This is a genomic window from Limnohabitans sp. (genome assembly GCF_044361985.1).
Taxonomy (GTDB): domain Bacteria; phylum Pseudomonadota; class Gammaproteobacteria; order Burkholderiales; family Burkholderiaceae_C; genus Limnohabitans_A.
Genome location: NZ_JBIKHV010000001.1, coordinates 1 through 56,208, shown reverse-complemented (window position 1 = coordinate 56,208; position 56,208 = coordinate 1). Strand labels below are relative to the sequence as shown.

52 protein-coding genes (1 of these 52 only partly in view) are annotated in these 56,208 nt (G+C 57.6%); 31 read left to right on the top strand and 21 right to left on the bottom strand.

The window, feature by feature from the left end; translation table 11 throughout:
• Window positions 1-1,227 carry the 5' portion of an acyclic terpene utilization AtuA family protein gene (locus ACIQ3A_RS00260; protein ID WP_396429736.1) on the bottom strand. It extends 165 nt beyond the left edge of the window, so 1,227 of the gene's 1,392 nt are visible here — the first part of the coding sequence; it begins with the start codon at window positions 1,225-1,227; its stop codon lies beyond the left edge, outside the window.
• A 176-nt stretch (window positions 1,228-1,403) separates the two neighbouring features.
• Between ACIQ3A_RS00260 and ACIQ3A_RS00255 the strand changes: the two genes are divergently transcribed.
• From ACIQ3A_RS00255 to ACIQ3A_RS00230, 6 genes are read left to right on the top strand one after another with little or no spacing between them, the layout of a single operon-like run.
• Window positions 1,404-2,279, top strand: a complete 876-nt coding sequence (locus tag ACIQ3A_RS00255) for a branched-chain amino acid ABC transporter permease (protein ID WP_396429735.1) — start codon at window positions 1,404-1,406, stop codon at window positions 2,277-2,279.
• A 9-nt stretch (window positions 2,280-2,288) separates the two neighbouring features.
• Window positions 2,289-3,365, top strand: a complete 1,077-nt coding sequence (locus tag ACIQ3A_RS00250) for a branched-chain amino acid ABC transporter permease (protein WP_396429734.1) — start codon at window positions 2,289-2,291, stop codon at window positions 3,363-3,365.
• Complete coding sequence (locus tag ACIQ3A_RS00245; RefSeq protein WP_396429733.1) at window positions 3,362-4,195, top strand: ABC transporter ATP-binding protein; 834 nt, start codon at window positions 3,362-3,364, stop codon at window positions 4,193-4,195. Before ACIQ3A_RS00250 ends, ACIQ3A_RS00245 begins: the two co-directional genes overlap by 4 nt.
• The gene (locus tag ACIQ3A_RS00240; RefSeq protein WP_396429732.1) at window positions 4,192-5,019 is read left to right on the top strand and encodes an ABC transporter ATP-binding protein; all 828 of its coding nucleotides are present in this window, start codon (window positions 4,192-4,194) and stop codon (window positions 5,017-5,019) included. Before ACIQ3A_RS00245 ends, ACIQ3A_RS00240 begins: the two co-directional genes overlap by 4 nt.
• Before the next feature lie 3 nt (window positions 5,020-5,022).
• On the top strand, window positions 5,023-6,879 hold the full coding sequence (locus tag ACIQ3A_RS00235; RefSeq protein WP_396429731.1) for an AMP-dependent synthetase/ligase: 1,857 nt from the start codon (window positions 5,023-5,025) through the stop codon (window positions 6,877-6,879).
• Window positions 6,880-6,914: 35 nt separating this feature from the next.
• Window positions 6,915-8,084 (top strand): ABC transporter substrate-binding protein, encoded by a 1,170-nt coding sequence (locus ACIQ3A_RS00230; protein ID WP_396429730.1) that lies wholly within the window; start codon window positions 6,915-6,917, stop codon window positions 8,082-8,084.
• Window positions 8,085-8,189: 105 nt separating this feature from the next.
• On the opposite strand, the gene ACIQ3A_RS00225 is transcribed toward ACIQ3A_RS00230, so the two are convergent.
• Complete coding sequence (locus ACIQ3A_RS00225; protein WP_396429729.1) at window positions 8,190-8,324, bottom strand: hypothetical protein; 135 nt, start codon at window positions 8,322-8,324, stop codon at window positions 8,190-8,192.
• 223 nt (window positions 8,325-8,547) lie between these two features.
• Between ACIQ3A_RS00225 and ACIQ3A_RS00220 the strand changes: the two genes are divergently transcribed.
• Entirely contained in the window at window positions 8,548-9,495 is a 948-nt protein-coding gene (locus ACIQ3A_RS00220) for a TerC family protein (protein WP_396429728.1), read from the top strand.
• A 53-nt stretch (window positions 9,496-9,548) separates the two neighbouring features.
• On the opposite strand, the gene ACIQ3A_RS00215 is transcribed toward ACIQ3A_RS00220, so the two are convergent.
• Window positions 9,549-10,442 (bottom strand): LysR family transcriptional regulator, encoded by an 894-nt coding sequence (locus ACIQ3A_RS00215; RefSeq protein ID WP_396429727.1) that lies wholly within the window; start codon window positions 10,440-10,442, stop codon window positions 9,549-9,551.
• A gap of 124 nt (window positions 10,443-10,566) precedes the next feature.
• Here ACIQ3A_RS00215 and ACIQ3A_RS00210 point away from each other — a divergent pair, with 124 nt between their 5' ends.
• A complete protein-coding gene (locus tag ACIQ3A_RS00210) occupies window positions 10,567-10,848 on the top strand; it encodes a zf-TFIIB domain-containing protein (protein WP_396429726.1) in 282 nt (93 codons plus the stop codon).
• Between the two features lie 15 nt (window positions 10,849-10,863).
• Window positions 10,864-11,859: a sodium-dependent bicarbonate transport family permease gene (locus ACIQ3A_RS00205; RefSeq protein ID WP_396429725.1), complete on the top strand. Its 996-nt coding sequence runs from the start codon at window positions 10,864-10,866 to the stop codon at window positions 11,857-11,859.
• 4 nt (window positions 11,860-11,863) lie between these two features.
• On the opposite strand, the gene ACIQ3A_RS00200 is transcribed toward ACIQ3A_RS00205, so the two are convergent.
• Genes ACIQ3A_RS00200 through ACIQ3A_RS00165 form a run of 8 tightly spaced genes read right to left on the bottom strand, consistent with a single transcriptional unit; the run spans window position 11,864 to window position 20,403 of the window.
• Window positions 11,864-12,007 (bottom strand): hypothetical protein, encoded by a 144-nt coding sequence (locus ACIQ3A_RS00200; RefSeq protein WP_396429724.1) that lies wholly within the window; start codon window positions 12,005-12,007, stop codon window positions 11,864-11,866.
• Window positions 11,997-14,039: a biotin carboxylase N-terminal domain-containing protein gene (locus tag ACIQ3A_RS00195; RefSeq protein WP_396429826.1), complete on the bottom strand. Its 2,043-nt coding sequence runs from the start codon at window positions 14,037-14,039 to the stop codon at window positions 11,997-11,999. The genes ACIQ3A_RS00200 and ACIQ3A_RS00195 overlap by 11 nt, the downstream gene beginning before the upstream one ends.
• Before the next feature lie 8 nt (window positions 14,040-14,047).
• On the bottom strand, window positions 14,048-14,857 hold the full coding sequence (locus ACIQ3A_RS00190) for an enoyl-CoA hydratase/isomerase family protein (protein WP_396429723.1): 810 nt from the start codon (window positions 14,855-14,857) through the stop codon (window positions 14,048-14,050).
• Window positions 14,854-16,026, bottom strand: a complete 1,173-nt coding sequence (locus ACIQ3A_RS00185) for an acyl-CoA dehydrogenase family protein (protein ID WP_396429722.1) — start codon at window positions 16,024-16,026, stop codon at window positions 14,854-14,856. The genes ACIQ3A_RS00190 and ACIQ3A_RS00185 overlap by 4 nt, the downstream gene beginning before the upstream one ends.
• 23 nt (window positions 16,027-16,049) lie before the next feature.
• Window positions 16,050-17,672, bottom strand: coding sequence for an acyl-CoA carboxylase subunit beta (locus ACIQ3A_RS00180; protein WP_396429721.1), 1,623 nt, complete (start codon window positions 17,670-17,672; stop codon window positions 16,050-16,052).
• Window positions 17,669-18,571: an SDR family oxidoreductase gene (locus ACIQ3A_RS00175; protein ID WP_396429720.1), complete on the bottom strand. Its 903-nt coding sequence runs from the start codon at window positions 18,569-18,571 to the stop codon at window positions 17,669-17,671. Before ACIQ3A_RS00175 ends, ACIQ3A_RS00180 begins: the two co-directional genes overlap by 4 nt.
• Window positions 18,568-19,233 (bottom strand): TetR/AcrR family transcriptional regulator, encoded by a 666-nt coding sequence (locus tag ACIQ3A_RS00170; RefSeq protein ID WP_396429719.1) that lies wholly within the window; start codon window positions 19,231-19,233, stop codon window positions 18,568-18,570. The genes ACIQ3A_RS00175 and ACIQ3A_RS00170 overlap by 4 nt, the downstream gene beginning before the upstream one ends.
• 6 nt (window positions 19,234-19,239) lie before the next feature.
• Window positions 19,240-20,403 carry an acyl-CoA dehydrogenase family protein gene (locus ACIQ3A_RS00165; protein ID WP_396429718.1) on the bottom strand — a complete coding sequence of 388 codons (1,164 nt, stop codon included), beginning with the start codon at window positions 20,401-20,403 and terminating at the stop codon, window positions 19,240-19,242.
• Between the two features lie 121 nt (window positions 20,404-20,524).
• On the opposite strand from ACIQ3A_RS00165, the gene ACIQ3A_RS00160 reads away from it, so the two are divergent.
• The 3 genes from ACIQ3A_RS00160 (at window position 20,525) to ACIQ3A_RS00150 (ending at window position 24,443) form a co-directional block, all read left to right on the top strand.
• Window positions 20,525-21,730: an acetyl-CoA C-acetyltransferase gene (locus tag ACIQ3A_RS00160; RefSeq protein ID WP_396429717.1), complete on the top strand. Its 1,206-nt coding sequence runs from the start codon at window positions 20,525-20,527 to the stop codon at window positions 21,728-21,730.
• Window positions 21,731-21,752: 22 nt separating this feature from the next.
• Window positions 21,753-23,906, top strand: coding sequence for a 3-hydroxyacyl-CoA dehydrogenase NAD-binding domain-containing protein (locus ACIQ3A_RS00155; protein ID WP_396429825.1), 2,154 nt, complete (start codon window positions 21,753-21,755; stop codon window positions 23,904-23,906).
• A 255-nt stretch (window positions 23,907-24,161) separates the two neighbouring features.
• Window positions 24,162-24,443 carry a hypothetical protein gene (locus ACIQ3A_RS00150; protein WP_396429716.1) on the top strand — a complete coding sequence of 94 codons (282 nt, stop codon included), beginning with the start codon at window positions 24,162-24,164 and terminating at the stop codon, window positions 24,441-24,443.
• Between the two features lie 26 nt (window positions 24,444-24,469).
• On the opposite strand, the gene ACIQ3A_RS00145 is transcribed toward ACIQ3A_RS00150, so the two are convergent.
• From ACIQ3A_RS00145 to ACIQ3A_RS00125, 5 genes are all read right to left on the bottom strand, one after another.
• Window positions 24,470-25,411, bottom strand: coding sequence for a DMT family transporter (locus ACIQ3A_RS00145; RefSeq protein ID WP_396429824.1), 942 nt, complete (start codon window positions 25,409-25,411; stop codon window positions 24,470-24,472).
• Between the two features lie 164 nt (window positions 25,412-25,575).
• Entirely contained in the window at window positions 25,576-26,901 is a 1,326-nt protein-coding gene (locus tag ACIQ3A_RS00140) for a DASH family cryptochrome (protein WP_396429715.1), read from the bottom strand.
• Between the two features lie 4 nt (window positions 26,902-26,905).
• Window positions 26,906-28,492 carry a deoxyribodipyrimidine photo-lyase/cryptochrome family protein gene (locus ACIQ3A_RS00135; protein WP_396429823.1) on the bottom strand — a complete coding sequence of 529 codons (1,587 nt, stop codon included), beginning with the start codon at window positions 28,490-28,492 and terminating at the stop codon, window positions 26,906-26,908.
• Window positions 28,489-29,028 (bottom strand): hypothetical protein, encoded by a 540-nt coding sequence (locus ACIQ3A_RS00130; protein ID WP_396429714.1) that lies wholly within the window; start codon window positions 29,026-29,028, stop codon window positions 28,489-28,491. Before ACIQ3A_RS00130 ends, ACIQ3A_RS00135 begins: the two co-directional genes overlap by 4 nt.
• A gap of 24 nt (window positions 29,029-29,052) precedes the next feature.
• Window positions 29,053-30,042, bottom strand: coding sequence for a MerR family transcriptional regulator (locus ACIQ3A_RS00125; RefSeq protein WP_396429713.1), 990 nt, complete (start codon window positions 30,040-30,042; stop codon window positions 29,053-29,055).
• A 124-nt stretch (window positions 30,043-30,166) separates the two neighbouring features.
• Between ACIQ3A_RS00125 and ACIQ3A_RS00120 the strand changes: the two genes are divergently transcribed.
• From ACIQ3A_RS00120 to ACIQ3A_RS00085, 8 genes are all read left to right on the top strand, one after another.
• A complete protein-coding gene (locus tag ACIQ3A_RS00120; protein ID WP_396429712.1) occupies window positions 30,167-30,661 on the top strand; it encodes an RrF2 family transcriptional regulator in 495 nt (164 codons plus the stop codon).
• 140 nt (window positions 30,662-30,801) lie between these two features.
• Complete coding sequence (locus ACIQ3A_RS00115; protein WP_396429711.1) at window positions 30,802-32,502, top strand: PHA/PHB synthase family protein; 1,701 nt, start codon at window positions 30,802-30,804, stop codon at window positions 32,500-32,502.
• A 9-nt stretch (window positions 32,503-32,511) separates the two neighbouring features.
• Complete coding sequence (locus tag ACIQ3A_RS00110) at window positions 32,512-32,748, top strand: DUF2789 family protein (RefSeq protein ID WP_396429710.1); 237 nt, start codon at window positions 32,512-32,514, stop codon at window positions 32,746-32,748.
• Window positions 32,749-33,038: 290 nt separating this feature from the next.
• Window positions 33,039-33,884, top strand: a complete 846-nt coding sequence (locus tag ACIQ3A_RS00105; protein ID WP_396429709.1) for a GNAT family N-acetyltransferase — start codon at window positions 33,039-33,041, stop codon at window positions 33,882-33,884.
• A gap of 56 nt (window positions 33,885-33,940) precedes the next feature.
• Window positions 33,941-34,801 (top strand): UDP-2,3-diacylglucosamine diphosphatase, encoded by an 861-nt coding sequence (locus tag ACIQ3A_RS00100; protein WP_396429708.1) that lies wholly within the window; start codon window positions 33,941-33,943, stop codon window positions 34,799-34,801.
• Window positions 34,798-35,832 carry a glycosyltransferase family 4 protein gene (locus ACIQ3A_RS00095; protein WP_396429707.1) on the top strand — a complete coding sequence of 345 codons (1,035 nt, stop codon included), beginning with the start codon at window positions 34,798-34,800 and terminating at the stop codon, window positions 35,830-35,832. The genes ACIQ3A_RS00100 and ACIQ3A_RS00095 overlap by 4 nt, the downstream gene beginning before the upstream one ends.
• An 83-nt stretch (window positions 35,833-35,915) precedes the next feature.
• On the top strand, window positions 35,916-38,000 hold the full coding sequence (gene ppk1 / locus ACIQ3A_RS00090) for a polyphosphate kinase 1 (protein ID WP_396429706.1): 2,085 nt from the start codon (window positions 35,916-35,918) through the stop codon (window positions 37,998-38,000).
• Window positions 38,001-38,005: 5 nt separating this feature from the next.
• Window positions 38,006-38,467, top strand: coding sequence for a SixA phosphatase family protein (locus tag ACIQ3A_RS00085; protein ID WP_396429705.1), 462 nt, complete (start codon window positions 38,006-38,008; stop codon window positions 38,465-38,467).
• A gap of 6 nt (window positions 38,468-38,473) precedes the next feature.
• Here ACIQ3A_RS00085 and ACIQ3A_RS00080 read toward each other — a convergent pair whose 3' ends face one another.
• Complete coding sequence (locus ACIQ3A_RS00080; protein WP_396429704.1) at window positions 38,474-38,629, bottom strand: hypothetical protein; 156 nt, start codon at window positions 38,627-38,629, stop codon at window positions 38,474-38,476.
• Window positions 38,630-38,780: 151 nt separating this feature from the next.
• Between ACIQ3A_RS00080 and ACIQ3A_RS00075 the strand changes: the two genes are divergently transcribed.
• Complete coding sequence (locus ACIQ3A_RS00075; protein WP_396429703.1) at window positions 38,781-39,101, top strand: hypothetical protein; 321 nt, start codon at window positions 38,781-38,783, stop codon at window positions 39,099-39,101.
• Between the two features lie 29 nt (window positions 39,102-39,130).
• Here the strand turns inward: ACIQ3A_RS00075 and ACIQ3A_RS00070 are convergent, their stop codons facing one another.
• The 4 genes from ACIQ3A_RS00070 to ACIQ3A_RS00055 all read right to left on the bottom strand — a co-directional run bounded on the left by ACIQ3A_RS00070 (window position 39,131) and on the right by ACIQ3A_RS00055 (window position 43,438).
• Entirely contained in the window at window positions 39,131-40,633 is a 1,503-nt protein-coding gene (locus tag ACIQ3A_RS00070) for an exopolyphosphatase (RefSeq protein WP_396429702.1), read from the bottom strand.
• A 153-nt stretch (window positions 40,634-40,786) separates the two neighbouring features.
• Window positions 40,787-41,119: an ArsR/SmtB family transcription factor gene (locus ACIQ3A_RS00065; protein ID WP_396429822.1), complete on the bottom strand. Its 333-nt coding sequence runs from the start codon at window positions 41,117-41,119 to the stop codon at window positions 40,787-40,789.
• Between the two features lie 23 nt (window positions 41,120-41,142).
• Window positions 41,143-42,393, bottom strand: a complete 1,251-nt coding sequence (gene arsJ / locus ACIQ3A_RS00060; RefSeq protein WP_396429701.1) for an organoarsenical effux MFS transporter ArsJ — start codon at window positions 42,391-42,393, stop codon at window positions 41,143-41,145.
• A 1-nt stretch (window position 42,394) separates the two neighbouring features.
• Window positions 42,395-43,438: an ArsJ-associated glyceraldehyde-3-phosphate dehydrogenase gene (locus tag ACIQ3A_RS00055; protein ID WP_396429700.1), complete on the bottom strand. Its 1,044-nt coding sequence runs from the start codon at window positions 43,436-43,438 to the stop codon at window positions 42,395-42,397.
• Between the two features lie 182 nt (window positions 43,439-43,620).
• Between ACIQ3A_RS00055 and ACIQ3A_RS00050 the strand changes: the two genes are divergently transcribed.
• The 10 genes from ACIQ3A_RS00050 to ACIQ3A_RS00005 all read left to right on the top strand — a co-directional run.
• Complete coding sequence (locus tag ACIQ3A_RS00050) at window positions 43,621-45,846, top strand: PhoX family protein (protein WP_396429699.1); 2,226 nt, start codon at window positions 43,621-43,623, stop codon at window positions 45,844-45,846.
• 374 nt (window positions 45,847-46,220) lie between these two features.
• Entirely contained in the window at window positions 46,221-48,221 is a 2,001-nt protein-coding gene (locus ACIQ3A_RS00045; protein WP_396429698.1) for a bifunctional metallophosphatase/5'-nucleotidase, read from the top strand.
• A 17-nt stretch (window positions 48,222-48,238) separates the two neighbouring features.
• The gene (locus ACIQ3A_RS00040; protein ID WP_396429697.1) at window positions 48,239-49,834 is read left to right on the top strand and encodes a choice-of-anchor I family protein; all 1,596 of its coding nucleotides are present in this window, start codon (window positions 48,239-48,241) and stop codon (window positions 49,832-49,834) included.
• Between the two features lie 202 nt (window positions 49,835-50,036).
• On the top strand, window positions 50,037-51,056 hold the full coding sequence (pstS, locus tag ACIQ3A_RS00035) for a phosphate ABC transporter substrate-binding protein PstS (protein WP_396429696.1): 1,020 nt from the start codon (window positions 50,037-50,039) through the stop codon (window positions 51,054-51,056).
• A 91-nt stretch (window positions 51,057-51,147) separates the two neighbouring features.
• The gene (pstC, locus tag ACIQ3A_RS00030; RefSeq protein ID WP_396429695.1) at window positions 51,148-52,125 is read left to right on the top strand and encodes a phosphate ABC transporter permease subunit PstC; all 978 of its coding nucleotides are present in this window, start codon (window positions 51,148-51,150) and stop codon (window positions 52,123-52,125) included.
• A gap of 7 nt (window positions 52,126-52,132) precedes the next feature.
• Window positions 52,133-52,987 carry a phosphate ABC transporter permease PstA gene (pstA, locus tag ACIQ3A_RS00025; protein WP_396429821.1) on the top strand — a complete coding sequence of 285 codons (855 nt, stop codon included), beginning with the start codon at window positions 52,133-52,135 and terminating at the stop codon, window positions 52,985-52,987.
• A gap of 54 nt (window positions 52,988-53,041) precedes the next feature.
• The gene (gene pstB, locus ACIQ3A_RS00020; protein WP_396429694.1) at window positions 53,042-53,815 is read left to right on the top strand and encodes a phosphate ABC transporter ATP-binding protein PstB; all 774 of its coding nucleotides are present in this window, start codon (window positions 53,042-53,044) and stop codon (window positions 53,813-53,815) included.
• A gap of 14 nt (window positions 53,816-53,829) precedes the next feature.
• Entirely contained in the window at window positions 53,830-54,528 is a 699-nt protein-coding gene (gene phoU / locus ACIQ3A_RS00015) for a phosphate signaling complex protein PhoU (RefSeq protein WP_396429693.1), read from the top strand.
• A complete protein-coding gene (gene phoB / locus ACIQ3A_RS00010; protein ID WP_396429692.1) occupies window positions 54,525-55,220 on the top strand; it encodes a phosphate regulon transcriptional regulator PhoB in 696 nt (231 codons plus the stop codon). The genes phoU and phoB overlap by 4 nt, the downstream gene beginning before the upstream one ends.
• A 12-nt stretch (window positions 55,221-55,232) precedes the next feature.
• Window positions 55,233-56,208, top strand: a 976-nt coding sequence (locus tag ACIQ3A_RS00005) for a phosphate regulon sensor protein PhoR (protein WP_396429691.1), incomplete at its 3' end; no start/stop codon positions are given.

Below are 56,208 nucleotides of genomic sequence, written 5' to 3'. Positions count from 1 at the left end.
GGCCGCCGCTTTGATCGGTGTGCGCAAGGCCATGCGCACCCAGATCTCGGCGCGTTCATTCAGCTCGGCTGCAGGTGGCAAGGGGGCCAATGGCCCGTGTGCCGAATTGAGTCCCGGGTACTCCACAAACAGTTCGTCAAAAGGCAGCTTGTGCGCCTTGAGCTGGCTGCGGATCGTGGCCTCCGCAGCCTGCACCTTGTCCCAGGCATCGGGCCATGAAAATCCCCAACTGACCTCGGCCTTGAAGCCATCCCTGAAGCCCGCCACCACCTTCAACTGGTCACCAGGGCGCGCGCCCTGCGCGCCTGTCAAGCGCACCCGGTGATGGCCTTCGTCGGTCAACGTGATCTGGCCCATGTCCAGTACCACGTCGGGTGACAGGTAGGCGTGCGGGTTGTGCACCTCGTACAGCAGTTGTTGACGGACCGTGTCAAAGTTGACCAGGCCACCCGTGTCCGGCGCTTTGGTCAGCATGGCCGTGCCGTCGGCCTGCACCTCTGCGATCGGGTAGCCAATGTGGGCCAGGTCGGGGATGTCTTGCCAACTGCCCTGGCTGCCAAAATTGCCACCGCTGCCCTGGCCCGAGCATTCCAGCAAGTGGCCAACCGCCAGGCCTTGGGCCAAGCGGTTGAAGTCTTCAGGGGTGCTGGCATCTGCCAGCTTCCAGCCCAAGCCGTGCACCAGCGGCCCCAAAAACAGCGCCGCATCGGCCACTCGTCCGGTGATCACGATGTCAGCACCTTGGTCCAGGGCTTCCACGATCGGCTGCGCCCCCAGGTAGGCATTGCCAAACACCAGACGCTCACGCACGCCGCTCACGTCGGTGCCGTCCATCATGTGGTCAAACCGCTTGCCCGTGTCTTGCAGCAAGGACAGCACGTCGTCGCCCGACACCACCGCGATGCGCGGGTGCCAGCCAGCGCCTGCCAGCGCGTTGCGCACGGCCAGGGCTGCGCCCATCGGGTTCAGGCCGCCTGCGTTGCACACAAAGCGAACGCCGCGCGGTTGCATCAGCGGCCACAGGCGCAAGAGCATGGGCACCACGTCGCGGGCGTAGCCCAGCGCTGGGTCGCGTTGGCGGTCTTTTTGAAGAATGGCCAGGGTGAGTTCTGCCAAGTGGTCGCTGGCGATGAACTGGACTTGGCCGCGCTCGATGCTGGCGACCACCGGCTCCCAGTTGTCGCCGTAAAAACCAAGACCAGATCCGATGCGAATGGCATTTTTCATGCAAGGATATTGAAGCCTTGCGTATGCGTGTGAATGGGGGACAACCCCTAGGGAAAGTCTCATGTAAGACATCCATAATCGCACGGTCGTTCGCAAATGCTTTTTGCTGGGGCCCGATGCCCGTGGCAAAGCCAATGTGGACTTTGGCAGGACACAACAAAACAGAGGAGACAGGCGTGCAATTGCTGCAACTGCTAATCAGCGGTGTGGCCCAGGGCTGTATTTACGGACTCATTGCCCTGGGTTTCGTGCTGATTTACAAGGCCACCGAAACGGTGAGCTTTGCCCAGGGTGACCTGATGATGGTGGGGGCTTTTTCGGGTCTGGCCGCCATGACGCTGCTGGGTTTTCCTTTCTGGTTGTCAGTGCCTGCTGCCATCGTAGCCATGGGCGTTTTCGGTGTCTTGCTGGAGCGCCTGGTGATTCGCCCCATCCTTGGGCAGCCTGCGTTTTCCATTGTCATGCTGACCATTGGCGTGGGGTATGTGTTGCGCGGCCTGATTACCATGATCCCCGATGTTGGCACCGACACCCACACCATGCCTGTGCCCTATGCGGGACAGGTTTTGCGCTTGGGCAGCCTGGTGATTGCAGCCGAGCAAATGGTGGTGATCGGTGCCACGGGCATTTTGTGCCTGGGGCTGTTTGCCATGTTCAAGTACAGCAAGCTGGGCATTGCCATGCAGGCTGCATCACAAAACCAGTTGGCCGCCTATTACATGGGCATCCCGGTCAAACAAATCAACGGCCTGGTCTGGGGTCTGGCGGCGGGGGTGGCTGCGGTGGCAGGTTTGCTGCTGGCACCCATCACCTTTGTGCACGCCAACATGGGCTTCATTGGCCTGAAGGCTTTTCCAGCCGCTGTGGTCGGTGGCTTCGGCAGCTTACCGGGTGCCATCGTGGGCGGTTTGGTGATTGGCATCGTCGAGTCGTTTTCGGGCTTTTACTTGCCCGAAGGCTTTAAAGACATTGCGCCCTATATCGTGGTGTTGCTCATGCTGGTGCTCAAGCCCAATGGCTTGTTCGGTGAGCAACTGCGCAAGAAAGTCTGAGGCCCCAGCATGCGTTTCATTTTTAAAACCGAATACAACCAAGACATCACCCTGGCCAAGCACGGTGGCCATGTCTTCTGGTACAGCTTGCTGGGGCTGTTCCTGGTGGCCGCACCCTGGGTGGTGGCGGAATACTGGCTGGCCCAACTGACCTTCGTGCTGATTTATGCGGTAGTGGGCCTGGGCCTGATGCTGTTGGCCGGTTTTACCGGCTTGTTCTCGTTAGGCCATGCCGCCTTTTTGGGGGTGGGGGCTTATACCCAAGGCGTGATGGTGAACGCCGGTGTGCCTTTCCCGCTGGCCTTGTTGTGTGCTGGCTTGTTCTCGGCCATTGTGGGGGTCATCGTCGGTTTGCCTGCACTGCGTGTCAAAGGGATTTACTTGGGCATGGCCACGCTGGCCTTTGGCTTCATTGTCGAAGAAGGCATGGCCCGCTGGGAGCATGTCACGGGTGGCAATGCGGGGCTCATGGTGGGCTATCCCAAGCTGGGCGGCTGGACCCTGGACACCACCGAAGAGTTCTATTTTCTTTGCCTCATCGTGGCCGTGGGTGCCACATTGGCCATCGCAAATTTGCTGCGATCGTCCACCGGGCGGGCATTTGTGGCGATACGTGATTCCGAAATCTCGGCCCAGAGCATGGGCATTCACCTGGCACGCTACAAGACGTTGTCCTTTGCACTGTCGGCCGCTTTGGCAGGCATTGGCGGGGCGCTTTACGCCCACAAGATCCAGTTCCTTTCGCCCGAGCAGTTCAGCATCATCCAGTCGATCGACTTGTTGCTGATGGTGGTGATTGGTGGTCTGGGATCTATCCACGGGGCTTTCCTGGGGGCCATTTTCCTGATCGTCATGCCCCAACTGATTTCCATGGGCAAAGACTTTTTACCCGCCGCCATTGGCGGTGCCGCTGGTTTGCAGGGCACGGTTTACGGCATGGTGCTGATCGCTTTTGTGTTGTTTGAACCGATGGGTTTGTACGGGCGCTGGCTCAAGGTGCGCACCTGGTTCCAACTCTTTCCGTTCTACCGTCGTGGCCTGTTCAAACGCCAGAAATCATTCCAGAAATCGGACCGCCTGAAATGAACGCAGACATCCTTTTATCCGCTCGAGACCTGAGCGTCCGTTTTGGCGGTGTGCTGGCCGTCAACAAGGTCAGCTTTGACGTCAAGCGCGGTGAAGTCTTCACCCTCATCGGCCCCAACGGTGCCGGCAAGACCACCGTGTTCAACCTGATCAGCCGCATTTACACCCCCACCACCGGCGTGATTGATTACGCTGGACCCCAGGGCACACTGCGTTTGACCGATGAACTGCCGCATCAGATTGCCGGCTTGGGCATTGCGCGCACCTTCCAGAACATCGAGTTGTTTGAGCACGCCACGGTGCTGCAAAACCTGTTGATCGGTCGCCACACCCACCGCAAGACTGGTTTATGGAGCGAGATTTTTTTCACGGCCAAAACCCGTGTAGCCGAAATCGAGGCGCGTGAAAAAGTGGAGCAGATCATTGAGTTTCTGGACCTGCAACACCATCGTGACTCGATGGTGGCGGGTTTGCCCTATGGCGTGCGCAAAGTCGTAGAACTGGCCCGAGCCTTGTGCACCGATCCCCAGTTGCTCTTGCTCGATGAACCCTCATCGGGTCTGAACGTCGAGGAAACCGAAGACATGGCTTTCTGGATTTCGGACATCAAAAACGAACTCGGCATCACCGTCCTCATGGTGGAACACGACATGAGCCTGGTCTCCAAAGTGTCGGACCGCGTGCTGGCCATGAGCCAGGGCGAAGAACTCGCCACCGGTACGCCCAGTGAGGTGCAAAGCCACCCGGGTGTGATCGAGGCCTATTTGGGCTCGGTGGATGACGTGTCCAGCCTGCGCCGCGAAAACTACGTGGCTGGGGGTGCAGCATGAGCACCGCCCCACAAACTGCGAACGTCAGCCTGGCAGAGGCATCTGTGGCAGCAGACAACGTGATGCTCAAATTGCTCAACGTGGAAAGCGCTTATGGCCCGATCAAAGCGATTCGCGGCGTCAGCCTGCAGGTGCGCAAGGGCGAAATTGCCACCGTGCTGGGTTCCAACGGGGCGGGCAAAACCACCATCCTCAAAACCATCAGTGGCATCATCGACCCACGCAAGGGCTCGATCGAGTTCAAGGGCAAAAGCATCACCGCACAAGACCCGGCCATCATCGTGCAGAGCGGCCTGATGCATGTGCCCGAAGGCCGCGAGGTGTTTCCTTTGCTGTCAATTCGTGACAACCTGCTCATGGGTGCCTTCACCCGCAACGACCGCGATGGTGTGGCGCGTGACATGGAGGCCGTGTTCAATTACTTCCCGATCCTGCGTGAGCGCACGGCCCAAGACGCCGGTTTGCTCTCGGGCGGCCAGCAACAAATGTTGTCCATCAGCCGGGCTTTGATGGCCAACCCAGACCTGATATTGCTGGACGAGCCCAGCCTGGGCCTCAGCCCCAAGCTCACCAAGGAAATCTTTGAAATCGTGGTGCGCATCAACCGTGAGCGTGGCACCACCATCTTGTTGGTCGAGCAAAACGCCAACATGGCACTGAATGCTTCGGACTATGGCTACGTGCTCGAAAACGGCCGCATCGTGATGGAAGACACCTGTGCCCGTTTGCGTGAAAAAGAGGACATCAAGGAGTTCTACCTGGGGCTCAAGGAAGAGGGCGTGCGCGCCGATCGCCGCTGGAAAAAGAAGAAAACCTGGAGATAAGACATGAGCCAACTCTGGGACACCTCCGGCATTGCGCCGCAAAAAAACATCGTCATGGCGGGCGAGACCATCCCCGCCATTTTCTGGAATGCCGTGGCTGTCCGCGGCCCGAATGTGTGGATGCGCCAAAAAGACTTTGGCATCTGGCGCAGTTGGACCTGGGACCAAACCGCCCAAGCCGTACGCGAAATCGGACATGGTTTGATGGCGCTAGGTTTTGAGGCCCGGCACACCGCCTCGATTTTGGCCAACACCAACATCGAGTGGGTGCTGTGCGACCTGGCTGTGCTGAGCGCTGGCGGTGTTTCCAACGGCATTTACCCGACCGATGCTGCGGAGCAAGTGCATTACCTTTGCGAAGACTCGGCCACCCGTGTTCTTTTTGTCGAAGACGACGAGCAACTCGACAAGGCTCTGGCGGTACGTGGCAGCTTGCCCTTGCTGAGCAAGATCGTTGTGTTTGACATGGACGGCTTGCGCGACTTCCACGACCCGCAGGTCATCAGCCTGAAAGAACTGCGCGCCTTGGGCCGCGAACACGCCAAGACCCATCCCGACTTGCTGGTGCAGCGCGCAGCCCAATGCAAACCCGAAGAGCTGGCCATCCTGGTTTACACCTCAGGCACAACCGGCAGACCCAAGGGCGGCATGCACAGCCACCATGGCCTGGTCTACACCGTGCGCGGGTACAACACCCTGATCGCCCGAGACGAGCGCGACGAGTGCATGTGCTTTTTGCCCTTGTGCCACATCGCAGAGCGCATGGGGGGGGAGTATTTTTCGCTGTACACCGGGGCCAAACTCAACTTTGTCGAAAATCCTGAAACCGTGCCTGAGAACGTTCGCGAGATCGCGCCCACCGTGTTCACGGCGGTGCCCCGCGTCTGGGAAAAATTTTACTCGGGCGTCATGATCGCCCTGAAAGAAGCGGGTGGCCTGCAGCAAGCCATTTATGGCTGGTCGATCGGTGTGGGCCATCAGGTGGCTGAGTTGGTGCTCAAGAGCCAGCCTGTGCCTGCCAGCCTCAAGCTGCGCTTTCATCTGGCACGGTTGCTGGCGCTGAACAATGTGCGAAAGATGATCGGCATCCACCGTGCCAGGTTTCTGGTGACGGGTGCTGCGCCCATCTCGCCCGAGTTGGTGCGCTGGTATTTGGCACTGGGCCTGCCCATGCTGGAAGTGTGGGGCATGACCGAGACCTGTGGTGCAGCCACAGGTGTTCCTGCCGACCGCATCAAGCCTGGCTCGATTGGCCCGGCTGCCGAATTCAACGAAGTGCGCCTAGACCCAGTGACCAGCGAAATCTTGGTGCGTGGCCCCAACGTGTTCATGGGCTATCTGAACTTGCCGGAAAAGACCGCCGAAACCATCGATGCCGATGGCTGGCTGCACACGGGCGATGTGGGCGTGGTTGACGAGGAAGGGTTTTTCCGCATCACCGATCGCATGAAAGACATCATCATCACGGCTGGTGGCAAGAACATCACCCCGAGTGAACTCGAAAACGAACTGAAATTTTCGCCTTACATCACCGATGCCGTGGTCATTGGCGACAAAAGGGCTTATCTGACCGTGATCATCATGATCGACCAGGAAAACGTTGAGAAATACGCACAGGACAACGATGTGCCGTTTTCCAACTACGCCAGCCTGACCCACAGCGTCGAGGTGCAAAACCTGATACAGGCCGAGATCGACCGCGTCAACAAGAAGTTTGCACGGGTTGAGCAGATCAAGAAATTCTGGTTGCTTGACACACAATTGACAGCCGAAGACGAAGAGCTGACACCGACCATGAAGCTCAAACGCAAATTGGTCGAAAACAAATACGCGCCTCAGATCGAGGCCATGTACCGCTGAACCATTACCCTTTACTACAACAGGAGACCTGCAACATGAAAATCAAACTCAGCCTCGTCGCTGCTGCGTTGGCCCTGACCGCTGGCGCGGTCTTGGCCCAGACGCAAGGCGTGTCCAAAACCGAAATCACGCTCGGCTCCATCCAGGACTTGTCCGGCCCGCTCGCCGGCTTTGGCAAGCAAGTGCGCCTGGGCATGATGCTGCGTGTGGACGAAGCCAACGAGCAAGGCGGCATCAATGGCCGCAAGTTCAAGCTGCTGGTCGAAGACTCGGCCTATGACCCACGCCGCGCCGTACTGGCTGCGCAAAAGCTGGTCAACCAAGACAAGATTTTTGCCATGATCGGCCACATTGGCACTGCCCAGAACATGGCCGCCATGCCCGTGCAATTCCAGAAGAACGTGATCAACTTCTTCCCGGTCACGGCCGCGCGCGAAATGTACGAGCCCTTCCACAAGCTCAAGTACTCTTTTGCCGCCACCTACTATGACCAGATGCGCTTGGGTGTGCCGATTCTGGTGAAGGAAAAGAACGCCAAACAAATCTGCGCCATGCACCAGGACGATGAATTTGGTCTGGAAGTGTTCCGTGGTGCTGAGGCAGGTTTGAAGACCATGGGCATGCAGTTCGCCGAAGTCACCACCTACAAACGCGGTGCCACCGACTTTGCTTCGCAGATGCAAAAGCTGGCCTCGTCCAAGTGCGACTTCGTGGTCATGGGCACCATCATCCGCGAAACCATTGGCGGCATCGCCACAGCGCGTCGCTTGGGCTTCAACCCGACCTTCCTCGGTTCTAGCGCTTCTTACACCGACCTGATTCACAAGTTGGGCGGCCCCGCCATGAATGGCTTTTATTCCACCATGTCGACGCAGCACCCCTATCTGGATGAGGCCGCACAACCCATCCGTTTTTGGGCCAACAAGTACAAGACCAAGTTCAACGAAGATCCAACCGTTTTCTCGGTCTACGGCTACAACGCCATTGACTCGTTCTTGCGCGCAGTTGAGAAATCCGGCAACAACGTGACCACTGAGAGCATCATCAAGGCCATGGACACCATGGTGATCCCACCCGATATTTTCGGTACGGGCGAGATGACTTTCACCGCCACCAAGCGTTTGGGCAGCAACGCTTCGCGCATGTCGCAAATCACCGATGGCCGCTGGAAAGTGACCTCGGGCTACTTCAGCGACAAGAAGTAAAGCCAGCAGCAGCCGCTGCATGAAACAAACCGCCAGTGCCTGCAAAGGTCTGGCGGTTTTTTTATGGTTAGCTGAACCTCTTTACAAGGGCGTTTCTGCATGGAATCATCGGGCACTCGAGGCGGCTCGGCCGTCGTTGCGCCACTGGCCATGGCCATGCCAGATCAGACGAGGATGCAAGTCTGGGCCATGTCCACCATAAAAAATACCCATCAGCGCCCGAGTAGCGACACGCTGCATTCAGCTCATCTGTAAATAGTGCAAGCGCCTGGCCCGGGGCGTACCCAATATTCTGTAAATGCAGTTTTAAGCTCTTGTTTTTTAGGAATGAAATAAGATTTTATTCAGTAAAAATAGATGTCATCAAGTCAGGTTGTTTTTGAAAGCTCAAAACGCTTGTGTGCGGGTTTCTGGAAAGCCTGGCTTGTCCCCTGTTGTTGATCGAATTAAAAAGAGGTATTTCATGGAAACCATTGCGCCCCTGTGGCTCTGGCTTACTTTTGTGGCGATTGTTCTGGTGTCGCTGTTCGTCGATTTCGTGGTGCTCAAAAAGCAGGGCGCCCACGACATCGGGGTCAAGGAGGCCTTGAACTGGTCCCTGATCTGGATTGCCTTGAGCTTTTTGTTCAATGGACTTTTCTGGTGGGCCATCAAGGACACCACGGGCTCAGTCGACATGGCGAACACCAAGGCGCTGGAGTTCCTGACGGGCTATCTGATCGAGAAATCTCTGGCGGTGGACAACATCTTTGTTTTCCTGATGATCTTCACGTATTTCGCCGTCCCGCCGAATTTCCAGAAGCGGGTTCTGATGATCGGCATCATTGGTGCGATCGTGTTGCGCACCCTGATGATCCTGGTCGGTGGGTGGCTGTTGGCCGAATTCCACTGGGTGTTGTATGTGTTTGGCGCCTTCCTGATCCTCACCGGTGTGAAGATGTGGTGGGCGGCCGGCAAGGAGCCTGATCTGGATGACAACCCGGCGCTCAAACTGCTGCGCAAGCTTTTGCCAGTGAGCAAGAATTACGACGGGGAAAAGTTCTGGACGATCGAAAATGGCCAAAAAATTGCCACGCCCCTGTTCATGGTGATTTGTCTGATCGCACTGACCGACGTGATTTTTGCAGTCGACTCGATTCCAGCGATTTTCGCCATCACCAGCGATCCGTTCATTGTTCTGACCAGCAATGTGTTCGCCATCCTGGGCTTGCGGGCCATGTACTTTTTGTTGGCGGCAGTGGCCAACAAGTTTCACCTGTTGAACTACGGCCTGGCCGTGATCCTGGTGTTCATTGGCACCAAGATGTGTCTGATCGATGTCTTCAAGATTCCTGTAGGCATCTCTTTGGGTGTGGTGGTCGGTATCCTGGCTGCGACCATGTTGCTGAGTGTGCGGTCTGCAAAGGCCTGATGCGCAGGCCTAAGGACACCTCTCTGGCGTGCCGCCAAGGAGACTGTCCTGCTTCAGCCCCCTGTGTCGGAGGCCTGCAACAGCCGCTGCACCAGCGGGTGTTGCACTTTCTTTTCGGTGCCGATGGCAAAGAAGCTTTCCTTTACACCCTCACAAGGGCCCAGTCGCTGAACGTCGTAGTGCGCCAGCAGCTCGTCGTGCACCCATTCGGCAGCCGGGAACACGCCCATGCCGCTTTCGCCAAAAGTCTTGAGCAAGGCGCTGTCTTCGAACTCGCCCACGATGCGCGGGCGGATGGCGTGCTGTTCAAACCAGTGGTCAATGCGAATGCGTACCGCGGTGTGGGCTGTGGGCAAAAGCACCGGCACATCGGCCAGACTGGCGGGGAATTTCTTTTTGGCCAATTTCACCAGCGCTGCAGTGCCATACCAAGACACGGCAGATGAACCCAGTGCATGGTTGTAGAGCTTGATGTTGGCATGGCTTGGCGCAGGACGATCGGACAACACCACATCGAGGCGGTGCAAGGCCAGGTCGCCCAGCAGGTCGTCGAACTCACCCTCATGGCACAGCAAGCGCAAGTTGGGTTCGGCCATCACAGGTTGCATCAGGCGGCGCACCACCAGTTTGGGCAGACCATCGGAAATGCCGGTCGCCAGTCGGACCGTGGGCGAACTCACGGCATCGCGCACTTTGGAAGGCAAGTCCTCACCGAGCTGAAAAATCTGATCGGCCTGCTGCATGGCCGCCAGACCTGCATCGGTCAGCACCAGCCCCCGGCCGGCGGGCTTGAGCAAGGCGTATCCCAGCGAGCGCTCCAGTTCACGCACCTGCGCACTCACCGTCTGCACCGCCATGTCCAGTTTGTCGGCCGCCCGCGTGATGCCACCTTCCTTGGCCACAACCCAAAAATAGTAAAGGTGCTTGTAATTAAAGGTGGTTCTCATGATCGAATTTTAGGGAGGGTTAATTCGAAATTATCTGCTTTTTTAGAAGTTCAGGTGGATGTATCTTTGGACCTCATTTCAATTGAAAGCCATGTTGCGTCTGTCCAAAATCAAAGGAAACACCATGAAGTGCCCCACCTGCAACGATACCCCCTTGGTCATGGCCGAGCGCCAAGGGGTTGAAATCGATTACTGCCCCGCTTGCCGAGGCATCTGGCTCGATCGTGGTGAGCTGGATAAACTGCTCGACCGCGCTGCAGCAGCTACAACCGCTCAGCCTGTCCAGGCCGTGCGGCCAGCACAAGGCATCACGCGCTCACCGGGCCATGGTGAGGGGCACTACGGCTACAGTGATCGTGACGCTTACAAACGCAAAAAATCCTGGTTGCATGAAATTTTTGACTGATGTTTTGACACCTACATGACGAGTTTCACCGATCCCGCCATATTGTTCTTTGTTTTTGGCATGCTGGCCGGATCGTTGAAGTCCAATCTGGAAATTCCCCAGCCCATCTCGCGCTTTTTATCACTGTATTTGCTGATGGCGCTGGGCCTCAAGGGCGGCTTTGCGCTCGCGCAATCTGGCTTGAGCAGTGATGTGGCGATCAGTCTGGGGGCCGCAATGGGCATGGCGTGCATCGTGCCCTTGATCGGCTATGGGGTGTTGCGCCGGTTTTTGTCCGGGTTTGACGCCGCTGCCATTGCCGCAACCTATGGCTCGGTGAGTGCCGTGACCTTCATCACGGCTTCCCAGCACCTGGACAACCAGGGCGTGGTGTTTGGCGGGCATATGGCTGCCGCCATGGCCCTCATGGAATCGCCCGCCATCGTTTTCGCCGTGGTCATGGCCAACCATGTGCGCCGCCGCAGCAACTTGAACAGCAACCTGACGGATGCCAGTGTCGGCGCCCATGTCACGGGCAACCCGCCCCTGAGTCGCATCCTGCACGAGGCACTGACCGATGGCGCGCAGTTACTTTTGCTGGGCGCCATGCTGATCGGTCTTTTGACGGGCGAAGCGGGCCAGGCTGCGATGAAGCCGTTTTCTGTCGACCTGTTCAAAGGCATGCTGGCTTTCTTTCTGCTCGATATGGGCCTGCTGGCGGCACGCAACATGGGGCAACTCAAGGGCCAATCGCCTTGGCTGGTGGTCTATGCCGTGCTGGGCCCCTTGGTGCATGCGGGCATTGCCTTGTTGTTGTCATGGCTCTTGGGCATGGCGGCAGGTGATGCGGCATTGCTGATGGTGTTGTCGGCCAGTGCGTCTTACATCGCGGTGCCCGCCGTCATTCGACATGCCATTCCTGAAGCCAGCCCGTCGCTTTACTTTGGCATGTCGCTGGGGCTGACGTTCCCCTTCAACATCTTGTTGGGAATACCGCTGTATTTGCATTTTGCGCAAAAGTTTTTGGGCTGATTGTTCAGATCCCCAGTTGTTTGGCGGCCAACTCGTGCACGATTTCTTCTACCCCACCGCCGATTTCAACCATCCAGGTGCCGTCGGATGGGTCTGCAGGTCTTCGGCTGTGAATGCCTTGGGGATATGAGAGGCGTTCATGCAGCATCCTGCCATTGCACCAGCACCTGACCGGGACCCACTTGCTGGCCTGCAGACACCAGAAGGCTTTGCACCACGGCATCGCGGGGCGCGGTCAGGGTGTGCTCGAGTTTCATGGATTCGATCACCAGCAAGGCATCGCCTTGCTTCACACTGTCGCCTTCGCGCACATGCAGCGCGATCAGTTTGCCGTTGAACGGGGCACGCAGCAGGGTCGTCGTTTGTGCGTTGGGGCCGTTGGCTGGAGCGCTGTGGCTTTGTTCGGTCAGCCACAGTTCGCAGCTTTGAACACCTTGTAGCTGCACATGCCAGCGGTCTGGCGATCTGGCTGTGCGGGCCGCACGGGTTTGCCAACGCACGCCATTCAGTGTGATGTTCAGCGTGTGGTGATCCATGCTGGTTTGAACTTCAGCCAGCTGATTTTTGGTCGGACCGATTTGGGCCGTTTGTGGGGTGGGCACTTGTTCAATCTGTGCCCGATGCGTGGCACCCGTCTGGCCCATCCGCACCTGAACCTGAGCTTGTCCCAGTTCCTGCAGCACCGCTTGCCAGGGCTGCGTCTGCCCTGCAAAGTCTATGCGAATCGGTCGTTCAAATGGGCTGGCCAGGTGCTGTGCGGGGGGGCGTTGTGCGAAGAGTACCGCCATTGCAGCCACAGTCTGAGCATCAGGACTGGCTTGCAATTGCGCTCGAATGGTGTCGGCTTGATCGGCCAAAAAAGGAATCAAGGCCTCACCCGCCACAAACACCGGATGCTGCAAACACGCAGTCAAAAAAGCCCGGTTAGTGGGCAGGCCCAGCACGGCGGTCTGCTGCAGACCTGCACTCAAGCGGTCAATGGCTTGGCCACGTGTGGGCGCGTGCGCGATCAACTTGCCCAGCATGGCGTCGTAATGTGGTGTAACTTCGGCGCCGGTGTGCAGGGCATGGTCAAAGCGCAGGCCTTCATCTAGCGCGGGCGGCGCAAAGTGCTTGACCGTACCGGTATGTGGGCTGAAGTGTTCGTCTTCGGCGCACAGGCGCACCTCAATGGCGTGGCCTTGCAGGCGCACATCGGCTTGCACCAGTGGCAGTGGCTCGTCGCGGGCAATGCGCAGTTGCCACTCGACCAGATCAAGCCCCGTGCACATTTCAGTCACCGGATGCTCCACCTGCAACCGCGTGTTCACCTCCATCAGGTAAAACGCTGGGCTGGCTTGTGTGTTGTCCAGCAAAAACTCTACGGTGCCTGCGCCCACATAGCCGGCTGACCGGGTCAGCGCGATCGCAGCTTGCCCCAGTTGCTCACGCAGCGCGGGCGACACAGCCGGGCTGGGTGACTCTTCGATGATTTTCTGGTGGCGACGCTGCACCGAGCAATCGCGCTCACCCAGGTGAATGCAATGGCCATGGGCATCGGCCATGATCTGCACCTCGATGTGTCGGGGGCGCAGCAAGGCGCGTTCCAGCAGCAAGTCGCCATGGCCAAAGCCAGCCAGTGCTTCTGACCTGGCACTGTGCAATGCAGGAAACAACTGCAGCATCTCGGTGACCAGTCGCATCCCACGCCCACCGCCACCTGCCACCGCTTTCACCATGAGCGGCAGACCCAGTTGTTGCGCTTGCGCACTGAAGGTGGCATCGCTCTGGTCTGCGCCGAAATAGCCCGGCAGACATGGCACACCTTGGGCCAGTGCCAGCGCCTTCGCAGCCGATTTGTTGCCCAGCGTCCGAATGGCCTGGGGCGGCGGGCCCACCCAGGTCAGGCCCGCATCCAGCACCGCTTGAGCAAAGTCGGCGTTCTCGCTCAAGAAACCATAGCCCGGGTGTACTGCATCGGCCCCTGTGGCGTGTGCGGCCTGCAGCAATTTGTCGATGCGCAAATACGAGTCGGCTGACAAGGCCCCGCCCAGGGCGTAGGCGGTATCGGCTTCTTGCACATGCAGGGCGTGGCGGTCGATGTCTGAATACACCGCCACCGTTTGAATGCCCATGCCTCGGGCGGTGCGCACCACGCGGCGGGCAATCTCGCCACGGTTGGCGATCAGCAGGCGGGTCAGTGAACGGGTCATCTTTTTCCCTCGTGGCGTTGGGCCCATGGCGCAGGCTGTTTGCTGGCAAACGCGGACAGTCCTTGCGCCGCTTCAGTGCTGCGCAGACCTTGGGCAAAAGCTTGAGCCGCCGCATCGCGCAAATCAGGCATGGGACTGCGCAGCATGCGCAGAAGTTGTTTGGTGCTGGCCACCGCGCCGGGGGCTGCACGCAGCAGACGCTGCAAAGTGGCTTGCCAGGCGGTGTCGTTGCTCAGCTCGATGACTTCGTGCACCAGGCCCATGGCATGTGCTTGCTCAGCGCTGTAGCTCAAGCCTTGTAACAGGCATTGGCGTGCAGCGTTCTCGCCCAGGCGTTGCCACACAAAGGGGGCAATTTGGGCAGGGGGCAGGCCCAGTGTGACTTCTGGCGTGCCCAGCACCGAGCGCGCTGTGGCCACCACATGGTCAGCGCAGCACACCAGGCCAAAGCCGCCGCCCATGGCCGCGCCATCGACCCGGCAGACCAGCAGTTGGGGCAGAGCGCAAAGGGCGTGCAGCAAGTCACCAAAGCTTCTGTTCATGGCCAGCAGCGGATCGGTCTGCCCGGTTTGCAGGGGCTGGCCGATCAGCTTGGCAAAGCCACCCAGACTGCCCCCCGCGCAAAAGGCACCCCCTGCACCGGTCAACACCACGATGCGCAAAGAGGCGTCTTGCCCAGCCCGCACACAGGCCTGCAGCAGACGGTCCACCATGGCATCGTTCAGGGCATTGCGCGAGGCTGGCTCGTTCAAGGTCCAGGTCTCGACGGCCCCTTGGCGGTCGATCAGCAAATGCGTCGGGCTCATTTCAAAGGCCGTTTGGCAATGCCCATGGTCTTGGCCAGGATGCCCAGCATCACTTCGTCGGCACCACCGCCAATCGAGGCCAGGCGCCCATCGCGGTACATGCGCGAGACCTTGTTCTCCCAGGTGAAGCCCATGCCGCCCCAGAACTGCAGGCAGGTATCGGGCACCACGCGGTTCAGCCGACCGGCCTTGAGTTTGGCCATGGTGGCCCACTCGGTCACGTCTTCGCCTGCAATGTAGTGTTCGCAAGCCATGTAGGTCAGGGCGCGCAGGCTCTCCACATCCGCCTTGAGTTCGGCCAGCTTGAACTGTACCCATTGCTGGTCGGCCAGGGTTGACCCAAACAGCTTGCGCTCTTGTGCCCATTCCACCGTCCACTGGATACAGTTGCTCAGGCTTTGCAGGCAACTGGCGGCGCACCACAGGCGTTCTTCTTGAAACTGCTGCATTTGGTAGATGAAGCCCTGGCCCTCTGCCCCGATGCGGTAACGCTGGGGCACCCGCACCTCGTCAAAATAAATCAGCCCGGTGTCGCTGCTGTGCATACCGATTTTCCGGATCTTTTTGCCCACCTCGATACCCGGCAGCAGCTTGCCGTTTTCTCGCATAGGGACCATGACCAGGCTTTTGTTTTTATGGATGGGGCCCTCACCCGTGTTCACCAGCATGCACATCCAGTCGGCTTGCAAGCTGTTGGTGATCCACATCTTCTGGCCATTGATGACATAGTCATCACCGTCTTTTCGGGCCACCGTCTTGATGCCTGCGACATCGCTGCCCGCACCCGGCTCGCTCACGCCGATGCAGCCCACCATGTCGCCCGCAATGGCCGGGGCCAGAAACTGTGCGCGCAATTCATCGCTGCCAAAACGGGCCAGTGCGGGTGTGGCCATGTCGGTCTGCACGCCAATGGCCATGGGGATGCCGCCGCAGTCGATGTGGCCCAGTGCCTCGGCCATGGCCATGCTGTAAGAGTAGTCCAAGCCAGCACCACCATAGGCCTCGGGCTTGGTCAGGCCCAACAGACCCAAGTTGCCCATTTTCTTGAAGACTTCGTGCGCTGGGAAAATCTCGGCCGCTTCCCACTCGTCCACATGGGGGTTGATTTCAGACTCGATGAAACGTTTGAGCGTGTTCTGGATTTCGCGGTGCTCGTGGGTGAACTGCATGGCTTGTCTCCTTGGGTTTGGCGTTACATGCGCGCCACGCCAAACGGCATGGTGCGGGGCTGTCTGGCAGCCGCTTCAAGGCAGGTGTCTAGGCAAAAGCTCAGCACGCTGCGGGTGTCGCGGGGGTCGATCACACCATCGTCAAGCACCAGGCCACTGGTGTAAAACGCGTCGGCTTGCGCTTCAAACAAGGCCACAATTTTGTCGAATTGGGCCTGCATTTTTTCGGGGTCAGGCGTGATGCCTTTGCGCGCCATGCCCGCCTCGGCCACGATCTGCATGGTGCGGGCGGCTTGCTCGCCGCCCATGACGGCTGTCTTGGCACCCGGCCAGCTGAACAAAAAGCGTGGTGCATAACCCCGGCCGCACATGCCGTAGTTGCCAGCGCCAAACGAGGCCCCGCACTGGAGGGTGATCTGCGGCACGTTGGCGTGGGTCACCGCCTGGATCATCTTGGCGCCGTGCTTGATCATGCCGCCTTGTTCGCTGTCTTTGCCCACCATGTAGCCTGTGGTGTTTTGCAAATACACGATCGGGTGGCCCAGCTGGCACATCCACTGGATGAAGTGCGTGGCCTTGTTGGCTCCGGCCACATCAATGGGTCCGTTGTTGCTGATGATGCCCACTGCATGCCCGCCGATGCGCGCTTGCGCGCACAACGTGGCGGCGCCATACAGAGATTTGAATTCCAGCAAGTCCGAGTCGTCGACCAGCCGCAACATGATCTCGCGCATGTCGATGGGTTCGCGGTGGTGGGAAGGCATCAGGCCCAGCAGTTCTTCGGGGTCATGGCGTGGCGGTTTGGCTTCGCCTTTAGCGCCAGATGCCGAGGTGTTCTCCGCCCAGTTCCAGCGTGACACCACATCGCGCGCGGTGCCCAGTGCGTGGCGATCGTCTTCGCACAGGTATTCGCCCAGGCCCGACAGGCTGGTGTGCATCTCGGCGCCGCCCAGTTCTTCTTCGCTGGCGAATTCGCCCGTGGCAGCCTTCAACAAGGGCGGCCCGGCCAGAAACGCGCGGGATCTGCCGCGCACCATGATGACGGTGTCGCTCAGGCCCGGCATGTAGGCCCCGCCTGCGGTGCCCGAGCCGTGTTGCACCGTGAGCACGGGTAAGCCCGCTGCCGACAAACGTGCCAGGTTGCGAAAAATGGCACCCCCCAGCACAAAGCCTTCGACCTTGTACTGCATCAGGTTGGCCCCAGCGCTTTCGACCAGGTGCACGAAGGGCAATTTGTTTTCCAGGGCCATTTCCTGCACGCGCAGGATTTTTTCTAGGCCCCGGGCCTGTATGGCGCCAGCCTCGATGCCTGAATCACTGGCGACCACCATGCAGCGCACGCCTTCGATAAAGCCGATGCCCGCGATCATGCCGCCACCTGGAATCGACTGGGTCGGGTCTGGCGTGTCTTGCAAAAACCCCGCCAGCGCGCACAGCGGCAAAAACGGTGTACCGGGGTCGAGCAACAAGGCCACGCGTTCACGTGGCAGCAATTGCCCGCGCTTATCAAACACCGGTTTGGAGCGGGCCGAGGCCTCGGCCGCACGCGCTTGCAGCGCTTGCCACTGCGCCAGGCGGGCCAGCCCCGCCTCGCGCCTTTGCACGGCCAAAGGGCTGTGGGTGTTCCAGGTGGATTCAAATTTCATTGGAAAACCTTGGGTGTCACGGCACGGTGAAAGCCGTCAAAGGGTTTCACCGCATCGCGTTGCTGTACCGCAGTTGGCGCCGTGGCTTGCTGCCAGCCCATGCGCATCTGGGGGCGGGCACCGTCCACACGCAGTACGCTGCCACTGATGAAACTGGCCGCAGGCGAGAGTAAAAAAACGATGGCTGCCGAGGTTTCGGCTTCGTTGCCGAAGCGGCCTTGTGGCACGGTCTGGCGCATCTCGCGCAGCATGGGACCCGCCTCGGGGGGGTAATGGTCCATGCCGCTGCTGGCGATGTAGCCCGGAGCCACGGCGTTCACGCGCACCCCGTGGGCGGCCCACTCCAGTGCGGCCGTTTCGGTGAAGCTGACCATGCCTGCACGTGCTGCACCGCTGTGGCCCATGCCAGGCATCGAACCCCACATGTCGGCCACGATGTTGACCACCACGCCGCCGTGTGCATTCATGCTTTGGTTGAAGCACTCACGCGCCACCAGAAAACCGCCGGTGAGGTTGGTGTCGATGACCGCCTGCCAACCTTTGGCGCTGGTGCTGGCCAGTGGCGATATGTATTGCCCACCTGCGTTGTTGACCAAGCCGTGGATGCGGCCGTGTTGCTGCACCACCTGCGCGACCATGGCTTTCACATCGTCCTCGCGCCGGATGTCGGTGCTGTGCCAGCTGGCCAGACCCCCGTCGCTGGTGATCTCCTGCGCGGTGATGTTCAGCTTGTCAGGGTTGCGGCCCACCAGCACCACGTGCGCTCCCAGGCTCGCCAGCTCGTGCGCGGTGCAGCGGCCAATGCCCGAGCCGCCACCTGTGACCATGAGCACCTGTCCGCTCAGCAGTGCAGGGGCGAATGCTGAGCGGTAATGCGCTTTCGGGGTGGTGGTGCTCATGGGGTGCCTCTCAAAAACAAGCTCAGTGCAGCTTCAGTCAATTCGTCAAGCGATGCACGTCGGGATTTTTGGCCTGCCCTGATCGGGGAAGGTGGTGCGTACCACTGCACCGCCCAATTCAAAGCTCCAAAAATCATCAGTCGTGCCAGACCCACTGGAGCCTGCAGCTGGCCGCTGTCGTGCAGGGCTTGCAGCACGGGCGTCCAGGCGGCTTCGTAATCGTCCTTGATTTGTGTGATGGTCTGGCGTTGCGCATCGTTCAGCGAGCGCCATTCGTACAGCATCACCGGGATGAAATCGCTGTCTGGTCCCAGCAGTACATCAAACTGGTTGCGGATCAATACGCGCAGACGGTCTCGCTCAGTTCGTTGCGTGCTCAGTGTGGCGCAGGCTGCGCTTTGACGCTCAAAGGCCTGTTTCATGCCCTCCACCATCACGGCCAGCAGCAGGTCTTGCTTGTTACCAAAGTGGTAGAAGGGCGAGCCTGGCTGCATGTTCACCCGTGCTGCAATTTCGCGGGTGCTGGTGGCGTCGTAGCCCTTGCGGTGAAACAGCTGCGCTGCAGCCGAGATCAGCGCCTGTCGTCGATTGCCGTCGTCACGCTCGTTTTCGGTTTTTTTAGGGCGTCCGCGGGCACGCTTGGGTTCTGCCAGTTCAGTCATGTGCGCTCATCGTCCCGTCAAACCCATGTCGCGCGAAATCACTTCCTTCATGATCTCGTTGGTGCCGCCATAGATACGTTGCACACGGGCATCGGCATAGGCGCGGGTGATGGGGTATTCCCACATGTAGCCATAGCCACCGTGCAATTGCACGCACTCGTCCATCACTTTGCATTGCAAGTCCGAGCACCAGTACTTGGCCATGCTGGCTGTTGCCGTGTCGAGTTTGTTGTCCAGGATCAGCTCACTGCATTTGTCGACAAACACGCGGGCCACTTGCACCTCGGTTTGCAACTCGGCCAGGGTGTAGCGGGTGTTTTGGTAATTGGCGACCGACTGGCCAAAGACCTTGCGGTCTTTAACGTACTGCACCGTCCAGTCGATGGCCGCTTGCGCAGCAGCAATGCCGCCAATGGCGATTTGCAGGCGCTCCCAGGGCAGTTGCTCCATCAGGCAGATGAAGCCCTTGCCCTGCATGGCCGTGCCGCCCAGCAGTTGGTCAGCACTGACCTTGACGTTGTCAAAGAACAGCTCGGAGGTGTCTTGCGCCTTCAGCCCCAACTTCTTCAATCGTTTGCCCTTTTCAAAGCCGGGCATGCCGCGCTCGATCAAAAACAGGCTGGTGCCTTTGGCCCCTGCAGCTGGGTCGGTCTTGGCCACCAGGATCACCAGGTCGGCATGCCAGCCGTTGGTGATGAAGGTCTTGCTGCCGTTGATGAGGTAAGTGCCATCAGGCTGCAGCAATGCGCTGGTCTTCACGCCTTGCAGGTCTGAGCCTGCTGCCGGTTCACTCATGGCAATCGCGCCCACCATCTCACCGCTGACCAGCTTGGGCAGGTACTTTTTCTTTTGTGCGTCGGTGCCGTAATGCAGGATGTAAGGGGCCACGATCTCGCTGTGCAAGCCATACCCAATGCCAGTGAATCCGGCGCGTGAAAGCTCTTCCATCTGCACCACCGAGTACAGCTTGTCAGCGCCCGATCCACCATAGGCCTCAGGCAGTGTCATGCACAAAAAGCCGTTGTTACCGGCTTTGTTCCAGACGGTGCGATCGACATAGCCTTGATCTTCCCAAGCCGCGTGGTGGGGCGCTATTTCCTTGTCCATGAAGCGGCGAAAGCTGTCGCGAAAAGCTTCATGCTCAGTGGAGAAAAGTGTGCGTTCAATCATGGCTGTCACCTTCAAGACTTCGGGGTTTATTTATACAAAGCGATTGCTTGGTAAAAGTCTATACTGAATGCCGAACCCCGCAACACAGGGCAAACCCCCTGATGACCTCCAGGAGACATTCATGAGCGAAGCATTTGTATACGACGCCATACGGACACCGCGTGGCAAAGGCAAAAAAGATGGCAGCCTGCACGAGGTCAAGCCCATCAGTTTGCTGGCGGGTGTATTGCGTGAATTACAAAGTCGCAACCAGCTGGACACCACCGCGGTGGACGATGTGGTCATGGGCGTGGTGTCGCCGATTGGTGAGCAAGGCTCAGTGATTCCCAAAGTGGCCGCACTGGCTGCGGGCTGGGACTGGCGCTGTTCGGGCGTTCAGATCAACCGCTTTTGCGCCTCTGGCCTGGAGGCGGTCAACATGGCCGCCATGAAAGTGCGCAGCGGCTGGGAAGACCTGGTGGTGGCTGGCGGCTTGGAGAGCATGAGCCGCGTGCCCATTGGTTCGGACGGTGGTGCCTGGGCGCAAGACCCCGAGACCAACAGCGCCACGCTGTTCGTGCCGCAAGGCATTGGGGCCGACCTGATCGCCACCATGAGCGGTTTCAGCCGCCGCGATGTGGACGCCTTTGCGGTGGAATCACAAAAACGCGCCACGGCAGCGCGTGCGGCGGGCTACTTTGATGGCTCGGTGGTGGCGGTCAGGGACAAACTGGGGCAGATCATTCTGGCGCAAGACGAATTCATCAAACCCGCCACCACAGTGGAAACTTTGGGCGGCCTCAAGCCTTCGTTTGAGCAACTGGGTGCCATGGGCTTTGACGCGGTGGCCTTGCAGCGCTACCCGCAGGTCGAGCGCATCCACCATGTGCACCACGCAGGCAATTCGTCAGGCATTGTGGACGGCGCTGCAGCGGTGCTGATCGGCAGCGAAGCCGCTGGAAAAATCTACGGCCTGAAACCCCGTGCACGCATCGTGGCGGCCGCCTTGTCGGGGGCAGATCCGACCATCATGCTCACCGGCCCCATGCCGGCAGCGCGCAAGGCTTTGGCCAAGGCAGGGCTGACGATTGACCAGATTGACCTGTTCGAGATCAACGAAGCTTTTGCAGCGGTGCCCATGAAATTTATGCAGGAGATGCATGTGCCACATGACAAAGTGAACGTGAATGGTGGTGCGATCGCCATGGGCCACCCGCTGGGCGCCACAGGGGCGATGATTTTGGGCATCCTGATTGACGAGTTGCACCGTCGAAAGCTGCGCTACGGCCTGGCCACTTTGTGTGTGGGCGGCGGCATGGGCATCGCCACCATCGTTGAACGCGTTTGATTGGGGAGACACCGAGATGATTTTGAAAACACTGCGCTACGAACTGGTCGAAGGCATCGCCACCATCACCTTTGACGAGCAGGGCTCGCCGGTCAACACCATGTGCCTGCAATGGCAGGCCGACCTGACTCAGGCGGCCGAGCAAGTCCTCAAAGACAAAGCTCAGATCAAGGGCGTCATCCTGGCCTCGGCCAAGTCCACGTTTTTTGCGGGGGCCGACCTCAAGGGCGTGATGCGCTCGCAAGCCTCGGACGGCCCGCGTGTCTTTGTGGAGATTGAAGGCATCAAGAAAGCTTTTCGCACCCTCGAAACACTGGGCGTGCCGGTGGTCAGCTGCCTGAATGGCTCGGCCTTGGGCGGCGGCTGGGAAGTGGCTTTGATCGGCCACCACCGCATCGCCACGGCCAACCCCAAAACACAATTCGGTCTGCCCGAAGTCACGCTGGGATTGATTCCCGGTGGCGGCGGCATCACCAAAATGACGCGCCAACTGGGCCTGCTGGCCGCGCAGCCCTATGTGCTGGAGAGCAAACTCTTTGGCCCCGCTGAAGCCGTCAAGTTGGGCCTGGTGCATGAGTTGGTGGACAGCGATGACCAGCTGCGACCGCGTGCCTTGGCCTTTATCGCTGCAGCGCAAGGCCAGCCTGAAGCAGCCCAGCATGTCTGGGACCGCAAGGACTACAAGATGCCTGGCGGCACGCCCAGCAACCCCAAAATCGCGGGCATGCTGAACGTGGCCCCAGCGGTGCTGAAACAAAAAACACGCGGCTTGTACCCCGCCCCCGAAGCGGCACTGGCTGCCATGGTCGAAGGGGCGATGGTGGACTTCGACACCGCCATGCGCATCGAAAGCCGTTACCTGGCGGGTCTGATGACCAGCCAGGTGGCACGCAACATGATCAACACCTTTTTCTTCAACATGAACAGCATCAAGGGCGGCCAAAGCCGCCCGAAAGATGTGCCGCGTTACAGGCCACAAAAGGTGGGCATTCTGGGTGCGGGCATGATGGGCTCGGGCATCGCGTATTCGCAAGCCAGCCGGGGCATCCCCTCAGTGCTCAAAGACGTGAGCATTGAAGCTGCTGAAAAAGGCAAGGCCTACAGCCACAAACTCACGCAAAAGCGCGTGGACAAAGGCCGCATGGCGGCGGACAAACAAGCGGCTTTGTTGTCACTGATCCAGCCCACGGCCAGCGCGCAAGACCTGAAGGGCTGCGACCTGATCATCGAAGCCGTGTTTGAAAACCGCGAGCTCAAGGCCCGTGTCACGCAAGAGGCCGAGCCCATGTTGGCCGAAGGCGGTTTCTTTGCCAGCAACACCTCCACCTTGCCCATCAGCGGTTTGGCCCAAGCCAGCGCCAGGCCCGACAAATTTGTGGGCATCCATTTCTTCAGCCCGGTCGACAAGATGCAGCTGGTCGAGATCATTCGCGGGGCACAGACCGATGACGAGACCATCGCCCGAGCCTACGACTATGTGCAGGCGCTGGGCAAGCTGCCGATCGTGGTGAACGACTCGCGTGGTTTCTACACCAGCCGGACCTTTGGCACCTTTGTCATGGAGGGTGCGGCCATGCTGGGTGAAGGCATCCCTGCGCCCGTGATCGAGAACTTGGCCATGCAAGTGGGCATGCCCGTAGGGCCGTTTGCCGTGCTGGACGAAACCGCCTTGTCGTTGTCGGTGCACGTGCTGGACCAGACCCGGGACGACTTGGCCAAGGAAGGCAAAACATACCAGGCCACGCCTGGTGAGTTGCTGGTGGAGCGCATGGTCAAAGAACTCAAACGCGCTGGCCGCGCCGCAGGCGGAGGTTTTTATGACTATCCCGCTGGCCAGAAAAAACAGTTGTGGCCCGAGCTGAAAACCCGTTTCGAGAAAGCAGATGCGCGCTACAGCCTGCAAGACATCAAGGACCGACTGCTTTATCGCCAAGCCGTCGAGACTGCACGTTGCTTGCAAGAAGGCGTGCTGACTTCGGTGCACGACGGCAACATTGGCTCGATCTTTGGCATCGGTTTTCCGGCCTGGACAGGCGGCGCCTTGCAATTCATCTACGCCCAGGGAGTGGATGCGTTCGCCAAACGCTGCGCTGAACTGGCGGCGCAGTATGGTGCGGGGTTTGTGTTGACGGCTGAAGTCATGGCGAGCTTGAAGCAGCATCAGCCCGTGTACTGAAGCCGGGTCTCAGAACGCTCATTCACAACACACGCAGAGTCATCAGCCTGTGGGTGCGTGTGTTGTCGCACAGCACCACGGTATCGAATGGCTTGAAAATAAACACGTGTTTTAGAGCAGCGGTGTGACCGTTCTGAATGAGTGGGCATGCCGCCGAGTGTCACAAATGGTGGGATGGCGATGAAATTATTTTGTGCGTGGCTGCTTTGCGGATTCATGGGGACATGCCACGCCAGTGACAGTTGGAGCAGTGAGTTGAGCCATGCCACCGGCGGCGCTTTGTTGGCGGGCGCAGTCACGCGCTATTACAGTGATTCTGAAAACCGCGCATGGATCGGTTTTGCCGTCAGCAGCGCAGGCATTGTGCTTTCAGAAAGTTACCAGATCTCACAGGGTGCCAAGCGTTCCAGTTCTTACTTGGACATAGCCTCTCATGTGGCAGGGGCCGCCTTGGGCGCATGGTGGATGGAGAAATACGGGCTCACGCCCGTCATCAGTCGCCATTCTGTGGGCTTGGTGATGCGCCGGCAGTTTTGAAAATCGGTGATGGCCTTAAAACACCCTCAAATCGCCTTGACCCGCACCCCACCGATGACCCCTGCCACCAGCAGTGCAATGCCTGCCAGAGTGAGCGGTTCAGGCCATTGGCCGCGCAGCCAAAAAGCGTAGCCGAGCGCAGCCAGGGTTTCAAACACGATGAGTTGCCCAGCCAGGGCGGTGGGCAGGCGCTGACTGGCGGCGTTCCAGCACAGCGTGCCCAGCCAAGATGAGAACAGGCCGATGGCGACCATGAGGCCCAAAAATTCGAGTGGCCGTGGCCCCAGTGGCATGGGCAGTGGGTCGTTCGTTGCGCTTGTCCATAACCAGAAGGCAGCATAGCCCAACAAGGCCAGGGGCAGGGTGGCCAGGCCTTGGGCGGTGGCCCACACGCGGGGGTTGCGGTCGGGGTGGCCGCGCAGCCAGTCGGCATTTTTCAGGGGGTACCAGGTCCAGCAAACCACTGCGCCTATGGCCAGCACTGCACCTGTGATGTATCGCGTGGTGTCAGCATGTGGGTTTTGCACCAGTGCCGTCCACTCTACATGGTTGACGCAGGCAATGCCCAGCAAAATGAGTGCAAGCGGTGGTGCGAGTTGCAACCAAGGAAAACGCCCGTCGCGCTGGTGGTTGAGCAGATTGGCCGCAATGGCGATCACCACCGGCAGCGTGCCGATGATCATGGTGGGCAGGGCGCCTCCGGCACGCTGGATGGCGCTGGCCAAAAACAGGTAATAAAGCACGTTGCCAATCGCTGCCAGCTTGAGCGCAGCCAGCCAGTCGGCACGGCTCAGCCGCTGGATGTCGGCGCGGTCTACAAAGGCCAGTGGCAAAGCGATGAGGCCAAAGGCCAGGTAGCGGCCAAAGGTGTGCAACGCAGCGGGGTATTCGGGCAGCATCAGCGGGCCGACAAAGACCAGGCCCCACATCATTCCAGCGGCCAGAGAAAAGAAGACACCGCCCCACATGGCGGTTGCGTTTTGGGGCATGGGGTTTTCAGGCGTGGGTATCAGGTCTGACAGGCGGGCAACTGCCAGTTGTGCCAAATCGCCAAGGGGTGCAGGGGCAAGTTATCGCCGCAGGATTGAATTCGGTACATGCCAGAGATTATCCGTGCTGTCTCGGCCGTCGTTCAGCTCGACAGCCAGACCTTCTGATAACGCCCCTGAGGGTCGTGGTCCTGGGTTTGTTTGGCAGGGTTAAAGCGCCGGCCCTGACGCGGGTCTGTGCCACGGCCAGAGACATACAGCCAGTTGCCCTGGTTGCTGTACACATCAAAGTCCACCAGTTGCGATTCGAACCAGGCGGCGCCTGAACGCCAGTCGCAAGCCAGGTCATGCACCAGATAACTGGCCACGATCTGGCGTATGCGGTTAGAGGTGTAGCCCGTGCTGGCCAGCTCTCGCATGCCCGCATCCACAATGGGCTCGCCGGTGTTGCCATCGCACCAGCGTTGAAAGTCTTTGGGAAAGTGCGAGGGTCGGGCAAGCTCTGACAAGCCGCGGGCCGCGTAAAGCTGGCGGCCATGTTGCAGGTGCAAAAATCTGAAGTTGTCACGCCAAAGCAACTCAAACCAAAGCCAATATGTGCCGTCGTTGGCGCCGTGTTGCTGCTCGTAGGCCTGCAATGCGGCCCAGATGGTGCGCACTGACAGCGCGCCCGTGGCCAGCCACGGCGACCAGTGGCTGCTGGTGTGCTGGCCTTGTAAGGCATTGCGGGTTTGCTTGTAGCGATCGGGCCAGGGGGGCGTCAGGTAGCTTTGCAAATGGGCCAGGGCGCTGGTTTCGCCGCCTTGGCAGCGGGGGAGGTGGTGGGGGGAATTTGACGGGTCATCCAAGCCCAAGGGCTGGTCCAACGACATCAGGGTCCAGGGGGTATCGGTCCATCCAGGCAGTGTGCTCAACACGGCCAGTTCAGGGGGCGGCGGCAAAAGGCGGGGTGCTGCCAGCGGTGCCAAAGGCAGCACACCTGCCGCTTCAATGCGCTGGCGGAACGCCGTGAAGACTTGCGGCATGTCGACCACGCTGAAGGGCAGTTTTTCGGGCTCCAGCAAGCTGGACTGCCACACGGTGTTCACCGTGAAGCCTGCGGCCCGCAAGGCTTGCACCTGGGCTTGCTCTTCGGGGGCGGCGATGTCTTCACAAAAGATGGCTTGCGCCTGTACGCGCCTGGCGCACTCGGCCAAAGCCTCATGGGCAGGGCCATGCAGCAACAGCAATTGTTGGCCTAGTGCTTGCAGCGATGCGATCAGGTCTTGCAGGCTGTCGGCCACAAAGCGCCTGCGGTGTGCACCCATGCGCCGAAAGCCCCAGGCCGTGGCTTCGTCTTGCGCGGGGTCGTGGGCATACACCAGCAGCAAACGTTGGCCGTGTTGTGTGGCATGTGCAACCGCTTGCAGCAAGGTGCGTGAGTCATGCAGGCGCAAGTCGTTTCGGAACCAGAAAATCGTGCTGCGCATGGTATTAAAAATCAAAGCCCAGTTGCTGGCTGGGTGAGGTGTTGGATGCAGAGGACTTGACCGCTTTTTTGCGGCTGGTTTTGGGGGCGTCGTTGTCGCGTGTGAACACGTCGCGTTGGTGGCCGCTGCCGTGTTTGCGCGAGGCGTGTTTGTCGACAACAGCTTTTTTACCGGCTTTCACATCAGGGTCTGCCCGTCGTGCGTGCAACGCAGCTTTGGCGGTGCGGGTGGCTTCAGCCAGGTCCACCACCGGTTCGGGAACGTCCACACCCACGGTCAGTCCGCACTGGCGCTGCACTTCGGTGGGCATGCGCCAGGGTTCAAACAGCCAGGCATCGGGCACGCGCCGCATGTGCGGCAACCAGCGGCGCACAAAGATGCCCTTGGGGTCATGGTCCTGGGCTTGCTTGACTGGGTTGTAGACCCGGGTGGTGTTGATGCCGGTGGTGCCCGATTGCATTTGAAGCTGGCTCCAGTGGATGCCGGGTTCGTAGTCCAGAAACTGGGTGGCCAGCCACTGGCCCACAGGTCGCCAGTCGAGCCACAGCGGGTAAGCAGCCACCGACACCAGCATGGCCCGCATGCGAAAGTTGAGCCAGCCCGTTTCGCGCAGCATGACGACGCAGGCGTCCACCATGGGCCAGCCGGTGCGTGCCGAGGTCAGGGCTTCAAAGTGCGCATCGCTCCAGCTGTCTTCTCGCAGGCCATCGTAGCCCCGATGCATGTTGCGCCATTCGATTTCAGGCTCGCTTTCAAGCTTTTGAATGAAGTGGCAGTGCCAATACAAACGGCTAATGAAGCCGGTCAGGCCCGCCCGGTGCCTGAATGCTTGTGTTGGCAACGCATCCAGAGTGGCCCGAGTGCTTTGCACCACTTCACGCAGGCTGATGCAGCCCCAAGCCAGATAAGTCGACAGGCGTGAACACGCATCGGGCGAAGACAGGGGCGACGAAATTCCGCCCCTGTAGCCCAGCGCCCGCGCATTCAGAAAACTGTGCAAGGTGTCAACCGCCAGACTGCGCCCGCCATGCTGGCGCTGCGCAGGGTTGTGCCGCAGTGCAGTGGGTGCGACCATCACCTCAGGGCCTTGCGACTCAGTCGCATTGAAAAAATTCAGCGCGGGTAAAACCGCTTGCGGTTTGGCCATGTGCGCTTCCCATTGGCCTTGCCAGGTGTTGCGGTTTTTAAGGCGGCGCACCACCCCAAATGACGCAAACTCAGTCCATGTCAGCCCCAGGCTTCGGCACCACGCACCCACTTGCAGATCACGCTCATAAGTGAAAGCGTTACCAGTTTCCATGTGCGATACCAGCTCGGCAAAAGGGGCTTGCTGATACAGCGATGCCAGCACCTGGACGGCTGACCCTGCCCGCACCTGCAAGCTGCCACCCAAGGCGAGTAATTCGGTGTGCAGTTCGGCCAGCGATTCGCGCACAAATTCAAAGTGCTGCAAAGCTGCATCGGGCTGGGTCCACAGATTAGGCTCCAAGATGTAGAGGCACAGCACTGGGCCCTGGTTGGCGGCATGCACCAGCGCCGCGTGGTCGTGCAGGCGCAAGTCGCGTTTGAACCAGACCACTCGGTAAGTCACAGCCATGGCCCTGTTGCTGTGGCTGCGTAACGGCTGCCTTCAATGGGGACGCAACTCAACAAAGCCCGGGGCAATTCTGGAACCTGTTGTTGCAAATACCTTCGCACAAAGTCAGCGGCCAACCAGGGCGCGGTTGAGCCACTCCAGACAGCATTTTCTTGAATTCTCCAATCACCCTGGGCCTGGTGCAGTACCACGATGCTGGGGTTCAAGGTTTTGAAGACCACTTCGGCAATGGCCCAGTCGGTTTGTCTGTGCAGTTGCAGCAGCTTGGCTTCGAGCGAATCCGGCAGGCTGTGTTGTTGAATGACATGAAGGACAGCCGTGGCCGTGGTGGGGTTGGCGAGGTCGTTGTGCACCGGGCTGCAGTCTCGCTGGAGTTGCCGCCAGTGCTCAGCCATCCAGCCTTTGGGGTCAAACCGCTGCCCGCTGACCTCCAGCAGGGTCCTGTTGTCTTGCTGAACCCAGTCAACGTGGCCATCGATGATCAGGAAACCAAGCACCCCCAGCAGGGTCGCGGCGACGTGGCGTTTCATGAGCAGTCTTTGGCGTTGAAAGGATCAAGCACTTTCTGCCAATGAAATGCCTTCGTGTGTGGCCACCATTTGCAGCGCCTTTTCAAACAAAGCCCTGGCTGAAGCGGCCATGGTGTTCAGTTGCTGGTGCAGTTCGGCGTCCTTGGGACTTTCGTTAAGGCAATTGCGGCTGTAGTCTTCGAATCGACCCAGCTGGCCAATGAGTTCGGCAACGTGCCGGGGGCATTCGCACATCACCTGGCTTGGGATATTGACCACGCGTTGCAAAACCGCATCTGAAAATTGGCGAGAGGGAATCGGTGTGGCCAAACTCTCCACCACCCACGAGGGGGCATAAAGCGGAGGGCGTGCGCTTTGAATGATGGTGGCCAGGGCCAGATCGTTCAGTGGCTCATGGTGCACCAAAAAAGATGCGCGGCCCAGCTTGGCGATGGCGTTCAACTGTCCGAAGCTGTAAAGCACCACGGTTTGCCTTGCAGCCAGCTTTTGAGACAAAGTCAAAATCTGCTCAGCGGTGCTGTCGTTCAAGCCATTCACTGACACCACGAGCACGTCAGGGGCTGGGTCCAGTTGAGCGCCACTCGCTTCGGCCAGATCTGCCCACACCTTGTGAATGTGCATGGGTTGCCCGAGTCGTGTGGCACTGAATGTTTCAGACTGCATGCGGCTGGCCAAATTGGCCCCGACTACCACCCATGCGACATTGGCCAGGGCCGGCCGCTGAGTTGGTGCGTTTGCAATGTCTGCGCCTGTTTGCAGCAGTTGCTTCAACTGCTCTGTGGACAAACCCGCAATCAGGCTGATGCCGTGGCCTTGGCCCGTGAGCGATTTCAGCAACGCGGCTTTTCGCAAATCCTCTTCGTTGTATAGCCTGTGTTGCCCTTGGGTGGTGGTGGGCGAAAACGCGTTGTAGCGTGTTTGCCAGATGCGTAAGGTTGGCACAGGCACGCCGCTGAGTTTGGAAACCACACCGATGCGGTAAAGCACCTGACTTGTCAAAGGAGGATGGGTCATTGTCTTGTTTATGTATTGAGTAGTTATTTTACGGTATAAACAGAATAATTGTGAAAATAAATAGCTTGTGAGTGGTTTTTTATGGTTTAAAACATACAATAACCACTCCAATGAGGAGCTATTCATGATCCTGAAGAAAACAGCCAAGGCCGTCGACATTGCGGTTTTTATTACTTCACGCTCGGCGATAGAGCCTGTGACGACCGAAGAGATTGCTGCGGGTTTGGGGCTGTCGTCCTCTTACACAGAGTCGATACTCAAAGAACTGCGTGAGGCGGGTTTGATCCGCGCCCACCGCGGTCCCGGGGGCGGTTACCAAATTCGCGGCAACCCTGAAGACATCAGTCTGTGGGATGTGGTGAAACACTTTGAAGTGGTGCACAGCTTCGACGAGGTGTACCCCGACAACGCGCACCCAATGAAGGCGCTGGAGTCTGAAATTCAAAGGCACTTGCAAGAGGCCTTGGCATCTCAAACCCTGGACGATGTGGCTGTACCTTTCATGCCACGTGATGCCAGCGTCTCATCCATGTTGGGCCAATTTCGCCTGAAGCCAATGCCCGCACCTTTCATACCGAAGGCGCCAAACTCGGTGTTTCAACTGAGCATGATGCTTTGAACCCTGCCGACGGGTATCTGCCCATCGGTGAATGCAAACACACCCAAAGGCCAATGTTCAAGGGCGATGGCCTGCCCTAGCATGACTGGGTGACTGTTTTTCGCCACACCCTTCCTGTCGATACCCCACGTCCTGGGCCCATGCTGGACCGTTGGGCCCATTCCCAAGTATCACCGCTCACGCGGGGCGTGTCGACAGCGTCCTTGCGCATGGCATTTGACGACTGGGCCACGCATCTGTCCCTGAACCCTGCTGAGCAACTCAAGTTGCTTCAGTTGGCTTTGCAAAGCACGCAGCAGCTGGTCAACTACGCGGCCCAAGCCCAAAAAAAAGATTGCAAACCTTGCATCGAACCGATGGTGCACGACACCCGGTTTTCACACCCGAGCTGGCAGGGTTGGCCTTTCAATGCCATCAGCCAATCGTTTTTGCTGACACAGCAATGGTGGCATGAGGCCACCACCGGGGTGCGAGGCGTTTCGCCACACCACGAGTCGGTGGTCAATTTCACAGCCCGACAATGCCTTGACATGTTGTCGCCAGCCAATTTTGTGATAACGAATCCCGAGGTGCTGGAACGGACGGAAAAAACCATAGGGGCCAACTTGCGTCAGGGCTTTGTGAATTGGCTCGAAGACACTCAGCGCTGGCAGTCGGGCCAGCCTCCCAAAGGCACTGAGGCTTATCAGGTCGGGCGCAACGTGGCCATCACGCCTGGGCAAGTCATTTACCGCAACCACTTGATCGAGTTGATTCAGTACACGCCCGTCACCCCTCAGGCGAGACCTGAGCCTGTGCTGATCGTGCCATCGTGGATCATGAAATATTACATTCTCGATTTGTCACCTCACAATTCGCTGATCAAGTACCTGGTGGATAACGGGCACACCGTGTTTGCCATGTCCTGGGCCAACCCGGATGCCGATGACCGTGATCTGGACATGGAAGACTATTTGCGCATGGGCGTGCTGGACGCCTTAGAGGTGGTGTGCGCCGTGGTGCCCAAACACAAAGTACACGCGGTCGGGTATTGTTTGGGCGGTACGCTGTTGTCCATCGCGGCTGCGGCCATGGCCAGGGACGCCGACGACCGCTTGGCCAGCATGACGCTGCTGGCAGCACAAACTGATTTTTCTGAGCCTGGTGAGCTGGAGCTGTTCATTGACGACAGCCAGGTGGCGCACCTGGAGGACATCATGTGGGACCGGGGTTACCTGGACAGCACCCAGATGGCGGGTGCGTTCCAGTGGATGAATTCAAACGACCTGATCTGGTCGCGCTTGCTGAAGGATTATTTGCTGGGCGAGCGAACACCGATGACGGACCTGATGGCCTGGAACGCCGATGGCACGCGCTTGCCCTACCGCATGCATGCCGAATATTTGAGGCGGATGTTTTTAAAAAATGATTTGGCCAGTGGACGCTACCGTGTGAATGGCAAACCCGTGGCATTGACTGCGATCCAATGCCCCACTTATTGCATCGGTACAGTGCGCGACCATGTGTCGCCCTGGCGGTCGGTGCACAAGTTGCACCTGCTGACAAATGTGGACACCACCTTTTTATTGACATCAGGGGGCCACAATGTGGGCATCGTTAACCCGCCGGGTGTGCCGGGGCGCAGCTACCAAGTGCTAACCCGTTTGCACGACGGCCCGTACCTGGACCCTGACGCCTGGTTGCAGGCGGCTGTCCAGCACGAAGGCTCTTGGTGGACGCACTGGCTGAATTGGTTGCAAATTCATTCAGGTGAAGCCGATTCGCTGCCCGCTATGGGAGCGCCTGATATGGGCTTGGCGCCGTTGATCGCTGCACCAGGGCAATATGTTCTTAAAAAATGAGCGATAAAAATGGACACAAGCAGGCACCCATTTCATGAACTTTTTGCGCAGATGGGCTTGCCCTGTGATGCGCCAAGCATTGCGAAATTCATCCAAGATCACAGTCCTTTACCAGGACACATTGCGCTACCAGACGCTGAATTCTGGACGCCTGCCCAAGCAGAATTTTTGCGCGAAACATGGCTGGCCGATGCCGAATGGGCCAATCAGGTGGACCAGTTGAGTGAGGCCTTGAGGGCCAACTGAGGCATCCACAAATTTCCACCCCTTTGAAGGCATGTGATGGCCCTGCGTCCGATCAGACCAATTTTCTGAAGACTGCCCCCCATATAACGATGCCCTGAAAGTGCGTTTTGTGGAGGGTCTTGGAAAAATCAATCGTGCTTGGATGTGTCAAGGAAGGCGGTATTGAAGCAATTGAAATTCCTGATGTTGGACATTAAAACTACGCGTGTCATGCAAATTTAATCAAAGATACTTTTTCTCGTCATCACGACCCTGAATGATCCAAGCATTGTTTTGAAGGAGTTGTCGTGATGAATGAGTTGTCAAACCCTGCGATTTCATTGGCGCCTGTCAACTTACCCCGGGGACCCCTTCATGCAGCGCGAGCCCACGCCAGTGTAGAGTTTTTGCCTCGTCATACTCGAGGGGCCATTGAGGTCACATGGGCAAAACACCAGGATGAAGTGCGCGAAGCCCAAAAACTGAGGTTTGACGTTTTCGGCACGGAAATGGGCGCTCGTCTTTCGACCAAGGTGCCTGGCCATGACATTGATCTGTTTGACGATTACTGTGAGCATTTGCTGGTGCGCCACAGTGATTCGGGTTTGGTGATTGGCACTTATCGCGTGCTGACACCCGAGCAGGCCCAGCGTGTGGGCAGCACTTACAGTGACACAGAGTTTGATTTGACGCGTCTGCGCAGTCTGCGCAAACGCATGGTGGAACTGGGTCGAAGCTGCGTGCATGCCGAGCACCGACAGGGCGGGGTCATCATGGCCTTATGGGGGGCCTTGTTCGAATTCATGGACCGCAACCGCTTGGACACCATGATCGGTTGTGCCAGTATTCCCATGCTGCACAACGGGGTGATCAACGGGAATGCAGCGGCCAGCGTTTGGAACCAACTGCGGCAGACCCACTTGGCCGGCATTCAGTTTCATGTGCGCCCGCGTCTGCCCTTGCCTGTTGATGCGCTGGATCATGACTTGACGATCGAGCCACCTGCGCTGATCAAGGGCTATTTGAGGCTGGGTGCCAAGGTTTTGGGGGCGCCGGCTTGGGACCCAGATTTCAACACGGCTGACTTGCCGATGATGATGCGTACCGCCGACTTGCCTGCCCGTTACCGCAAACATTTTTCAGCCGGTGCCCAATGATGGCTGGGCACAACTCAGCGCCAAGCAATGCGCTTTTCAAGACCTCTTACGCCGGCATGGATGAGACCTTGGTGACTGAGGTCAATCCATTCGAAGGACGAGATCTCGCTGACGATGAAGATGACTCTGCTGCGGATGGACATCGTCTGCGGGCTATTTTTATATCAGACTTGCACATTGGAACGCCTGGATTCCAGGCTGAGGCCTTGCTTGATTTTTTGAAACACCACCCCAGCGATATGTTGTACCTGGTGGGAGACATCGTGGATGGTTGGCAGCTGCGCAGACGCTGGTTTTGGCCACAAAGCCACAACGATGTGGTGCAGAAATTGCTGCGCAGGGCACGCAAAGGTTGCCGCGTCATTTATGTGCCGGGTAACCACGACGAATTTGCCCGGCATTTTGTGGGGCATGCCTTCGGTGGCGTGGAGGTGGTGCATGAAACGGCGCACACCACAGCCAAAGGGCTCAAATTGTGGGTGGTGCATGGTGACTATTTTGACGGTGTGATCCAGTGTGCCAAGTGGCTTGCCTATGTGGGCGACTGGCTCTACGAATTCACTTTGAAGGTAAACAGGCACCTGAACGGTTTCAGGGCTCGCATCGGACTGGATTACTGGTCCTTGTCAGCCTACCTCAAGCACAAGGTCAAAAAAGCCGTGAATTTCATCAGTGATTTTGAAGTGGCCGTGGCGCATGAGGCAAAACGGCGTGGTTTCGATGGTGTGGTTTGTGGACACATTCACCATGCCGAAATCCGCGATGTCAACGGCATTCTTTATTGCAACGATGGCGACTGGGTGGAAAGTCGAACAGCCCTTGTGGAGCATGCTGATGGGCGCCTGGAGATTATCCGATGGGGTGCCAAATCTTTGCCATCCAACCGAGCCGCTGACCTGGTGGCGGTGGCTGCATGAAGCTGGCGCTCATCACCGATGCCTGGCATCCCCAGGTGAATGGGGTGGTCACCACTTTGCATGAGTTGGTGCAGGCTCTTGGGCCTTTGGGGGTCGATGTGTCTGTGATGCATCCTGGGCTTTTCAAAAATCGGAGCTGCCCAGGTTATGCAGGGATCGACTTGGCGGTAAGACCCTACAAACCCCTGGCGGCAATGCTCGATGCATTGCAAGCAGATGCTGTGCACATTGCGACAGAGGGTCCTTTGGGGTGGGCCGCACGCAAACATTGCTTGAAAATGGGTTGGCCATTCACCACGGCGTTTCACACCAAGTTTCCTGAAATTCTCAAGGCCGCATTGCGTGTGCCTTTGTTTCTGGGCTATGGCTTGTTTCGTCACTTTCATGCCCCCTCTTCGGGTGTGATGGTGCCGACGCAAGGTGTGCTCGATATGCTGAAAAGTCGCGGGTTCAAGTCGCTCAAACCCTGGACACACGGCGTTGACTTGTCATTGTTTGCACACCACGTAAAACCGCTCGAAATACCTGAGTTGCAAGATCTGCCAAGGCCCTTTTCTTTGTTTGTGGGGCGTGTCTCTTACGAAAAGAACATTGACGCTTTTTTGGACTTGAAACTTTCAGGCACAAAAATTGTGTGTGGCGTCGGCCCCCTGGAGGCGCAACTCAAGGCGCGTTATCCAGATGTGGTGTGGATGGGTGTATTGCCACGCCAACATCTTGCCAAGGTCTATGCCGCTGCGGATGTGTTTGTGTTTCCCTCCCGCAACGAAACATTCGGCTTGGTCATGCTGGAGGCGATGGCTTGCGGCACACCTGTGGCGGCCTACCCGGTAGACGGTCCTTTGCAAGTGCTTGGCGATGGCAATGGGCTTGCGGTGGGGGGTGTGTTGTCGGAGGATTTGCACACTGCAGTGATGCAGTCCCAGTTGGTTGACCGGAACGAGGCACGTCACCGCGCTGAAACTTTTGGTTGGCCCAAGACGGTGGAGATTTTTGTGTCGAATCTTGTGCCGGTTCACAAAGCGGCATAGGATGAATCCTCTCTTCACAATCTTGTCATCAAAGTGACACGGTAGCTTCTTAGAATGATTTTTCAATTCATTCACAACGTGCCATGGCTCATACAAAAGTCGAGACTTCACTTCCAAGCGATCGGTACGCCTTGCTGGACAGGGATCTGAGCATCCTGGCCTTTAACGAACGGGTGCTCGATTGGGCCCACCGCCCTGAAGTGCCTGTGCTGGAGCGTTTGCGCTATCTGTGCATCGTGTCCTCCAACATCGACGAGTTCTTTGAGGTGCGCGCCGAGCCGCATGTGATGGGCAGTTTGCAAGGCTTGAAAGCAGGGTCATTCACACAAGAAAGCTTGGCGGCCATTGCCGAAAAAACCAGCGCCATGGTGGCGCGCCAATACGCGCTGTACAACGACGATTTGCTGCCAACTTTGCAGCGCAAGGGTTTTCGCATCCTGTCGCACGGCGATCGCAATGCTGCGCAGCGTCAATGGGTGAGAAGCTATTTCCAGCGTGAAGTGCAGCCGTTGCTGCTGCCTGTCAGCTTGGACCCGGCGCATCCTTTTCCGCAGGTGGCCAACAAGTCCCTCAACTTTATTGTTCAGTTGTCGGGCAAAGACGCTTTCGGGCGGTCGAACGAGATTGCCATTGTGAAGGTCCCCCGTGTCTTGCCCCGGCTGATTCCCCTGCCTGCCAGGGTCTGTGACGGCACCACCGCATTTGTCATGCTGTCCAGTGTGATCCGGGCGCACTTGGCCGAATTGTTTCCCGGTCGTGAAGTGGGCCAGTTCTCTCAATTTCGGGTCACGCGCCATTCTGAACTGGCTGTGGATGAAGACGAAATTGCCAATTTGCGCATGGCCTTGCGACAAGGCCTGCAACATCGGCATTACGGTCAAGCCGTGCGCCTGGAAGTGTCTGCTAGCTGCTCACCCCGATTGACGGAGTTTTTGCGCAAGGAGTTTCAACTGCCTGAGCATGCGGTATTTCGGGTCAATGGGCCAGTCAACTTGGTTCGCCTGATGCAGCTCATCGATTTGATCGATGCACCTGATTTGCTGTTTCCACCTTATGAGGCCAGTTTTCCTGCACAGGTTCCGCAACACGGGTCGGTGTTTGCGCGGCTCAAAGAGGGGGACGTGATGATTCACCAGCCTTTTGAGAGTTTCGATGGCGTACTCGCGTTTTTACGTGAAGCGGTCATGGACCCGAATGTGCTGGCCATCAAGCAGACGATATACCGCGCGGGCAGCGATCCGACCATGATGGATTTGCTGCGTGAGGCAGTGCGCCGTGGCAAAGAAGTCACGGCGGTGGTGGAACTGAAAGCACGCTTTGACGAAGAGGCCAACATCAACTGGGCCGAACAGCTTGAGGCAATTGGTGTGCAGGTGGTTTATGGCATCGTCGGCCTCAAGACCCACGCCAAGATGCTGCTGATCACTCGCCGCGAAGGGCGTTCTCTGCGACGTTATGGCCATTTGTCGACAGGCAATTACAACCGCCGAACCGCATCGCTGTACACCGACATCAGTTACCTCACAGCGGATGCAGACATAACCTCTGACATGGACCAGTTGTTCAGCCATCTGGCCAGCCAGAGTCGGTTGCCCAAAATGAAGCGCTTGTTGGTGGCGCCTTTTCAGTTGCATGACGATATGCAAAGGCGCATTGCAGCGGTGGGAGATGCTGCGGCGCGTGGTGCTGTTGGCCGCATAGTCATCAAGATGAACGCCTTGACCGATTTGCCCTTGATCGAGGCCTTGCTGGAGGCTGGGCAAAAAGGGGCCAAAATCGATTTGATCGTTCGGGGCGCTTGCATGTTGCCTGCCCGTGTCGCGGGATTGAGCGAGAACATTCGGGTCCGCTCGGTCATCGGCCGTTTTCTGGAACATTCCCGGGTGTTTTATTTTTGCGCCGACCAGGATGAATCGCTCTATTTGTCGAGTGCCGACTGGATGAGCCGAAATATGACGCGCAGGATCGAGTTGGCCTGGCCTGTGCTTGATCCGGTTTTGCGCCAGCGCATCATCGATGAATGTCTGACAGCCTATTTGCACGATGGCCGCGACGCATGGGACTTGGCCGCGGACGGCCAATACCACCGGGTGGGCTTGACGGCCCCTGGTCACGGTGCTCAAAGTGCCCTGATGCAACGCTACGGCGCTGCCACAAGCCAGGATTGACTGCGATGGATTTGATGTTGTGGCGCCATGCCGAAGCCCATGATGAAGATCTTGCTGAAGACGACCTGCAAAGGGCCTTGACGCCCCGTGGGCGCCGTCAGGCTGAACGCATGGCAGTTTGGCTAGAGAGCCAATTGCCCCAAGGCACCCGCATCCTGAGCAGCCCTGCCGTGAGAGCTGAGCAAACGGTCCGTGCCCTGGGCCGGAAATACAAAGTGCGCGATGCCTTGTCACCTGGTGCCTCGGTCCAGGATGTATTGGAAACTTCGGGCTGGCCCAACGCCAAGTACCCCGTTTTGCTGGTAGGGCATCAGCCAGCGCTGGGGGGTGTCATTGCCCAATTACTGGGGATGCCTACAGACTCATGCGCCATTCGCAAAGGCGCTGTTTGGTGGTTGCGCAACCGCACTCGGGAAGGCTCAAACCACACCGTTTTGCTGGCTGTCACCTCGCCAGAGCGTTTGTGAACAGGCTCAGTCCTTGGCAGGTCGTCCGGTCTTGATGGTCGGGATGCTGGCCAAAGCTTTCTTGAAGGAGGCGTCTGTCATGCTGGCGAGTGCCTGCAAGCCTGCGCGGATGAGCTCGCTTTTCTTGATTTCGACACTCAGGCCCAAAGCGCGTTTTTTCATCTCACCGATTTGCAAAAGTTCACTTTTTGGAAGGGTGAAACTGTCACGAACCACTTTGATTTTTTTATCCTTCAAGGGTTTGGCGGGTGCAGCGGCTGGTTTTTTGACGACGGGCGGTTGAGGCGCGGTGCGTGCTTTTTTGGCAGGGGCTTTGACCGCCGTTGACTTGGCTGTTTTAGAAACGGGTGCTTTGACTGGCGATGTGACCGTCAGTGGCTTTTTGCGTTCTGGCGTCTTGGCCACTTTGCCGGGTGTTGGGGCTGCTGTTGACTTTTTCAGGGCACCTGAACGGGGCCTTTTTTTAGTGAGGGTGTTGGTTGGGGTATCCACAGGGGAGGATACTTTTGAAGCACTTTGTGTCAAGTTCATGGTGGTTAAAACTCAAAAAATAACGGTGCATACAGTTTATACGGTTGTGTTGCGCATGACAAGACCTTGGCGTGATGCCATCGTTGCCCGCCCAACACACTGAAATACAAGCTGCACTGTGTATTTGAGGGTTCAGATCACTGAAACATGCAAGGTCCAGTCTGTTTTTTGCCAGGCGGCTTTTTCTTCCCGTAACAAGTGCGCAGATTGTGGCCAAAGTTCAGCCCACGCGCTGTTGATTTTCAGGTGTGCAGTGCGTCGCAATGGATCACATCCGATGTTAAGGCCCGACAGGTCGGGGTCGCGTCGGGCATGACACAATATGACCGCGAGCCGCAGCGCCATCAACTGTTGCACAAAGCTGGCATCTTCCATTTCGGATTCGAGTTTGCGCAATTTTCCCCGGTGGCCAAGCACCAATTGGCTCAGGCGGTGCAACTCGTTCAGGGTGAAGCCAGGCAGGTCGGTGTTGTCCAGAATATAAGCACCATGCTTGTGGTAATCGCTGTGTGAGATGCGCATGCCGGTTTCGTGCAGCTGACAAGCCCAATGCAGTTTTTGTAAATACCGCTGGCGTTCTTCTGTGGGGGCATCCCGCGTGATGGGAATCAATGCTTCCAGCAGGTTTTGGGCTGTTCGTGAAACCCGCTCGGCCTGTAGCTTGTCGGTGCCAAAACGTTGTGCCAGCCAATCCACCATGGACGACCGAACGTCCTGAATACCTTCGCGGTCGATCAAGTCATACAGTGCGCCATGCCTGAGTGCGCCTTGGGCGGGGTGCATGACATCGATTTGCAGCAAGTCAAAGACTGCCTGTAACACCGCCAAGCCCCCGCCAATGACGGGTTTGCGGTCTTCTTTGACCCCTTCAAGTCGCAGGTTGTCAAATTTCTGGGCTTTGATTAAACGGTCTTTCAGCCAGGCCAGCCCTTCACGCGAGATGTGATCTGCAGGCCAACCTGAGGCGATCAATATGTCTGATACGGCCCCCACGGTGCCAGAGGAGCCATAGCACTTGTCCCAATGGCTGTGATTGAACAAGCCTTGGGCTTCGTCCAGGACCGCCTTGGCCCCGATTTCAGCCGCATTGAAGGCCTGCGCCGTCCACAAACCGTCAGGAAAATACTTCATCGACCAGCCTACGCTGCCCACCCGGTAAGACGCCAAGGTGCTGGCCCGTTCTCGCTGGCCCAAAATCATTTCGGTGGAACGCCCCCCAATATCGATCACCAGACGGCGCTCATCGGACTGAGGCAAAAGGTGCGAAACCCCCAGATAGATCAGTCGGGCTTCTTCCCTGCCCGCGATGACCTCAATCGGAAAGCCCAGGATGCGTTTGGCGGTGCTCAGGAAAACATCGCGGTTACGCGCTTCGCGCAAAGTTTGTGTTGCCACGGCACGCACCTGGCTGGGCTTGAAGCCGGCGATGCGCTCACCAAAGCGTGCCAGGCAATCCCAGCCTCTTTCCATCGCTTCTTGGGTCAGGTTGCGTTCGGCGTCTAGGCCGTTGCCTTGACGTACGGTCTCCTTGATGTATTCAACCCGCCGCAATTGACCCGAATCCATTTGGCCAATTTCGAGGCGAAAACTGTTGGAGCCCAGGTCAATGGCGGCGTAAAGGGACTTGGTTTGCATGCGGAAAACGTCTTGGGCGAGAAAGATTCAGATTATGTGACGGCGGTGTGAAGTTTTGATGACGCCGATGCATATTGTCATGCTGGTGGCTCTCAAGAAAATTCATACCGGACGCGGGACAGTTTCTGACCCTATGCAGCCGACACACCACTTTCAGCAATGGGCAGTGTCGCGGATCACAGCAGGCATTTCATTGCAAGTAACGCCCTGGCAGCAGTGCGCGGTCAAAAAGTCCATCAGACTTTGCATGGCACCGAGGTCAGCGCGGTAGCGCAAAAACCGGCCTTCACGCTGCACGCTGACCAAGGCCGCATGGTGCAATTCTTTGAGGTGAAACGAGAGCGTGTTGGCTGGCACATCCAGCGCCAGAGAAAGTTGGCCGGGCTGAATGCCCTCAGGGCCAGCACCCACGATGGCCCTGAACACTTTGAGGCGTGAACTTTGTGCCAAAGCAGCCAGGGCCTTCACGGCAACGTCTTCGTCCATGATGCTGAATAGAGAAGTGGGGTTCATAGTGTGGTCTCTTGCTTTGGGGTGTGTGTCAGCAAACCCATGGGTAATCGCAAGGTCATCAGCCAGCACACCAACAACATCAGCGCCGAGCCCAGCAAGGCATACACCAGCCCACCCCACTGGTACAAAAGGCCTGACAGCAAGGTGCCCATGAAACGCCCCAGCGCGTTGGCCGCGTAATAAAAACCCACGTCTTCGGCCGCTTTTTCAGAGCCCGCGTAGGCCAGCACCAAGTAACTGTGCACCGACGAGTTGATGGCAAAGGCAAAGCCGAACAGGCTCAGCCCCCCCACCACCCACCATTGCAGTTGTGGCGCTTGCAGCCAGATGGCGGCGGCAATGCCCAGTGGAATGAGCGTGAGTATCGCCGACCACCATTGGGCCGCAGGTACTTCATGGCTCAGGCCATCGGCACTGCGCCGCACCAGTTGCGGGGCCAGGGCCTGCACCAAGCCGTAGCCAATCGTCCAAGCCGCCAAAAAGCCACCCACCATGGTGAAGGTCCAGCCCACTGAGTACAAAAACACCGGTACGCCCACCACAAACCACACATCACGCGCGCCAAACAAAGCCACGCGAGCGGCGGCCAGTGCGTTGATGCCTGGGTTTTTGGCAAACAGCTCTTTGGTCGAGCCTGAAGGTTTGCTCTTGCCCATCATGGGAGGCAAGCTGGTGACCACACCCACCAACACCAAAGCCAAGAGGCCCGACATCACCCAGAGTGAGCCCTGAAAACCCAGCGTCTCCAACAGCAAACCGCCCAAGAAAAAGCCAAAGCCCTTCATGGCGTTTTTGCTGCCGGTGAACCAGGCCACCCACTTGAAGAGTTGCCCCTTGCCTTGGTCTTTGGCTTGCGCCTGTGTGATCTTGATGGCCGATTTACTGGCGGTTTTGGTCAGGTCTTTGGCCACCCCGCACACGCCTTGCGCCAACACCACCCAAGCCACCGACATGGCGGCTGTCCACTCTGGTTGCAGGGCCGATAGCAAACCAAAGCCGATGATTTGCGTGACCAGGCCCACGGTGAGCATGCGGGCAATGCCAAAGCGTGTGGCCAGCCAGCCGCCGATCAGGTTGGCCAGCACGCCTGCGCCTTCGTAGAGCAAGAACAAAAAGGCCAGCGTAAAGGGCGAATAGCCGAGCTTGTAAAAGTGCAGCAGCACCAACATGCGCAAAGCGCCGTCGGTCAGGGTGAAGCCCCAATAGGCAGCAGTGACAATGCCGTAATGGCGTTCTGCGGCATTCATCTCAGATGCCCACCTCGTGCATGTGGCAAGCCAGATCTACCATGCGGCAGGCATAGCCCATTTCGTTGTCGTACCAGGCGTAAATCTTGAGCAGTGTGCCGTCGGTCACCAGGGTCGACAGCGCATCCACAATGGCGCTGCGGGTGTCGCGGGCGTAGTCCACGCTGACCAGAGGGCGCGTTTCGTAGCCCAAAATGCCGGCCAGCGGGCCTTGGGCTGCGGCAGCAAACAAGGCGTTGACTTCTTCAGCGCTGGTTTCGCGCTTCATCTCGAACACGCAGTCGGTCAGCGAGGCATTCAGCACCGGGGCACGCACCGCGTGGCCATTGAGCTTGCCTTTGAGGTCGGGGTAAATCAAAGCAATGGCCGTGGCGCTGCCGGTGGTGGTGGGGGCCAAGCTGACCATGGCGCTGCGGGCGCGGCGCAGGTCTTTGTGCGGCGCATCAACCACCAAGTTGGTGTTGGTCGGGTCGTGGATGGTGGTGATCTGGCCGTGTCGGATGCCAATGGCTTCGTGCACGACTTTGACCACCGGGGCCAGGCAGTTGGTGGTGCACGATGCGGCCGTGACGATGCGGTCTTTGGCAGGGTTGTATTGCGTGTGGTTGATGCCGACCACGATGTTCAGCACATCGCCCACCTTAATGGGCGCCGCCACGATCACGCGCTTGGCGCCCCGGTCCAGGTGGCCTTGAATCGTTTCAGGGGTCAAAAACTTGCCGGTGCACTCCAGTACCAGGTCTACGCCCAAGTCACCCCAAGGAATATCGGCTGGGTTGGCGTGTGAAGAAAAGCCCAAGCTGTGCTCCCCGATTTGGATTCGGCGGTCACCTTCGGCCTCAATGCGTTCGCGCCACCTGCCTTGCACGCTGTCAAACGCCAACAAATGCGCGGTGGCCGCTGCGCCACCTTTGAGTTCGTTCAGGTGCACCACCTCTAGGCGGTTGCCTGCGCGCGGGTCATCTTGCTGGCGCTCGGCAGCGCCCATGGCCGCACGCAAGGCCAAACGGCCAATGCGGCCCATGCCGTTGATACCGACTTTCATGGCTTGTCTTTCAATGGTTCTAGAAATGTGATGGTCTGGACTTTGCCACGAATTTGTGACGGTTGAATGACAAACCCGCGCTCAATGTTTCGTTGCTGGCATGTCTTTAAATTTTCAAAATTTCGCCATCAAAATGTCACGCGCAAGGCCTGAAATGGTACTTTTCCACCTGGAGTTTTTTCATGTCCCACCACGACCACGACCCTGTCTTCAACACCTCCGAAAACCCCCATTTCCAGGACGTCTTGGCCCAATCCTTGCAAAACCCGGCACGACGTGGTCTGTTGCGCGGTGGTTTGGGTTTGGCGGGCTTGGCCATGCTGCCCGGCTGCGCCACTTTGACTGCGGGCCAGGCTGCTTCGCCATCTGCTTTGGGTTTTGCCGCCGTTGAGAAAAGCCTGCTGGACAACGTGATGCTGCCACCCGGCTATCAGTACAGCGTGTTGCACGCCACGGGCGATGCGCTCGATTCGGCCTTGGCCGCTTACTCCAACAAAGGCCTGGAGTCTGACGACTGGTCGCGCAGGGTGGGTGATCACCACGATGGCATGGATATTTATTACATCGATGCCAATGGCCGGTACTCCGAAAAGGAAACAGCGCGTGCTGTGCTGTGCGTGAACCACGAAAGCTCGGCCGACTCGCATTTCTTGCACCCGAATGGCCAGACTTCCAACAAGGTCAGTGGCAAAAAATTCACCCAGTTTGGGGATTGGGATTTGGGCGCTCGCCCTGAGCTGGAAGTGCTCAAAGAGATCAACTTGCATGGAGTGAGTGTGGTCGAAATTGTCAAGAGCCCGCAAGGCTGGCGTATAAAGCAAGACTCGGCGCTGAATCGCCGCATCACGCCGCAAACGCCGGTACGCATCAGCGGTCCACGTGCGCACATTGAGCAAATTCGCGGCTTCATGACCACCCGTTGGGATACGGCTGGGGCCATGTCCCGTGGCACGCTGAACAACTGCGGCCATGGCAAAACGCCTTGGGGCACTTATTTGGGCTGCGAAGAAAACTGGGCTTACTACTTTCAAACTACAGCGGGTGGTTCGGCTTTTCCAGCCAAAGAAATGGCTTCGCTAAAGCGCTATGGCGTGGCCTCTGCGGCCCCGGCGTCAGGCGTGACCAAGGCCGCAGGGCAAGGCTGGCACACCGTTTCGGGCACAGACGACCGCTTTTCACGTTGGAACCTGGCGGCAGTGGGTGCCACTGCAGAAAAAGATTTCCGCAACGAAGCCAACACTTTTGGGTTCAACGTCGAGATTGACCCCTTGGCCCCCAACGCCACACCCGTCAAGCGCGTGGCCATGGGCCGCTTTGCCCACGAAGCGGCTGTTTGCAGTCTGCCTCAGGCTGGCCAGCCTTTGGCGTTCTACATGGGCTGCGATGCCCGCAACGAGTACATCTACAAGTTTGTCTCTGCTGCCGTGTGGGACCCACGCGATGTCGGTGGCGGCTTGGTGGCCGGTGACAAATACCTGAGTGAAGGCAAGCTTTACGCTGCCCGTTTTGACGCTTCGGGCCAGGGTGAGTGGTTGGAGTTGACGATGGCTGACCCGCGCATTGCCAATCACAGCGCCTACAAATTTGCCAACCAAGGGGATGTGTTGGTCAACGCTCGTCACGCCGCTGATGCAGTGGGGGCGACCAAGATGGACCGTCCAGAGTGGGGCGCTGTGAACTATCGCAATGGCGAGGTCTACTTTGCTTTGACCAACAACAGCGCAGCCAATCGCACACCCACCAAAACCGACCCAGCCAACCCGCGGGCTTACATGGACATGGACGGTAAAAAAGGCATGGGCAATCCCAATGGCCACATCATCCGCTTCAAAGAGTCAGGCCATCAAGCCTCAGCCAAATCCTTTGTCTGGGACATCTTTGTGTTTGGCGCAGAAGAAGACTCAGGGGATGCCAACTTGTCGGGCTTGACTGCCAAAAATGCCTTTTCTTCACCCGATGGCTTGTGGTTCAGCAAGGCCACTGGCATTTGCTGGATCCAGACGGACGATGGCGCTTTCACGGACGAAACCAACTGCATGATGCTGGCTGCCATTCCAGGACAAGTGGGTGACGGCGGCAAAGTCACCGTCAAAAACAAGATGGTGGTGGGCGGTGTCGAGCAAACCGGCATGCAAGAAACCTTCTTGGGCGCGGCTCTGGGTGAGGCCAAACTGCGCCGCTTTCTGGTGGCCCCCAAGGGCGCTGAGGTGACGGGCATCACCGAAACCCCCGATGGCCGCACCTTGTTTGTCAACATCCAGCACCCTGGCGAATTGTCCAAGCCCCAGTCTTCTGGGGGTGCCCCACAAAGTGTCTGGCCTGGCAACCAAGGCTACGGCGTGGCCGGTCGCCCGCGTTCAGCCACCATCGTGATCACCCGCAAAGACGGCGGTTTGATCGGTTTATAAATCCAAGCCAGTCTCAAGGCGGCATGGTTATCCAGGCCCGGCGTGATGACAGACGTCGTGGCCTGTTTTTCCTCTATTTTGGGCGGTTTTGTGGTGCGTTTTCGCTGATCACCAACTGCCGGTGGTGCAGATGGGAAATTCAAGGCCTAGTGGGCCTGTAATCGTCATGAATATTAATGGTACTCATGCAGACATGCCCCCTGTAATTTTTTTGTGAAACTGCTTTGGTCTGTGTGTGAAACTAAGACATTTAAGGTGGATCAGTTCGCAATTTAAAAATCTATTAATTTTCAAAAATGTGTCATGAATTTTTCGTTATTTTGACACGTTAGCCGGCTACTTTATGGGAGTTCATTAACCCATGAAAGTTAGATATGAAACGGCTATTTTCCGGTAGAGGATTGACAGCATCCATCGCCTTCGCGATGGTTTTGAGCGCGTGTGGCGGCTCCGATGCGGTCGTGCCTGAAGCGGCTTTCACCTTGCAGTTGTTGCACATCTCAGATGCCGATGGCTCGGACAGCACGGCACTGAACAGCGTGGCCAACTTGTCGGGCTTGATCAACAAGTTTCGCGCGCAGTACCCCCAGCAAACCCTGACGGTCAGCTCGGGTGACAACTACATTCCGGGCCCACGTTTCAATGCGTCTTACGACACCACCTTGAGAGTCAGTTTGGGCAAGGAAGAAGTGGGCCGTGCTGACGTGGCCTTTTTGAATGCTATGGGGATTCAAGCTTCGGCCATCGGCAACCATGAGCTGGACTTGGGGACCCGGCAGTTTGCAGGCATCATCAAGCCCGACGGCGCTTGGGGCGGTGCACGTTTTCCCTATTTGGCCTACAACGTGGACTTCGCAGCGGACACTGATCTGGCTGGCTTGAAGTTGGTCAACGGGGGCAAGGCAGCTGATCAAGCAGGCAAGCTGACAGGTTGGTCGGTGGTGGAGGTGGGTTCGCAAAAAATCGGTGTCATCGCTGCCAGTTCCCCAATCTTTGCCAACATCACATCCACTGGTGGCTTGCAATTCAAGCCTGCATTGAGCGGCGCTGAGGTGGACATCACCGGTCTTGCTGCCGAGATCCAGCGCGGTGTCGATGAGATCACGGCGGCCGGGATCAACAAAGTGGTTTTGTTGGCGCACATGCAAACCCTGTCGGTTGAGAAAGCCCTGGCGGCCAAGCTCAAAAATGTCGACATCATCGTTGCGGGTGGCTCGAACACTTTGCTCTCAGATGCCAACGATGTACTGCGCACAGCTGACAAATCGGCGGGTGAGTATCCCTATCAGACCCAGGATGCTGCTGGGCAACCCACTGTGGTGGTCAACGTGGACGCCGATTACAAATACCTGGGTCGCTTCATGGCCCCGTTTGACGACAAGGGCGTACTGATCCCCCAACGATTTGACAGCAAGCTTTCGGGTGCTTGGGTGACCAGTGAAACTGATGACACTGCAGGCGGTGTGACCGTATCTGGTTTGGTGGTCCAGGTTCGAGATGCCATCAAGGCAGTTGTGACAAGCTTGGATGGCCAAGTTTTTGGCAGCACCAGCGTTTTCTTGGATGGTCGACGCGCTCAGGTGCGCAACGAGGAAACCAACCTGGGCAACCTCACGGCAGATGCCAACCTCTGGTACAGCAAATTGCAAGATCCGACCGTTCAAATCTCATTGAAAAATGGCGGCGGTATCCGCTCCGAAATCGGTGAAGTTCTGGCTTTGTCAGGTTCTTCAGCTTTTGAGTTGACTGCGCCCAAAGCCAATGCGCAATCGGGTCGCCGTGCGGGTGAAGTCTCGCAGCTGGCCATTGAAACTGCATTGAAGTTCAACAATGAGCTTTCAACTTTCGATGTCACGGCCGAACAGCTCAAATCTTTGTTGGAGCATGGTGTGGCCGTGTTGGGCAGTCAGGGGCGATTCCCACAGGTTGGTGGCATGAGTTTTAGCTATGACCCAACCCGAACCGCGCAAGTCTTGACCAGTTTTGCAGTAACCACGCCAGGCGAGCGGATTCGTTCGCTGAAGGTGGGTGCGGAGGTGGTGGTGCAAAACGGCGTGGTGGTCGGCGATCCGCAGCGGAGATTCCGCATGGTGACGCTGAAGTTCCTTGCAGCTCGAGGCGACGGCTATCCCTTCCCCGTGACTGCCGATTTGCTGAACTTGAACTTGGTGAATTTGAAAGACATCCTCACCGCTGCCACTGGGGGGGGTGTGGCCAGCTCCAGCACTGCGTTTTTGGGCAGTGAGCAAGACGCCTTCATGAAGTACATGAAGAGCCAGTTTGGCAATACGGCCTTTGGTGTGAGGGACACGCCAGCGGCGCAAGACTTGCGCATCCAAAACCTTAGCCAGCGTACGGACACTGTTTTGAACTGAACCCACAGGAGATGACCATGAATTTGAATTTCAAAAAAACCCTTGTCTACGGTGCTTGCGGTTTGACGCTGCTGGCTGTGCTGGCCGCATGCGGTGGCTCTGATGAAGTGGACTTGACGCCAAGCGGTTTGGCCATAGCAAAACTGGGTGCGTTTTCACACCAAGGCGGTGAGGGGTCAGCAGAGATCACTGCATATGACGCAGGGACAAAAAAACTGTTCGTGGTCAACGGTGCGTTGGCCAGTTTGGATGTGTTGGATTTGACCAACCCGGCGCAACCTTCGTTGGTGCAAACCATTTTACTGACCAGCTTGTGGGCGGGTGCTGGTGCGGCCAACAGCGTGGCCGTGCACGAGGGCATGGTGGCTTTGGCTGTGCAGGCCCTGGACAAAACACAGCCAGGCCGACTGATTGTTGTGCGTGCTTCAGATTACGCTGTGTTGGGCACTGCCGTTGTGGGCGCGTTGCCAGACATGGTGACCTTTACACCGGATGGCAAAACCCTGTTGTTGGCCAATGAGGGGGAGCCCAATTCTTACGGATTGTCGGATTCGGTCGATCCCGAGGGCTCCATCAGTGTGGTGGATGTCAGTGCCCTGACGTTGAGCAGTGCCAACCTTGTGTTGACAGCCAAAACAGCAGACTTCAAAGCGTTCAATGATCAAAAGGACGCCTTGATCGCCTCTGGCGTACGGATTTTCGGTCCGGGTGCCACGGTGGCCCAAGACATGGAGCCCGAATACATCACGGTTTCTGCTGATGGAAAGACCGCCTATGTCACTTTGCAGGAAAACAATGCCATGGCCATAGTGGACATTGCCACCGCTAAGGTGACTGCTATCCAACCCTTTGGTTTCAAGGACCACAGTCTGGCTGGGAATGGAATGGACGCCAGCGACCGTGACAGCGCGGTCAACATCAAGACTTGGCCGGTTTTTGGGATGTACCTGCCCGATGCGATTGCCAGCTACAGCGTGGCAGGTCAAACCTATTTAATCACCGCGAACGAGGGCGATGCGCGTGCTGATTGGCCCGGTTTCACTGAGGAAAAAAGCGTCAAAGACCTGGCCTTGAGCCCAGCTTTGGAGGCCTTGAAGTCCGATTCGCAGTTGGGCCGTTTGAACGTTACAGCTTCTTTGGGTGCGGTCAATGGTGTTTACGAAAAACTTTATGCCTTTGGGTCGCGGTCTTTCTCCATCTGGAACGCGAAGGGTCAGCAAGTCTTTGATTCGGGCGACCAATTGGAGCAGTTGACCAAAGATTTGCCGCAGGTCAAATTCAATGCCAGCCACTCCGGTAACGCCCAAGACAACCGCAGTGACAATAAAGGACCAGAACCCGAAGGTGTGATCGTGGCCAAGTTTGGTCAAAAGCATTACGCTTTTATCGGTTTGGAGCGTGTGGGCGGCGTGGTGGTGTACGACGTGAGCACACCAGCGCGGCCGGTTTACCAAACTTACATCAACACGCGCATTGGCGCGACGGGTGATTTGGGTCCAGAGGGGTTGCACTTGATCGCAGCTGACAAATCACCCAACGGTAAACCCCTTTTGGTGGTGGGCAACGAAATCAGCGGCACCACGGCTATATACCAAATCAACCTGGCGTATTGACATCGCTTGAACCCCGGTTGGAACAGGGCGGTTTAGAGCAGTGTCGCCCTGTTTTGATTTTTTTCGCAGGAAATGAAAAATGACCGTCATGAAAATTGTCTTTTTGACACGGCATTGTCACAATGGCTGATTAAAGTCACATCAGTCCCCACAAAAAGCTCTTCGGGCGACTTCGTATTTACACCCCTAAACAGGAGTTCACATGTTGAAATTGAAATCTTTAGTAGCCGCCATTGGCCTGAGCGCTGTTGCGGTTGCCAGCTTTGCCGCTGACATCACCGGCGCAGGCGCGACTTTTCCGTTCCCTATTTATGCCAAGTGGGCTGAGGGCTACAAAGCCGCCACCGGCACCGGCATGAACTACCAGTCCATCGGTTCTTCCGGCGGCATCAAGCAAATCCGCGCCAAGACCGTGACTTTTGGTGCGACCGATGCCCCCGTCAAAGGTGAAGACCTTGACAAAGACGCCATGGTCCAGTTCCCCGCCATCATTGGCGGCACTGTGCCCGTGATCAACCTGGATGGCTTCAAGCCAGGCGAATTGCGCGTGACAGGTACCGTCATGGCCGAGATGTTCATGGGCAAAATCAGCAAGTGGAACGACCCCAAGTTTGCCGCTTTGAACCCAGGCAAGAACTTGCCCAACGAGATCATCACTGTGGTGCACCGCGCCGACGGTTCGGGCACCACCTTCAACTGGACCGACTACCTGAGCGCTGTCAGCAAAGAGTGGGCTGACACAGTGGGCAAGGGTGCTGCGGTCAAGTGGCCAGCGTCTACATCGGTGGGTGGCAAGGGCAACGAAGGCGTGGCAGCCAACGTGAACCGCATCAAAGGTTCTTTGGGTTACGTGGAATACGCCTACGTGAAAAAGAACAAGATGAACTTCATGCAAATCCAGAACGCCGATGGCAAGTACGTCAGTCCTGATGACGCCACCTTTGCAGCGGCCGCAGCCAGTGCCGACTGGTTCAGCGTGCCGGGCATGGGCGTGTCCATGGTCAATGCCAAAGGCGCCAACAGCTGGCCCGTCAGCACGGCTTCTTTCATCTTGATGTACAAAAACCCGGCCGACAAAGCGGCTTCTGCCGAAGCCCTCAAGTTCTTTGATTGGTCCTTCAAAAACGGCAAGAAAATGGCAGCCGATCTGGACTACGTGCCCTTGCCTGACAGCTTGACCGATCAGATCCGTTCCAAAGTCTGGTCACAAATCCAGAAGTAATTCAGGCTTCGGTCTGCCATCCGTCGGTTGTAATCCAGCGACCGACGGATTTCTTGTTTAATTGGATGCTCTTTGTTTGATCGGTCAAGACATGCAATCCCCCCCCTCCAGTGCGGACAGCACCAGCCACATGCTGAGCGTGGTCAAGCGGCAGCGTTTGCAAGACCTGTTGTTTCACCGACTGACACAGCTGTTTTCACTATTGGTTTTGGTGGCTTTGGCCGGGATCATCGTGTCCTTGTTCATCAATGCCTGGCCTACCTTTGCCAAGTTTGGTGCTCGCTTCATTTGGTATGTGGAGTGGGACATCATCAACGAAGAATTTGGTGCCGCGATTGCGATCGTGGGTACGTTGGCCAGCGCGGGCATTGCCATGTTGGTGGCGGTTCCTCTGGCCTTTGGCATTGCCGTGTTCCTGACAGAAACCTGCCCAGTTTGGTTGCGCCGCCCCTTGGGCACTGCCATCGAGTTGCTGGCAGCGGTGCCATCCATCATCTATGGCATGTTTGGCTTGTTCGTGTTTGCGCCCCTTTTTGCCGATTACATCCAGGTACCGTTGCGCGATGTGCTGGGCGGTATGCCGTTGATCGGTTTTTTGTTTGGCGGTGCGCCCAATGGCATGGGCATTTTGGCGGCCGGTATCGTGTTGGCCTTTATGGTCTTGCCATTTGTGGCCGCTGTGATGCGTGACGTGTTCGAAATTACCCCCCCCATCTTGCGTGAATCGGCTTATGGCCTGGGTTGCACGACCTGGGAAGTGGTGCGCAAGATTGTGTTGCCTTACACCCAAAAAGGCGTCATCGGCGGCATCATGCTGGGCTTGGGCCGGGCCTTGGGTGAGACCATGGCGGTGACCTTTGTGATTGGCAATGCCAACCGCATGCCCACTTCGCTTTTCTCACCCGGTACATCGATTGCCTCCACACTTGCCAATGAGTTTGGCGAGGCCGATGACTTCCATATTTCCTCACTTTTCGCGCTCGGCTTTTTGTTGTTCGTGATCACTTTCGTGGTCTTGGCCTTCGCCAAAATCATGATCAACCGGGCTGAAAAAGCCAAGGGGTTCTGACATGGCGATGAACATGAATGAAGCGTTGTACCGCCGTCGCCGTTTGGCCAATGCTTGGGGCATGGTTACTTCCATGCTGGCCATGGGTTTGGGCTTGGCGGTGTTGTTGTGGATTTTGGTGGTGTTGTTTTCCAACGGTTTTGCCGCGCTGGATTGGAACTTGCTGACTCAGGACACACCTGCACCTGGAACAGAAGGTGGCGGGTTGCGCAACGCCATTGTGGGCAGTTTGATGATGGTGGGGCTCACTGTGTTGGTGGCCACGCCTGTGGGTATTTTGGCGGGTATCTACCTGACTGAGTACGGCGATCAAAGCAAAACGGCCGAACTCACACGTTTTGTGACCGACATCATGCTGTCGGCACCGTCGATCGTGATCGGCTTGTTTGTGTATGCGATTGCTGTGGCCACCTTGGGCACTTTTTCTGGCTACGCGGGCAGCCTGGCACTGGCCTTGATTGCCGTGCCTGTGATCATGCGAACGACTGAAAACATGCTCCGATTGGTGCCTGGCAGTTTGCGTGAAGCGGCCTTTGCTCTGGGCGCGCCGCGTTGGAAGGTGTCGCTGTCGGTCACGCTGCGTGCGGCTAAAAGCGGTGTGATCACCGGTTTGTTACTGGCTGTTGCCCGCATCAGCGGAGAGACCGCGCCATTGCTTTTCACGGCGCTGAATAACCAATTCTTCAATGCCGACATGGCCAAGCCCATGGCCAATTTGCCTGTGGTGATTTTTCAATTCGCCATGAGCCCGTATGAAAACTGGATTCGTCTGGCTTGGGCGGGCGCCTTGTTGGTCACGCTGGCTGTTTTGGTGCTCAATATTTTGGCCCGTGTATTTTTCAGGGACAAGCAGTCGGTTTGATGCCGTCTGACCCCAAGCCTCCCGATTTTTCAATTTGCATTCACAGGAATCCACATGCCTGACAAGACACCAACCCGAAACGCACTGGAAGTGCGCAACCTTGACTTTTATTACGGCAAGTTCAAAGGCCTGAAAAATGTCAACCTCGATATCGCTGAGCACCGCGTGACGGCTTTTATTGGCCCTTCTGGTTGCGGCAAGTCGACCTTGCTGCGCACGCTTAACCGCATGTACAGCCTGTACCCGGGTCAACGCGCCGAAGGTGAGATCAAGTTTTATGGTCAAAACATTCTGGACAAAGGCCAGGACCTGAACTTGCTGCGTGCTCAAATTGGCATGGTGTTCCAAAAGCCCACACCTTTCCCGATGTCGATCTACGACAACATCGCTTTTGGGGTGCGCTTGTACGAAAACCTCAGCCGTGCCGACATGGACGATCGCGTAGAGTCAGCCTTGACCAAGGCGGCCATCTGGAACGAAGTCAAGGACAAACTTGGCCAAAGCGGCCTGTCACTTTCGGGTGGTCAACAGCAGCGTTTGTGCATTGCACGCACCGTAGCCGTCAAGCCCAAGGTCATCTTGCTAGACGAGCCGACCTCGGCACTTGACCCGATCTCGACCGCCAAGGTGGAAGAGTTGGTGAGCGAGTTGAAAAAAGAATACACCGTGGCCATCGTGACGCACAACATGCAGCAGGCTGCGCGGGTGTCGGACTTCACCGCCTACATGTACCTCGGCGAGTTGGTCGAATTTGGCCAGACCGAGCAGATTTTCATGAAGCCTGCACGTCAGGAAACCGAAGATTACATCACCGGCCGTTTTGGCTGATCAGGAGAAGCACCATGGAAAAACACATTTCAAGTCAATTCGACGCCGATCTAACCAACGTGTCATCCCGCGTTTTGGAGCTGGGTGGTTTGGTGGAATCTCAAACACGCCATGCGGTCTACGCTTTGGCCCAATTCAGTTTAGAAGTGGCTGACCAGGTCATTGCCACTGAAAAGCAAGTCAACACCTTGGAAGTTGAGATTGACGCCGAGTTGGCCACCATTATTGCCCGTCGACAGCCGACTGCGCGTGACTTGCGCTTGCTGATGGCGATCTCCAAGATCACCGGCAATCTCGAGCGCGCTGGTGATGAAGCCGAGCGGATTGCCCGAATGGTTAAAAAAATTCTGGAGCATGGCAGCCCTCGAAACCTGCCTTCTTCGGAATTGCGGATCGCTTCAGACCTGGCCTCTGGCCTGCTGCGCAAGGCATTGGACGCATTTGCGCGGCTTGATGTGAACACGGCCTTGGTGATCTTGAAAGAAGACGATCTGATCGACGCTGAATTCAATGGTTTCGTCCGCAAGTTGATTACTTACATGATGGAAGACCCCCGTACCATCTCGGCCAGCCTGGATTTGCTGTTTGTGGCCAAGGCGATTGAGCGCATCGGTGACCATGCCAAGAACATCGCCGAATTTGTGATTTATGTCGTCAAAGGTTCTGATGTCCGCCACACGGCGCTGACAGAAATTGAAAAAGCGGTGCGATGAAAAGTTTGCCGAGAATTTTGATCGTTGAGGACGAGGCGCCGATTGCCGAGCTGATTTCGGTCAATTTGCGGCACAACGGATTTCAACCAGTCTGGGCCATGGACTCTGAGTCTGCTCAACGCGAGTTGGATGAAATATTGCCCGATGTGATTTTGCTCGACTGGATGCTTCCCGGCGAAAGTGGTTTGACACTGGCGCGGCGTTGGCGAAATTCGGCACGAACCAAGGCCATACCTATCTTGATGCTCACTGCACGTGGGGATGAGGCGGATCGGGTCGCAGGCTTGGATGCCGGAGCCGACGATTACATTGTCAAACCATTCTCGCCACGCGAACTGCTGGCCCGAATACGCGCTGTGCTGCGCCGCCGGGTCCCTGAGTCTGTGGGTGGGTCCGTTAAAATTGGTGAACTGCAGTTGGACGCTGATACCTACCGTGTCAGTTGGCAAGACAAGCCGATTAAAGTCGGCCCTACTGAATTCAAGCTGTTGCAATATTTAATGCGACATCCGGAGCGTGTTCACACACGCGGCATGTTGCTTGACAAAATCTGGGGTGACCACGTTTACATTGAAGAGCGTACCGTGGATGTGCACGTCAAACGCCTGCGCGAGTCTCTGGGTGGTGCTGGCACTATGATCGAAACCGTTCGAGGTGCAGGTTACCGCATGACCGGAACGCCCTCCAATTAAGGGTTTTTTTGAATGTTGGTTCCGATACTTGAACTTGTTTTTGCCGGGGTGGTCGTGGCTTTGCCGGTTTGGTGGTGGACTGGCTTGACCCAGGCGGTATTCGCTGCCCTGCTTGCAGTGCTTATCTACGCCATTGTCCTGATTTGGAAAACACAACGCATTGAGCTGTGGTTGTCGCAAGCTGACTTGCACAGTCCTGTGCCTTGGAAGGGTGTTTGGGCAGAAATTGCTCAACGAGTTCAGCGCTTGCTGCGCCAGCGTGAAACTCAAACTGCCATGGCCGAGCAGCGCTTGCAGTATTTTTTGCAAGCCATCCAAGCCTCTCCCAACGGCGTGACTTTGTTGGACGCACAAGGCCGCATTGAATGGTGTAACTCCACGGCATCCAGCCACTTGGGCATGGATGTCAGCCGAGATTTGAAACAACACATTGTTCATTTGGTTCGCGACCCTGTTTTTGCCAAATACATTGCAGCAAATGATCACACGGCAGAAGTGGTGATTGACGGTCGTGCCAGTTCATTGGCACAAACCCCCAAGTTGTCGGTGCAACTCCATATGTATGGAGAAGGACAACAGTTGTTGCTCACACGAGACATCACATCGGTCACTTTGGCCGATGCAATGCGCCGAGATTTTGTGGCCAACGTGTCTCACGAAATTCGAACACCGCTGACCGTGCTTGCCGGCTTTGTTGAAACATTGCAATCGATTCCCTTGCCACCTGAAGAGCAGCAACGTTATCTGCATTTGATGGCGGTTCAGGCAGACCGCATGCAAAGTTTGGTGGCTGATTTATTGACCTTGTCCCAGCTGGAAGGCAGTCTGCCGCCTGGTTTGCACGAAAAGGTGAACCTGCCGGACTTGATGAGCAGTGTGGCTGCAGATGCGCAGGCGCTGTCTTCGGTGTTGTCGGGGCTGGAAGGTGAACAGGGCGGATTGCTGCATGATTTGGTATTTGAACCCGTGCCGAATTGGACTTTGTTGG

What these genes read in the sequence shown, in the direction of transcription:
- ACIQ3A_RS00230 (WP_396429730.1), top strand. Translation starts at nt 6,915, where the DNA reads ATGAAAATCAAACTCAGCCTCGTCGCTGCTGCGTTGGCCCTGACCGCT.
- ACIQ3A_RS00180 (WP_396429721.1), bottom strand. Translation starts at nt 17,672, where the DNA reads ATGAAATTTGAATCCACCTGGAACACCCACAGCCCTTTGGCCGTGCAA.
- ACIQ3A_RS00140 (WP_396429715.1), bottom strand. Translation starts at nt 26,901, where the DNA reads ATGCGCAGCACGATTTTCTGGTTCCGAAACGACTTGCGCCTGCATGAC.
- ACIQ3A_RS00240 (WP_396429732.1), top strand. Translation starts at nt 4,192, where the DNA reads ATGAGCACCGCCCCACAAACTGCGAACGTCAGCCTGGCAGAGGCATCT.
- phoB (WP_396429692.1), top strand. Translation starts at nt 54,525, where the DNA reads ATGAAAAGTTTGCCGAGAATTTTGATCGTTGAGGACGAGGCGCCGATT.
- ACIQ3A_RS00055 (WP_396429700.1), bottom strand. Translation starts at nt 43,438, where the DNA reads ATGAAAGTCGGTATCAACGGCATGGGCCGCATTGGCCGTTTGGCCTTG.
- ACIQ3A_RS00220 (WP_396429728.1), top strand. Translation starts at nt 8,548, where the DNA reads ATGGAAACCATTGCGCCCCTGTGGCTCTGGCTTACTTTTGTGGCGATT.
- ACIQ3A_RS00050 (WP_396429699.1), top strand. Translation starts at nt 43,621, where the DNA reads ATGTCCCACCACGACCACGACCCTGTCTTCAACACCTCCGAAAACCCC.
- ACIQ3A_RS00185 (WP_396429722.1), bottom strand. Translation starts at nt 16,026, where the DNA reads ATGCAGTTCACCCACGAGCACCGCGAAATCCAGAACACGCTCAAACGT.
- ACIQ3A_RS00045 (WP_396429698.1), top strand. Translation starts at nt 46,221, where the DNA reads ATGAAACGGCTATTTTCCGGTAGAGGATTGACAGCATCCATCGCCTTC.
- ACIQ3A_RS00080 (WP_396429704.1), bottom strand. Translation starts at nt 38,629, where the DNA reads ATGAAAAAACGCGCTTTGGGCCTGAGTGTCGAAATCAAGAAAAGCGAG.
- ACIQ3A_RS00225 (WP_396429729.1), bottom strand. Translation starts at nt 8,324, where the DNA reads ATGCAGCGTGTCGCTACTCGGGCGCTGATGGGTATTTTTTATGGTGGA.
- ACIQ3A_RS00210 (WP_396429726.1), top strand. Translation starts at nt 10,567, where the DNA reads ATGAAGTGCCCCACCTGCAACGATACCCCCTTGGTCATGGCCGAGCGC.
- ACIQ3A_RS00095 (WP_396429707.1), top strand. Translation starts at nt 34,798, where the DNA reads ATGAAGCTGGCGCTCATCACCGATGCCTGGCATCCCCAGGTGAATGGG.
- arsJ (WP_396429701.1), bottom strand. Translation starts at nt 42,393, where the DNA reads ATGAATGCCGCAGAACGCCATTACGGCATTGTCACTGCTGCCTATTGG.
- ACIQ3A_RS00160 (WP_396429717.1), top strand. Translation starts at nt 20,525, where the DNA reads ATGAGCGAAGCATTTGTATACGACGCCATACGGACACCGCGTGGCAAA.
- ACIQ3A_RS00105 (WP_396429709.1), top strand. Translation starts at nt 33,039, where the DNA reads ATGAATGAGTTGTCAAACCCTGCGATTTCATTGGCGCCTGTCAACTTA.
- phoU (WP_396429693.1), top strand. Translation starts at nt 53,830, where the DNA reads ATGGAAAAACACATTTCAAGTCAATTCGACGCCGATCTAACCAACGTG.
- ACIQ3A_RS00115 (WP_396429711.1), top strand. Translation starts at nt 30,802, where the DNA reads ATGCTGGACCGTTGGGCCCATTCCCAAGTATCACCGCTCACGCGGGGC.
- ACIQ3A_RS00200 (WP_396429724.1), bottom strand. Translation starts at nt 12,007, where the DNA reads ATGCTGCATGAACGCCTCTCATATCCCCAAGGCATTCACAGCCGAAGA.
- ACIQ3A_RS00190 (WP_396429723.1), bottom strand. Translation starts at nt 14,857, where the DNA reads ATGAGCCCGACGCATTTGCTGATCGACCGCCAAGGGGCCGTCGAGACC.
- ACIQ3A_RS00250 (WP_396429734.1), top strand. Translation starts at nt 2,289, where the DNA reads ATGCGTTTCATTTTTAAAACCGAATACAACCAAGACATCACCCTGGCC.
- pstC (WP_396429695.1), top strand. Translation starts at nt 51,148, where the DNA reads ATGCAATCCCCCCCCTCCAGTGCGGACAGCACCAGCCACATGCTGAGC.
- ACIQ3A_RS00245 (WP_396429733.1), top strand. Translation starts at nt 3,362, where the DNA reads ATGAACGCAGACATCCTTTTATCCGCTCGAGACCTGAGCGTCCGTTTT.
- pstS (WP_396429696.1), top strand. Translation starts at nt 50,037, where the DNA reads ATGTTGAAATTGAAATCTTTAGTAGCCGCCATTGGCCTGAGCGCTGTT.
- ACIQ3A_RS00145 (WP_396429824.1), bottom strand. Translation starts at nt 25,411, where the DNA reads ATGTGGGGCGGTGTCTTCTTTTCTCTGGCCGCTGGAATGATGTGGGGC.
- ACIQ3A_RS00130 (WP_396429714.1), bottom strand. Translation starts at nt 29,028, where the DNA reads ATGAAACGCCACGTCGCCGCGACCCTGCTGGGGGTGCTTGGTTTCCTG.
- ACIQ3A_RS00120 (WP_396429712.1), top strand. Translation starts at nt 30,167, where the DNA reads ATGATCCTGAAGAAAACAGCCAAGGCCGTCGACATTGCGGTTTTTATT.
- ACIQ3A_RS00205 (WP_396429725.1), top strand. Translation starts at nt 10,864, where the DNA reads ATGACGAGTTTCACCGATCCCGCCATATTGTTCTTTGTTTTTGGCATG.
- ACIQ3A_RS00110 (WP_396429710.1), top strand. Translation starts at nt 32,512, where the DNA reads ATGGACACAAGCAGGCACCCATTTCATGAACTTTTTGCGCAGATGGGC.
- ACIQ3A_RS00065 (WP_396429822.1), bottom strand. Translation starts at nt 41,119, where the DNA reads ATGGACGAAGACGTTGCCGTGAAGGCCCTGGCTGCTTTGGCACAAAGT.
- ACIQ3A_RS00085 (WP_396429705.1), top strand. Translation starts at nt 38,006, where the DNA reads ATGGATTTGATGTTGTGGCGCCATGCCGAAGCCCATGATGAAGATCTT.
- ACIQ3A_RS00165 (WP_396429718.1), bottom strand. Translation starts at nt 20,403, where the DNA reads ATGATTGAACGCACACTTTTCTCCACTGAGCATGAAGCTTTTCGCGAC.
- ACIQ3A_RS00170 (WP_396429719.1), bottom strand. Translation starts at nt 19,233, where the DNA reads ATGACTGAACTGGCAGAACCCAAGCGTGCCCGCGGACGCCCTAAAAAA.
- ACIQ3A_RS00100 (WP_396429708.1), top strand. Translation starts at nt 33,941, where the DNA reads ATGGATGAGACCTTGGTGACTGAGGTCAATCCATTCGAAGGACGAGAT.
- ACIQ3A_RS00175 (WP_396429720.1), bottom strand. Translation starts at nt 18,571, where the DNA reads ATGAGCACCACCACCCCGAAAGCGCATTACCGCTCAGCATTCGCCCCT.
- pstA (WP_396429821.1), top strand. Translation starts at nt 52,133, where the DNA reads ATGAACATGAATGAAGCGTTGTACCGCCGTCGCCGTTTGGCCAATGCT.
- ACIQ3A_RS00235 (WP_396429731.1), top strand. Translation starts at nt 5,023, where the DNA reads ATGAGCCAACTCTGGGACACCTCCGGCATTGCGCCGCAAAAAAACATC.
- pstB (WP_396429694.1), top strand. Translation starts at nt 53,042, where the DNA reads ATGCCTGACAAGACACCAACCCGAAACGCACTGGAAGTGCGCAACCTT.
- ACIQ3A_RS00040 (WP_396429697.1), top strand. Translation starts at nt 48,239, where the DNA reads ATGAATTTGAATTTCAAAAAAACCCTTGTCTACGGTGCTTGCGGTTTG.
- ppk1 (WP_396429706.1), top strand. Translation starts at nt 35,916, where the DNA reads ATGGCTCATACAAAAGTCGAGACTTCACTTCCAAGCGATCGGTACGCC.
- ACIQ3A_RS00215 (WP_396429727.1), bottom strand. Translation starts at nt 10,442, where the DNA reads ATGAGAACCACCTTTAATTACAAGCACCTTTACTATTTTTGGGTTGTG.
- ACIQ3A_RS00070 (WP_396429702.1), bottom strand. Translation starts at nt 40,633, where the DNA reads ATGCAAACCAAGTCCCTTTACGCCGCCATTGACCTGGGCTCCAACAGT.
- ACIQ3A_RS00125 (WP_396429713.1), bottom strand. Translation starts at nt 30,042, where the DNA reads ATGACCCATCCTCCTTTGACAAGTCAGGTGCTTTACCGCATCGGTGTG.